The sequence below is a fragment of the Methylobacterium sp. ARG-1 genome (assembly GCF_001262595.1).
Taxonomy (GTDB): Bacteria; Pseudomonadota; Alphaproteobacteria; order Rhizobiales; family Beijerinckiaceae; genus Methylobacterium; species Methylobacterium brachiatum.
In genome coordinates, this window is sequence record NZ_LHCD01000018.1 from 56,713 (window position 1) to 102,877 (window position 46,165).

The 46,165-nt window shown below is 69.1% G+C and carries 45 protein-coding genes; 16 read left to right on the top strand and 29 right to left on the bottom strand.

Annotation, left to right across the window (positions count from 1 at the left end; genetic code table 11):
* Positions 1-263 precede the first annotated feature (263 nt).
* Entirely contained in the window at positions 264-731 is a 468-nt protein-coding gene (locus tag AKJ13_RS17600; protein WP_050734519.1) for a YbaK/EbsC family protein, read from the top strand.
* 10 nt (positions 732-741) lie between these two features.
* On the opposite strand, the gene AKJ13_RS17605 is transcribed toward AKJ13_RS17600, so the two are convergent.
* The 5 genes from AKJ13_RS17605 to AKJ13_RS17625 form a co-directional block, all read right to left on the bottom strand.
* Positions 742-1,554 (bottom strand): enoyl-CoA hydratase/isomerase family protein, encoded by an 813-nt coding sequence (locus AKJ13_RS17605; protein ID WP_050734520.1) that lies wholly within the window; start codon positions 1,552-1,554, stop codon positions 742-744.
* 17 nt (positions 1,555-1,571) lie between these two features.
* Complete coding sequence (locus AKJ13_RS17610; protein ID WP_050734521.1) at positions 1,572-2,792, bottom strand: CoA transferase; 1,221 nt, start codon at positions 2,790-2,792, stop codon at positions 1,572-1,574.
* 7 nt (positions 2,793-2,799) lie between these two features.
* Positions 2,800-4,092, bottom strand: coding sequence for an MFS transporter (locus tag AKJ13_RS17615; protein ID WP_050734522.1), 1,293 nt, complete (start codon positions 4,090-4,092; stop codon positions 2,800-2,802).
* Between the two features lie 497 nt (positions 4,093-4,589).
* The gene (locus AKJ13_RS17620) at positions 4,590-5,834 is read right to left on the bottom strand and encodes an MFS transporter (protein ID WP_050734523.1); all 1,245 of its coding nucleotides are present in this window, start codon (positions 5,832-5,834) and stop codon (positions 4,590-4,592) included.
* Positions 5,835-6,399: 565 nt separating this feature from the next.
* Positions 6,400-6,627: a hypothetical protein gene (locus AKJ13_RS17625; RefSeq protein ID WP_064774643.1), complete on the bottom strand. Its 228-nt coding sequence runs from the start codon at positions 6,625-6,627 to the stop codon at positions 6,400-6,402.
* A 341-nt stretch (positions 6,628-6,968) separates the two neighbouring features.
* Between AKJ13_RS17625 and AKJ13_RS17630 the strand changes: the two genes are divergently transcribed.
* Complete coding sequence (locus AKJ13_RS17630; protein ID WP_200905657.1) at positions 6,969-7,910, top strand: L,D-transpeptidase; 942 nt, start codon at positions 6,969-6,971, stop codon at positions 7,908-7,910.
* Between the two features lie 25 nt (positions 7,911-7,935).
* Here AKJ13_RS17630 and glpX read toward each other — a convergent pair whose 3' ends face one another.
* The 3 genes from glpX to AKJ13_RS17645 form a co-directional block, all read right to left on the bottom strand.
* On the bottom strand, positions 7,936-8,919 hold the full coding sequence (gene glpX, locus AKJ13_RS17635; RefSeq protein ID WP_050734525.1) for a class II fructose-bisphosphatase: 984 nt from the start codon (positions 8,917-8,919) through the stop codon (positions 7,936-7,938).
* A gap of 144 nt (positions 8,920-9,063) precedes the next feature.
* Positions 9,064-10,380: a homoserine dehydrogenase gene (locus tag AKJ13_RS17640; RefSeq protein ID WP_050734526.1), complete on the bottom strand. Its 1,317-nt coding sequence runs from the start codon at positions 10,378-10,380 to the stop codon at positions 9,064-9,066.
* 97 nt (positions 10,381-10,477) lie between these two features.
* Positions 10,478-11,158: a ceramidase domain-containing protein gene (locus AKJ13_RS17645; protein WP_244471643.1), complete on the bottom strand. Its 681-nt coding sequence runs from the start codon at positions 11,156-11,158 to the stop codon at positions 10,478-10,480.
* 102 nt (positions 11,159-11,260) lie between these two features.
* Here AKJ13_RS17645 and xth point away from each other — a divergent pair, with 102 nt between their 5' ends.
* Positions 11,261-12,055, top strand: a complete 795-nt coding sequence (gene xth / locus AKJ13_RS17650; RefSeq protein WP_050734563.1) for an exodeoxyribonuclease III — start codon at positions 11,261-11,263, stop codon at positions 12,053-12,055.
* A 192-nt stretch (positions 12,056-12,247) separates the two neighbouring features.
* Here the strand turns inward: xth and AKJ13_RS17655 are convergent, their stop codons facing one another.
* Positions 12,248-12,862, bottom strand: a complete 615-nt coding sequence (locus AKJ13_RS17655) for an NIPSNAP family protein (protein WP_050734528.1) — start codon at positions 12,860-12,862, stop codon at positions 12,248-12,250.
* A gap of 162 nt (positions 12,863-13,024) precedes the next feature.
* On the opposite strand from AKJ13_RS17655, the gene AKJ13_RS17660 reads away from it, so the two are divergent.
* The 3 genes from AKJ13_RS17660 to AKJ13_RS17670 all read left to right on the top strand — a co-directional run bounded on the left by AKJ13_RS17660 (position 13,025) and on the right by AKJ13_RS17670 (position 15,015).
* Positions 13,025-13,531 carry a peptide deformylase gene (locus tag AKJ13_RS17660; protein WP_050734529.1) on the top strand — a complete coding sequence of 169 codons (507 nt, stop codon included), beginning with the start codon at positions 13,025-13,027 and terminating at the stop codon, positions 13,529-13,531.
* Positions 13,532-13,643: 112 nt separating this feature from the next.
* Positions 13,644-14,267 (top strand): glutathione S-transferase family protein, encoded by a 624-nt coding sequence (locus AKJ13_RS17665; protein ID WP_050734530.1) that lies wholly within the window; start codon positions 13,644-13,646, stop codon positions 14,265-14,267.
* A gap of 124 nt (positions 14,268-14,391) precedes the next feature.
* Positions 14,392-15,015 carry a glutathione S-transferase family protein gene (locus AKJ13_RS17670; protein WP_050734531.1) on the top strand — a complete coding sequence of 208 codons (624 nt, stop codon included), beginning with the start codon at positions 14,392-14,394 and terminating at the stop codon, positions 15,013-15,015.
* 18 nt (positions 15,016-15,033) lie between these two features.
* On the opposite strand, the gene AKJ13_RS17675 is transcribed toward AKJ13_RS17670, so the two are convergent.
* The 10 genes from AKJ13_RS17675 to AKJ13_RS17720 all read right to left on the bottom strand — a co-directional run bounded on the left by AKJ13_RS17675 (position 15,034) and on the right by AKJ13_RS17720 (position 26,979).
* Complete coding sequence (locus tag AKJ13_RS17675) at positions 15,034-15,936, bottom strand: tetratricopeptide repeat protein (protein WP_050734532.1); 903 nt, start codon at positions 15,934-15,936, stop codon at positions 15,034-15,036.
* The gene (gene ilvD, locus AKJ13_RS17680; RefSeq protein WP_050734533.1) at positions 15,923-17,653 is read right to left on the bottom strand and encodes a dihydroxy-acid dehydratase; all 1,731 of its coding nucleotides are present in this window, start codon (positions 17,651-17,653) and stop codon (positions 15,923-15,925) included. Before ilvD ends, AKJ13_RS17675 begins: the two co-directional genes overlap by 14 nt.
* Positions 17,654-18,283: 630 nt before the next feature.
* On the bottom strand, positions 18,284-19,069 hold the full coding sequence (eutC, locus tag AKJ13_RS17685; protein ID WP_144426287.1) for an ethanolamine ammonia-lyase subunit EutC: 786 nt from the start codon (positions 19,067-19,069) through the stop codon (positions 18,284-18,286).
* Positions 19,066-20,445: an ethanolamine ammonia-lyase subunit EutB gene (locus AKJ13_RS17690; RefSeq protein WP_050734535.1), complete on the bottom strand. Its 1,380-nt coding sequence runs from the start codon at positions 20,443-20,445 to the stop codon at positions 19,066-19,068. The genes eutC and AKJ13_RS17690 overlap by 4 nt, the downstream gene beginning before the upstream one ends.
* Positions 20,446-20,522: 77 nt before the next feature.
* The gene (locus AKJ13_RS17695) at positions 20,523-21,383 is read right to left on the bottom strand and encodes a transglutaminase family protein (RefSeq protein ID WP_050734536.1); all 861 of its coding nucleotides are present in this window, start codon (positions 21,381-21,383) and stop codon (positions 20,523-20,525) included.
* A 69-nt stretch (positions 21,384-21,452) separates the two neighbouring features.
* Positions 21,453-22,040 (bottom strand): LUD domain-containing protein, encoded by a 588-nt coding sequence (locus tag AKJ13_RS17700; protein ID WP_050734537.1) that lies wholly within the window; start codon positions 22,038-22,040, stop codon positions 21,453-21,455.
* Positions 22,037-23,608 (bottom strand): lactate utilization protein B, encoded by a 1,572-nt coding sequence (locus AKJ13_RS17705; RefSeq protein ID WP_050734538.1) that lies wholly within the window; start codon positions 23,606-23,608, stop codon positions 22,037-22,039. The genes AKJ13_RS17700 and AKJ13_RS17705 overlap by 4 nt, the downstream gene beginning before the upstream one ends.
* Complete coding sequence (locus AKJ13_RS17710) at positions 23,605-24,348, bottom strand: (Fe-S)-binding protein (protein ID WP_050734539.1); 744 nt, start codon at positions 24,346-24,348, stop codon at positions 23,605-23,607. Before AKJ13_RS17710 ends, AKJ13_RS17705 begins: the two co-directional genes overlap by 4 nt.
* 66 nt (positions 24,349-24,414) lie before the next feature.
* On the bottom strand, positions 24,415-26,145 hold the full coding sequence (gene poxB, locus AKJ13_RS17715; RefSeq protein ID WP_050734540.1) for a ubiquinone-dependent pyruvate dehydrogenase: 1,731 nt from the start codon (positions 26,143-26,145) through the stop codon (positions 24,415-24,417).
* Positions 26,146-26,379: 234 nt separating this feature from the next.
* On the bottom strand, positions 26,380-26,979 hold the full coding sequence (locus tag AKJ13_RS17720) for a cysteine hydrolase family protein (RefSeq protein ID WP_050734541.1): 600 nt from the start codon (positions 26,977-26,979) through the stop codon (positions 26,380-26,382).
* A gap of 297 nt (positions 26,980-27,276) precedes the next feature.
* Here AKJ13_RS17720 and AKJ13_RS17725 point away from each other — a divergent pair, with 297 nt between their 5' ends.
* Both AKJ13_RS17725 and AKJ13_RS17730 read left to right on the top strand, forming a co-directional pair.
* A complete protein-coding gene (locus tag AKJ13_RS17725) occupies positions 27,277-27,669 on the top strand; it encodes a DUF2267 domain-containing protein (RefSeq protein ID WP_007562002.1) in 393 nt (130 codons plus the stop codon).
* 222 nt (positions 27,670-27,891) lie between these two features.
* Positions 27,892-28,110: a hypothetical protein gene (locus AKJ13_RS17730; RefSeq protein WP_050734542.1), complete on the top strand. Its 219-nt coding sequence runs from the start codon at positions 27,892-27,894 to the stop codon at positions 28,108-28,110.
* Positions 28,111-28,117: 7 nt separating this feature from the next.
* On the opposite strand, the gene AKJ13_RS17735 is transcribed toward AKJ13_RS17730, so the two are convergent.
* Positions 28,118-28,981 carry a hypothetical protein gene (locus AKJ13_RS17735; protein WP_050734543.1) on the bottom strand — a complete coding sequence of 288 codons (864 nt, stop codon included), beginning with the start codon at positions 28,979-28,981 and terminating at the stop codon, positions 28,118-28,120.
* An 84-nt stretch (positions 28,982-29,065) separates the two neighbouring features.
* Positions 29,066-31,141 (bottom strand): M3 family metallopeptidase, encoded by a 2,076-nt coding sequence (locus AKJ13_RS17740; RefSeq protein ID WP_050734544.1) that lies wholly within the window; start codon positions 31,139-31,141, stop codon positions 29,066-29,068.
* 458 nt (positions 31,142-31,599) lie between these two features.
* Here AKJ13_RS17740 and AKJ13_RS17745 point away from each other — a divergent pair, with 458 nt between their 5' ends.
* From AKJ13_RS17745 to AKJ13_RS17755, 3 genes are all read left to right on the top strand, one after another.
* Complete coding sequence (locus AKJ13_RS17745) at positions 31,600-32,220, top strand: extensin family protein (RefSeq protein WP_244471644.1); 621 nt, start codon at positions 31,600-31,602, stop codon at positions 32,218-32,220.
* 82 nt (positions 32,221-32,302) lie between these two features.
* Entirely contained in the window at positions 32,303-33,403 is a 1,101-nt protein-coding gene (locus AKJ13_RS17750) for a L,D-transpeptidase (RefSeq protein WP_050734546.1), read from the top strand.
* Between the two features lie 257 nt (positions 33,404-33,660).
* Entirely contained in the window at positions 33,661-34,050 is a 390-nt protein-coding gene (locus tag AKJ13_RS17755) for a response regulator (RefSeq protein WP_050734547.1), read from the top strand.
* Between the two features lie 9 nt (positions 34,051-34,059).
* Here AKJ13_RS17755 and AKJ13_RS17760 read toward each other — a convergent pair whose 3' ends face one another.
* A complete protein-coding gene (locus AKJ13_RS17760; protein ID WP_007561987.1) occupies positions 34,060-34,449 on the bottom strand; it encodes a YraN family protein in 390 nt (129 codons plus the stop codon).
* The gene (rsmI, locus tag AKJ13_RS17765) at positions 34,446-35,432 is read right to left on the bottom strand and encodes a 16S rRNA (cytidine(1402)-2'-O)-methyltransferase (protein ID WP_050734548.1); all 987 of its coding nucleotides are present in this window, start codon (positions 35,430-35,432) and stop codon (positions 34,446-34,448) included. Before rsmI ends, AKJ13_RS17760 begins: the two co-directional genes overlap by 4 nt.
* A 135-nt stretch (positions 35,433-35,567) precedes the next feature.
* Between rsmI and AKJ13_RS17770 the strand changes: the two genes are divergently transcribed.
* On the top strand, positions 35,568-36,854 hold the full coding sequence (locus tag AKJ13_RS17770) for a penicillin-binding protein activator (RefSeq protein WP_050734549.1): 1,287 nt from the start codon (positions 35,568-35,570) through the stop codon (positions 36,852-36,854).
* Here the strand turns inward: AKJ13_RS17770 and hemW are convergent, their stop codons facing one another.
* Genes hemW through rph form a run of 3 tightly spaced genes read right to left on the bottom strand, consistent with a single transcriptional unit; the run spans position 36,855 to position 39,408 of the window.
* Complete coding sequence (gene hemW, locus AKJ13_RS17775; RefSeq protein WP_050734550.1) at positions 36,855-38,030, bottom strand: radical SAM family heme chaperone HemW; 1,176 nt, start codon at positions 38,028-38,030, stop codon at positions 36,855-36,857.
* 38 nt (positions 38,031-38,068) lie between these two features.
* Positions 38,069-38,698, bottom strand: coding sequence for an RdgB/HAM1 family non-canonical purine NTP pyrophosphatase (gene rdgB / locus AKJ13_RS17780; protein ID WP_050734551.1), 630 nt, complete (start codon positions 38,696-38,698; stop codon positions 38,069-38,071).
* Complete coding sequence (gene rph / locus AKJ13_RS17785) at positions 38,695-39,408, bottom strand: ribonuclease PH (protein WP_007561977.1); 714 nt, start codon at positions 39,406-39,408, stop codon at positions 38,695-38,697. Before rph ends, rdgB begins: the two co-directional genes overlap by 4 nt.
* Before the next feature lie 167 nt (positions 39,409-39,575).
* Between rph and hrcA the strand changes: the two genes are divergently transcribed.
* Positions 39,576-40,631 carry a heat-inducible transcriptional repressor HrcA gene (gene hrcA, locus AKJ13_RS17790; RefSeq protein WP_007561975.1) on the top strand — a complete coding sequence of 352 codons (1,056 nt, stop codon included), beginning with the start codon at positions 39,576-39,578 and terminating at the stop codon, positions 40,629-40,631.
* A gap of 21 nt (positions 40,632-40,652) precedes the next feature.
* On the opposite strand, the gene AKJ13_RS17795 is transcribed toward hrcA, so the two are convergent.
* The 3 genes from AKJ13_RS17795 to AKJ13_RS17805 form a co-directional block, all read right to left on the bottom strand.
* On the bottom strand, positions 40,653-41,300 hold the full coding sequence (locus tag AKJ13_RS17795) for a HAMP domain-containing protein (RefSeq protein WP_050734552.1): 648 nt from the start codon (positions 41,298-41,300) through the stop codon (positions 40,653-40,655).
* Positions 41,249-41,689 (bottom strand): hypothetical protein, encoded by a 441-nt coding sequence (locus tag AKJ13_RS31930; protein ID WP_050734553.1) that lies wholly within the window; start codon positions 41,687-41,689, stop codon positions 41,249-41,251. The genes AKJ13_RS17795 and AKJ13_RS31930 overlap by 52 nt, the downstream gene beginning before the upstream one ends.
* 404 nt (positions 41,690-42,093) lie before the next feature.
* Positions 42,094-42,909 carry a DUF1236 domain-containing protein gene (locus AKJ13_RS17805; protein WP_050734554.1) on the bottom strand — a complete coding sequence of 272 codons (816 nt, stop codon included), beginning with the start codon at positions 42,907-42,909 and terminating at the stop codon, positions 42,094-42,096.
* 240 nt (positions 42,910-43,149) lie between these two features.
* Between AKJ13_RS17805 and AKJ13_RS17810 the strand changes: the two genes are divergently transcribed.
* From AKJ13_RS17810 to AKJ13_RS17820, 3 genes are all read left to right on the top strand, one after another.
* The gene (locus tag AKJ13_RS17810; protein ID WP_050734555.1) at positions 43,150-44,514 is read left to right on the top strand and encodes an MFS family transporter; all 1,365 of its coding nucleotides are present in this window, start codon (positions 43,150-43,152) and stop codon (positions 44,512-44,514) included.
* A 91-nt stretch (positions 44,515-44,605) separates the two neighbouring features.
* Positions 44,606-45,775, top strand: coding sequence for an alpha/beta hydrolase (locus tag AKJ13_RS17815; protein WP_050734556.1), 1,170 nt, complete (start codon positions 44,606-44,608; stop codon positions 45,773-45,775).
* Positions 45,776-45,829: 54 nt separating this feature from the next.
* On the top strand, positions 45,830-46,111 hold the full coding sequence (locus AKJ13_RS17820; RefSeq protein WP_050734557.1) for a DUF2312 domain-containing protein: 282 nt from the start codon (positions 45,830-45,832) through the stop codon (positions 46,109-46,111).
* Positions 46,112-46,165: the final 54 nt, after the last annotated feature.

A 46,165-nucleotide genomic window follows, 5' to 3' on the forward strand; every position in this document is an offset into this window, starting at 1 on the left:
GCTTTTCGCACCGGGCCGACCCGTACGGCCGCCCGTCACAGGCGGGGACCTACGATCCGCAATCACCGGAGCGTGATGCCGCCATTCCGGTAATGCGGCGAGCCTGCGCCCGAACGACCGCAAAAGATAGTGTCCTCTCCGCGGCGGGCCTGTTCTGTCGCAATCCTTTCGAACGGCCCTGGCGGACGGCGCAAGCTTTGCCATAACGCGTGGCTGATCTGGCGCGTCGCCGCTGGGGCCGACTCTATTTCAAGGACACTTGCATGAGCCTCGAATCCGTCCGGGCGTTCTTCGCCGAGATGGCGCCCGACATCGCGGTGATCGAGCTGACCACCAGCACCGCCACCGTGGCCGAGGCCGCCGCCGGCCACGGCGTCGCCCCCGCGCAGATCGCCAAGACGCTGTCGATCCGGATCGGCGACCAGGTCGCCCTCGTGATCACCCGGGGCGACGCGCGGCTCGACAACAGGAAGGCCAAGGCCGTGTTCGGGGGCAAGGTCCGGATGCTCGACCTCGCCGAAGTCGAGGCGCTCACAGGCCACCCGGTCGGCGGGGTCTGCCCGTTCGGGCTGATTGCGCCGCTGCCGGTCTATTGCGACGTGTCGCTGAAGGCCTTCGACGAGGTCGTCCCCGCCGCCGGCAGCACCCACAGCGCGGTCCGCATCGCACCGGACCGTATGGCAACGCTGACCGGAGCCGCGTGGGTCGATGTCTGCCAGGAGCCGGGGTGAGCCGCGGCTCCTAGCGCCCGCTCCAGGCCGGGGGGCGCTTGCCCAGGAACGCCTCCATGCCCTCACGGAAATCCTGGCTCATGTAGCACATCAGGATCAGGTCATCGCCGGGATGCGGGGCGCCGTCGGCGGTCGGCTCCTCCTCGGCGAGGCGGCGCAAGCCTTCCTTGGTGGCCTGCATGGTCAGCGGCGCGTGGCCGGCCAGGAGTTGCGCCAGGGCGTCGACCCGGACGGTCAGCGCCGCGCGGTCGTCCACGACCTCGCCGACGAGGCCGATGGCCAGCGCTTCCTCGGCGCCGACGAGGCGGGCGGTGAAGATGATATCCTTGACCCGAGCCGGGCCGATCAGCCCGGAGAGCCGCTTGAGATTGCCCTGGCTCAGGCAATTGCCGAGCGTCCGGGCGATGGGGAAGCCGAACCGGGCGTCCCGGGTCGCGACCCGCAGGTCGCAGGCCGCCGCGATGGCCGCGCCGCCACCCGTGCAGGCACCCGCGATCGCCGCGATGGTCGGCACCCGCAGCCGTTCCAGGGCGCCGAGCACCCGGTCCATAAAGCGCTCGTAGCCCAGCGCGTCCTCGGCAGTCGCGAAGCCGCGGAACTGGGCGATGTCGGTGCCGGCCGCAAAAGCCTTGTCGCCGGCACCGGTGATGATCAACGCCTTCACGGCCGGGTCGGCGGCGATCGCCTCACAGCAGGTGATCAGCCCCTGGTACATCGCGAAGGTGAGCGCGTTGCGGGCCTGCGGCCGGTTGAGGACGATCCGGGCGATCCCGGCCTCGTCGGTGGTGAACAGCAACTCGTCGGTGGCGGGCGTGGCACTCATCGCAGGTCCTCTGGGGTTCAGGCCACGGTCTCGCGGACCACGCCCCGGTCGATCAGGCCGTCGATCTCGAAGGCGGTGTAGCCGGCTTCCGCCAGGATCGCCCGGGAATGCTCGCCGAGCAACGGCGCCGGGCCGTGGACCCGGCCGGGCGTGTCCGAGAACTTTACCGGCAGGCCCAGCGTCTTCATCCGGCCGACCCGGCTGTGCTCGACCTCCACCACCATCTCGCGGGCGAGCGTCTGCGGATCCCGGTGCATGGCGTTGACGTCGAGCACCGGCCCCGCCGGGACGCCGCCGGCCTCGAGGCGGGCGAGCCAGGCCTCGGACGTCTCCGCCCTGAAGATCGGCGCCAGGGTCGCGGCGAGGTCGTGGCGGTTGGCCATGCGGTCGCGGTTGAGCGCGAAGCGCGGATCCTCGGCGAGCACCTCCGAGCCGATCGCCTTGAGCAGCCGCAGCCAGTTGGTCTGATTGGCCGCCCCGATGGTGATCCAGCCATCGGCGGTCTCGAACGCCTCGTAGGGGGCGTTCAGCGGATGGGCCGAGCCCATCGGCCCCGGGGCGATCCCGGTCGCCATGGCGATGGCCGATTGCCAGTAAGTGTGGGTGATCCCGGCCTCGAACAGCGAGGTATCGACCGCCTGGCCCTGGCCGGTCCGGAGCCGGTGTGCATAGGCCGCGAGCACGCCCATGGCGGCCAGGATCCCGGCGGTGATGTCGGTCACGGGCGGCCCGCATTTCATCGGCGGCCGGCCGGGCCCCTCCCCGGTCACCGACATGAGCCCGCTCATGCCCTGCGCGACGAGGTCGAACCCGGCGCGGTCGGCATAGGGACCGGTGCGGCCGAAGCCCGAAAGCGAGCAATAGACCAGCGCCGGGAATTCCTGCCGCAGGGTCTCGTAGCCGATGCCGAGCCGCTCCATGGTGCCGCCACGGTAGTTCTCGATGAGCGCATCGGCGTTAGCGAGCAAGCGGCGCAGCACCGCGACGCCGTCCGGGTTCTTGAGGTCGAGGCTGAGGCCGCGCTTGCCGCGGTTCATCATCATGTAGGCGGCGCTCTCGCCCTCGAGCGCCGGCGGGACGGTGCGACGGGTGTCGTCGCCCTCCATCTTCTCGACCTTGATCACCTCCGCGCCCATGTCGGCGAGCATCAACCCGCAGACCGGGCCGGCCATGATGTGGGCCAGCTCGATCACCCGCATGCCGGCGAGCGGCCCCGAACGTCCCGTCTGTTCCGCCATCGCGGCGCTACTCCCCGGCCGGCACGGTCGCCACCGGGCCGACCGGCCCGGTGACGGGGTCCACGAATTCGCGCTCTGGATGCATCGTGAAGGCCAGGGCGGCGCCGAGCAGGCAGAGCCCGACCGAGCCGACGAAGGGCAAGGTCCAGCTGCCGGTCAGGTCGACGATCAGCCCGAACACGATCGGCGAGACGATCGCCGCCACCGCCGAGCCGGTATTCATCAGCCCGCTGGCGGTGCCGGCATATTTCGGCGCGATGTCCATCGGCACCGACCAGATCGGCCCGATCACCAGCTCGGCGAAGAAGAAGCCGGAGGAAAGCAGCAAAGCCACCAGGGTCAGGTCGCGGGTGAGGAACACCCCGGCCAGGCTCGCGGCCGCGCCGAGGAAGCCCACAACGATCACCGACAGGCGCGCGAGCTTCACGTTGCCGGTGCGATGGAGGATCGTGTCGCTCAGCATGCCGCCGACCGTATCGCCGACAACGCCGGCAAAGAAGACCCCGGAGGCGAACAGGGCCGAGTTCTTGAGGTCGAGGCCGTAATTCTCCTTGAAGAAGCTCGGCAGCCATCCGAGGAACAGCCACAGGGTCCAGCCGTAGCAGAAATATGTGATCGTCACCGGCAGCATGCGCCGGGTGAGCGCGCCCCACGGCACCGATTGCTTGGCCCCGACCTTCTTGGGCGGCGGCAGGGCCTCGAGCTCCTTGGCCGTGATGGTCGGGTGATCGGACGGGTCATCGCGGAAATACAGGTACCAGATCGCGACCCAGACGAAGCTGACCCCGCCCAGGATCACGAAGCTGGTGCGCCAGCCGAAATGGTACATCAGGAAGGCCACGATCGGCGGCGCCACCGCGTTGCCGAGCCGGGCGAAGGCGTGAGTGATGCCCTGGGCGAAGCCGCGCTTGCCCGGCGCGGTCCAATTCTGCATCGCCCGGGTGGCGGTCGGGAAGGTCGCGCCCTCACCGAAGCCGAGCAGCACCCGCGCCAGGAACAGGCTGATCAGCCCGCCGACCAGGCCGGTCAGGATCGTGGCCGAGGCCCAGATCATGCCGCAGACGAGGAGCGTGCGCCGGGCGCCGAACTTGTCGCCGACCGAGCCGCCGATGACCTGGAAGATCGCGTAGGGATAGGCGAAGGCCGAGAGGATCAGACCGAAATCGGTCTTCGACATGCCGAATTCGCGGATTATCTCGGCGCCGGCGGTCGCGATGTTCACCCGGTCCAGATAGGTGATGAAATACATCACGCAGAGCAGGCCGAGCACGCCATTGGTGGCGCTCATGCGCTTGAGCATCGACGGTTCCTCCGCTCTGACGGCGCCGCGTTTTCCGGTCGCCCGGCGCCTCGTCACGGGGACGGACGCTCTTTGGTATTCGTTATTCAAACGCCTCTTGCACCGGAAGGCAACCGTGCGTCGAGGGGGGTGGGCACGAATTCAATCTGTCGGCGGAAACGCAAAACGGGAGCCGCGGGGCTCCCGTTGCGATGAAAGCCAACCCTTTGCGGGTGGCGGTTCGGTTCGGCCGGAACGGCCATCCGCTGGCGTGCCGGAAGTTGTCGAGACCGGTGGATCTCCCAACCTGCCTCATCCTCAGGTGCGGCGCAGCCGCCTCGAAGGAGCCCGCCATGGATCGCGCGGCGGGCTGGAGGTCACCTGTCGAGGCCTCCGCACGCTCCGTCGCCTCGGGATGCGGAGGAGGATGGGATATCCGGTCTTGTGAGGGCAACGATCGCCCGTCTTAGAGCCAGCCCGCCGCTCAGGCGGACCCGGCTCCGTGACGGGGGGTATCTTCAGACCGTCGCCGGCTGCAGTTGCCCGGTCTCCGTCTCGGTGCCCAGCGCCTTGCCGCGGGGGCCGACCCAGCTACCCACCCATTTGCGCTGCCAGAGCATCAGGCAGCCGAGCACCGCGGCGGTGAACACCGCGTAGCCGATGAAGCCGAGCGAGAACGAGCCGGTATACTGCTTCGACAGGCCCATGACGTTGGGCAGGATCGCACCGCCGAGAGCCCCGACCTCGCCGATCATCGAGCCGGCGACCGCGGTGTTGGTCGGCCAGCGCAGGGGCACGAGCTGGAACAGGGCACCGTTGCCGGCGCCGAGGGCCGCGAAGCACAACATGAACAGCAGCGTGGTCACGGCGAGCGAGGGCGTGGCCATCAGCGACAGGAAGGTGGCGATGGCCGCGAGCAGCACCACCGACAGGACCGCGATCCCGCCCATCCGGTCGGCGTAGTAGCCGCCGACGATCCGGATGCCCGAGCCCATGAAGGCGGCCAGCATGGTCAGCCGCCCGGCCTCGACCTTCGTCACGGAGAATTGCTCGTAGAAGAAGGTCGGCAGGAAGTTCGACAGGCCGACGAAACCGCCGAAGGTGATCACGTAGATCAGCGAGAACGCCCAGCCGTCCTTGGTGAACAGGCAGGAGACGTGCTCCTTGAACGACTGGTGGGCGTTGTCCGGCGGCTCCTTGGCGAACACGATCATAACCGCGAGCGGGATCAGCATCACCACGCCAGCGAAAGCGTAGGTGGTCTGCCAGCCATAGGCCTGGGCCAGGGGCGGGGCGAACAGCACGGCCAGCACAGTGCCGGAATTGCCGGCGCCGGCGATGCCCATCGCCAGCCCCTTGTGCTCCGGCGGAAACCAGCCCGAGCCGAGCGACAAAGCCACCCCGAAGGACGCCCCGGCGATGCCGAGCAGCACGCCCATGGCGAGCACGTCGTTGTAGGACGAGACCACGAAGTATCCGTAGGCCATCGCCATCATGATCACGGTCATCTCCGTGATTGCAGCGTTCTTGCGGCCGATATACTGGGCCAGGATCCCGAGCGGGAAGCGCATCAGCGCCCCGGCGAGGATCGGCAGCGAGATCATGAACCCGGTCTGGGCCGGGGTGAGCTTGTAGGTCTCGGTGATGAACGGGCCCATGGCGCCGTTCAGAACCCAGATCGCGAAGCAGAAATCGAAGTAGAGGAACGCCGCGAACAGCGTCGCGGGGTGACCCGACTTCATCGCCGTCTTGAAGCTGGCCATAGCAGGTGCTCGTCTTATGAGAGGCGAACCGCCACGCGGTCGCTCATGCCGGGGATCCGGACTCACACCGTCCGCTGTTTGAGAGCGCCGTTGCTCCACCGCCGCAGCAGGCGCGGCCTGAACCGCAATGCAGCATGCGTGCCAGCTCCGAAGGATCGGAGGCGCCCCCCAGCACGGCCTTCAATCGCCTCACCCGTCATTGCGAGCGCAGCGAAGCAACCCAGCGATGCGGAACGTTCTGAGCGCGCGTGCTGCTTAGAGATGCTTCGCTGCATTCGCAGTGACTCGGCGGGCGGCCAGCGCCGCGCATATCCCGCGCCCTCACCTATCCTGAGGCGCCGTAACGCGGCGGAGGCTTCGAAGGAGGGCTCTCGCAACCGCGTCGCTTCGCGCCGGCACCTTAGCAAAAGGTGGCAAGCGGGATGACCAAGCATAGTCTCGCCAAGCCCCTCACCTTGGCGACACGGCGCAGCCTGCCGTCAAACCTGATCTCGCGCGGCAGCAGGATTGCCCTTGATCGAGGCAGCACTGCTTGGGAATCGGGCGCGACCTGAAGGCGTCCCGATCACCGGCATGACACGACGGTGCGGACGATCCAGCCTTCCTGCGGCACCCAGAACTTGCGGCGGGCGCGGCCGCAGTCGCGCTCGGGCTGGGTTCCCGCGGTCCAGGTCCCGGCCGGCGCAGCGGCTTTCGGCGGCTCGGCCGTGGCCGCGCGGCGCGCCTCGGCGCTCGGCCCGAGAACCAGGGCGGTGGCCAGGATCGCCGCGCCCCACAGGATGTTCGCACGCACGACCGAGATCCCTCGCGCGGCGGAGATGCCGGCCGTGGCCATCAACCTTGCGTTGAGGGACGAAGCAAGCCCGAACCGCTCCGGACCAGGCGCCGTCCCGTCCGTTCCTGCGGCAGGGTGAACGGGGGTGCAATCGGTAGAGGCAGGAACGCAACACAGGTGAAGAGAAGTACCAGCCGAGACATCGGACGACGGTCATAGGGGACTTCCGCAACTTGGCGATGCCGCGCGATCCTTGCTAAGGCCTGGAATGAGCGTGGCCTTGTATTCGTGTCGGCCGGCTCGATCGCGCGCCGCCGCACGATTTCGGTGACGCCGCGCCATCCAGGGAAAACCGAGCCATGTCCGCCCCGATCCGCCGCCTGTTCCTGGCCGGCTTTACCGTCCTCGCGCTCGCCTCGGCAGCGCACGCCCAGGGCCGCGGCCCGGTCGCCGAGTCCGGCATCGATGGGTTCGGCGACGACGGCCAGCTCTACCAGGATCAGAACGGCGCGCTCTACGTGCGGCGCGGCGACCGCTACCTGCCCTATACTGGCCGGGCGCCAGTGATCCGCCCCGCGCCGCAGGCCGCTCCGGCGCTGCAATCGGCCCCGGTCTACGCCCCGGAGGACGGGGATCCGACGGTGCAGCGCCGCCAGGCTGGAGCGCCTCCGGCCGAGGGCCTCTCGCCGATCGAGGCCGCCAAGGCCAAGGCCGTCCTGCGGGCCCCCGATGACGGGCCGATCGACTACGCCAAGGCCTATGGGCCCATCACTGACGACGTGTTCCCGATCCAGGCCTTCAATTACAAGAAGATGAACCCGGCCTTCCTCCGGCAGGAGATCGCCTATAACGGGCCCTACGAGCCGGGCACGATCATCGTCGACCCGCGCGCCCACCAGCTCACCCTGGTTGAGCCGGGCGGGCGCGCGCGCCGCTACGGCGTCGGCGTCGGCAAGCAGGGTTTTTCCTGGTCCGGCACCGCGACGGTGAACTCGAAACAGGCTTGGCCGGACTGGTACCCGCCTAAGGAAATGATTGCCCGCAGCCCCAGGCTCGCCAGCGAGGTCGACAAGCTGCAGAGCGGCCTGGGCGTCGCCGGCGGCCTGCGGAACCCGCTGGGCGCCCGCGCCATGTATCTCTGGCAGGGCAACAAGGACACGCTGTTCCGCATCCACGGCACCCTCGAGCCGTTCTCGATCGGCAAGAGCGTATCTTCGGGCTGCATCCGGATGATCAACCAGGACGCGATCGACCTGTTCAGCCGAGTCAATGTCGGCTCGAAGGTCGTCGTCCTGAACTGATCCCGTTCATGACTCGGGGGCGCCGTCAGCTCAGGCCGCGGCGGTGCTCCCCCAGGATCCGCCGGACCGTGCCGGCCTCCGAGCGATAGACCACCGTCTCGGTCTGGATCCGGTCGGGCCGGAACCGGACGCCGCGCAGCAGCGCGCCATCGGTGACGCCGGTGGCGGCCACGATCACGTCACCGCTGGCGAGATCGACCAGATCGTATTTCCGGTTCAGATCCTCAATGCCCATCTCGGCGGCGCGCCGGCGGCGCTCCGGCGTGTCGAGAATCAGCCGTCCCTGCATCTGGCCGCCGATGCACCGCATGGCGGCGGCGGCCAGCACCCCCTCGGGCGCGGCGCCGGTACCGAGATAGATGTCGATGCCGGTCTCGGCGGGGCTCGCCGTGAAAATGATCCCGGCGATGTCGCCGTCCGAGATCAGCCGCACCGCGGAGCCGGCCGCCCGCACCTCGGCGATCAGGCCGGCATGGCGCGGCCGGTCGAGGATCAGCGCCGTGATTTGGTCGGGCTCGACGCCCTTGGCCCGGGCGAGCGCCGCGATGTTGTCGGCTGGGCTCGCGTCGAGATCGACCAGGCCTGCCGGGTAGCCGGGGCCGATCGCGATCTTCTGCATGTAGACGTCGGGTGCGGCCAGCAGCGAGCCGCGCTCGGCCATGGCCATCACGGCGATCGCGCCCGGCATGTCCTTGGCGCAGAGGGTCGTGCCCTCGAGAGGATCGACCGCGATGTCGACCTCGGGCCCCTCGCCGCGCCCGAGCTGCTCGCCGATGAACAGCATCGGCGCCTGGTCGCGCTCGCCCTCCCCGATCACCACGGTGCCGCGGATCGGAAGGCCGTTGAGCTCGTCGCGCATCGCATCGACCGCCGCCTGGTCGGCGGCCTTCTCGTCGCCCTTGCCGCGCAGCCGTGCCGCCGCGATGGCGGCGCGCTCCGTCACGCGGGCGAGCTCGAGGGCGAGCGTGCGCGGAACCCCGCGCGGTTCGGACTTGAGGGCCACGGCCATCGTTTCCTGCCTGTGTCCGGGCCCGATCTTGAGGTCGGATCCCGGTGGGATCGTCGTCGACCGACGCCTGTCGGCCTACGCGCGCCGCAAGAGTATCACTTATCTTGCATCAGGCGTCAGGCGCAACGCGCGGGGCTTGCATTCTTATTCACGCTCGATACGGATCACCTGGGGTGGCTCGGCGAGCAACCCGTCAGCACCGATCGCGTCGAGGGCCGCGCGGATGCTGCCCTCGGTGGCCGCGTAGGTGATCAGCACTAGTGGTACCGGCCGGCCGGACCGCCCGCGCGGATCGGCCCCGGCCCCCTCCGTGCGGCGCTGCAGGATGCTCTCCAGGGAAATCTCGCGCTCGGCCATCCGCTGGGCGACGCCCGCGGCGACGCCGGGGCGATCATGCACGGTCAGGCGGATGTAATAGCCGCCCTCGTGGCGCTGCATTTCCACACGCTCGCTGGCGCGCATCGCGGCGGCCGGCACCCCGAAGGTCGGGCGCACGATGCCGCGAGCGACGTCGGCGATGTCGGCCACCACCGCCGAAGCGGTCGCCTCGCCGCCGGCACCCGGGCCGATCAGGGTCAGCTCGCCGACCGCGTCCGCGTCGATCGTCACCGCGTTGGTCACGCCCATCACCTGGGCGATAGCCGAGGATTTCGGCACCATGGTCGGGTGGACGCGTTGCTCGATCCCGGCCTCCGAGGCCTGGGCGACGCCGAGCAGCTTGATCCGGTAGCCGAGTTCGTCGGCCATGCGCAGGTCGAGGGGCTGGACCCGGGAGATGCCCTCCACCGAGACGCCGTCGGCGTCGATGGCGGTGCCGTAGGCGAGGCTCGTCAGGATTGCGAGCTTGTGCGCGGTGTCGAAGCCCTCGACGTCGAAGGTCGGGTCCGCCTCGGCATAGCCTAGGGCCTGCGCATCCTTGAGGCAGGCCTCGAAGGTCAGGCCCTCGCGCTCCATCCGGCTGAGGATGTAATTGCAGGTTCCATTGAGGATCCCGTAGACGCGGGCGACGGCGTTGCCGGGCAGGCCCTCGCGCAGGGTCTTGATCACCGGGATGCCGCCGGCCACCGCCGCCTCATAGGCGAGCGCGACGCCGTTCGCCTCGGCGAGGGCGGCAAGCGCCGCGCCGTGGCGGGCGAGCAGGGCCTTGTTGGCGGTCACCACCGTCTTGCCGGCCTGGAGCGCCGCCTCGACCACGGCCTTGGCCGGCCCCTCGGCGCCGCCGATCAGCTCGACCACGCAATCCACCTCGCCCGAGCGCGCGAGCGCCACCGGATCGTCGAACCACGTCATGCCGGCGAGATCGAGCCCGCGGTCGCGGTTCCGGTCGCGGGACGACACGGCGGCGACGCGGATGTCGAGGCCGGAAGCGGTGAGGGTGTCACGGCGGCGGGCGATCATCCGGACGACGGACGCGCCGACGGTGCCGAGGCCGGCGACGCCGATGCGGTAGCTCACTGTCATGATTCCTTCCGTGCCGGGCGCCCGCTGGAGACCGGGCCTCCGATGCGCCGCATCTCTGCAAGAATTCCGGCTCGCCCGCAAGAAAACGCCGGCCTGGTCAGCCCAGGACGGTGCGGTGCCGAACTGCGGTCGCCACCAGGGCGTAGAGCACCAGGGCGTTGAGCAGGTGCCAGAGCGCGTGCGTCCCGGTCGGCAGCACTGCGCAGGCCGTCCGGTCGATGGTGCGCGCGGTGAGCGAGATCAGGAACAGCACGCCCACGACCAGGAGCCGCCGGCCGGTCCCGACGAACCGCGTGTCCGGGCGGTCGAGCGCCGCCACGGTGAACAGCGCCAGCACCGCCGGCAGGTAATCGATCGAGCCGTTGGTGAGGGCGGAGACGTCGGACCCGGTCAGCCCGTCGAGGGTCGGCACCAGCGTGAAGCTGAACAGCACGAAGCCGGCGGTCGCCGCCTCGACCCGCAGGCGCGGGAGTTTCAGGAACCGGTGGAGCGCCAGAGCCAGGTAGGCGACGATGAACAGCGTGATCGGGATGACGTCGGCATACATCGCCCAGGTCACCGCCAGCGTGTGGAACAAGAACGAGCCGATCCCGACCACGGCGATCAGCCCCGCGAGCCCAAGGCAGGCGCGGTCCGGCGGATCGGCCGCGCGGGCGCAGCGCGCGGACGCCGCCGCCGCCGCCAGGAAGGCGACGTTCGACGCCGCGTTGAGCGGTTCGGCCCAGAAATCCGGCCCGGTCCGCTCGCAATAAGCCATGACCGGCTCGAACCACCCCATCGTCATTCCGGTGCCTATACCTCCCCAATCTTGCGCAGTCGTGGCCTTGTCAGCGCGCCGCGAAGCGCGGATGACGGCCAGGTGGCGACCGGAAGCGAGGCGATGCGGATCACGACCTGGAACGTCAACTCCATCAAGCAGCGGCTGCCGCATCTGCTGGGGTTTCTCGACGAGGCAAAGCCCGACGTGGTCTGCCTGCAGGAGCTGAAATGCCAGGACGAGGCGTTCCCGCGCGCCGAGATCGAGGGCGCCGGCTACGCGGTCGAGACGCTCGGGCAGAAGGCCTATAACGGCGTCGCCCTGCTGGTGCGCGCGCCGCTGGCCATGTCCGAGATCCGTCGCGGCCTGCCGGGCGACGAATCCGACGAACAGTCTCGCTACATCGAGGCGCTGGTCTCCGGTTCCGACACCAAGCCGGTGCGGGTCGCCTCGATCTACCTGCCGAACGGCAATCCGGTGGACAGCCCGAAATACCCCTACAAGCTCGCCTTCATGGAACGACTGCGGATCCACGCACGCGTCCTGATGGAGGACGAGAAGGCCGTGGTTCTGGCTGGCGACTTCAACGTCATCCCCGACCCCGCCGACGCGGCCGATCCAGAGGCGTGGCGCTCCGACGCGCTGTTTCTGCTCGGGACCCGGGCGGCGTTCCGGGCCATCCTGGCCGAGGGATACACCGACGGCCTGCGTGCCTGCGATCCGCGCGACGGGCTCTACACCTTCTGGGATTATCAGGCGGGCTGCTGGCAGCGGAATGCCGGCATCCGCATCGATCACCTGCTGCTCTCACCGCCCGCCGCCGACCGCCTGGTCTCGGCCGCCGTGCAGAAGCACCTGCGCGGCCTCGACAAGCCGTCCGACCATGTGCCGGTGACGGTGGAGCTGACAACCGGGTAGCGCGCGGCTGCGGGAGGGGCGTTCAGGCTTCGAGCACGCGATAGATCCGGCGCGCGATTGGATTTTAGTATGCAGGCCGCGACACGCCCCTTCTCTCGTGCGGGAGAGGGGGCTCGCGCTTCACCCCGGGTCGTTCGCTTCTCTCCCGTATAAATGGGCGATAGGCGCATCCAGCAGCGGCTGAGCGTGAATTCACCGCAACGGCGACGCACCCTGCGGTAGCGCGATCATCGAGGTCGCGTCTGCGATCTGGTCGGGGCCGCCCTTCGGCGGCCAGAGGCCGGCGCCGGTAGCCTGAGCGCGCAAGTCGGCCCGCTGCTGCAGGCTGTCGAAGGCCCAGATATGCGTGATCCGCGGCGGCCCATCGAGGGCGTACAGGTTCACGACGAGATGCGCGGTGTAGGCCTGAGCCGGCGCGATGGCCGCCTCCCACGCCGCCAGCGTCGGCGCGAGGCCGCCGGGCTTGAGGCGGTAGGTCCGGAGCTCGTACAGCCCGCCGCGATCCCCGGTCCTGATCGGTGGCAGGAACGGGAACGGCGCGTAGCTGTCCATCTCCAGCGCCGTCACCACGGTCCCCGCATTGAACGGGTTGGCACTGAGCAGGGCGCGTCGGCGCTCGGCGGTCATGTCTTCCGGCGCCGCGAATCCCCGCAGCACGATGAGCCGCCCCAGCGCTCCGAACTCCGTTCGCCAGCAGCCCAGGAGCTGTCCCTTGGCCTCGGTGTCATCCATCCAGGCATGGACGCCCTCGGATGCCCGCCCGAGGGCAAGCAGCGGGCAGGAGAGCGTGGCGAGTTCGTAAAGCATGGGCACCTCGGCGTGTTCGAGCCTCCAAAGCTCGGGCGGCCGTTCAGTTGCCCGCAAAAGCGCCCGGCGATCCAGCTGCATCTGCCAAACCAGTTGACTGCGCCCCGCGGCTCCGGTGGAGGACAGGGGCGTCCCGCACCCACACAGGTGGACTGACCCGACATGCCGGCCCGCCCCCTCATCCGGTTTCCCGATTCCCGCCTGTCCCGACCGGCCAGCCCGGTCGACGATTTCGGGCCCAGCCTGAAAAGCCTGGCCGAGGATGTGCGGGACACGCTTCTGGCCGTGAGCGCCATTGGCCTGACGGCTCCGCATATCGGCGTTCCGGAGCGCGTCGTGGTGATCAGGCTGTCGCCGGATGAGGACCTGCGCGTCTACGTGAACCCGGAAATCCTCTGGGCGTCGCCGGATACGGCTATGCATGACGAGGGCAGCGTCAGCATGCCGGGCGTGCGCGAGCGGATCACGCGGCCCGCTCGCCTTCGCTTCGGTTATCGCGATCTCGACGGATCGATTCACGAGGAGGAAGCGGACGGCTTTCCGGCCGCAGTCATCCAGCACGAGATCGATCAACTCGACGGGATCTTCTGGATCGACCGCCTGTCGCGATTGAAACGGGACCGTTTGCTCAAGCGGTTCGAGAAGACGAAATCGACGAAAGCCGTATAAATTTTCGGTTTTCCGCGAACGCTCAGGTTGAGACGAAGACTCAGGAAAGCTGCGATTGCAACGCAGCCAGTCACAGCCCTAGAAAGGCGCCGCCTTTCCATGGGTTTCGATCATGATCGTCTACGGCAGCAGCATCTCGCCCGTCGTGCGCAAGGTCCTTGTGGCCTTGAACGAGAAGGGCATCCGTTACGAGCACCGACCGGTGGCGCCGCAGGCAGAGGATGCCGAATTCCGGGCTGCGAGCGCCATGGGCAAGATCCCGGCGATCGACCATGACGGCTTCCGGCTGGCTGATTCCAGCGCGATCCTCGACTACGTCGAGCACCTGTCGCCGCAGCCGGCGCTGATCCCGGCCGACGCTCAGGGCGCTGCCCGCGCCCGCTGGTTCGACAAGTTCGGCGAGGTCGAGCTCGATCGAAAGCTCTCCGTCGTGTTCCTGGAGCGGTTCCTGAAGCCGCGGCTGTTCAAGGTGCCGGGCGACGACGCCCTGGCGCAGCAGGCGCTCGACACACATCTGGCGCCGCTGTTCGACTATCTCGAATCCCAGATCTCCGGCCCGTTCCTGGTGAGCGGCGCCTTCGGGATCGGCGACATCGCGGTCGCGGCGCCGTTTCACAACCTCCGGCTCGCGCAGGTCGAGGTCGATGCGGCGCGCTGGCCGAAGCTCGCCGGCTGGGTAGCCCTGACCCTCGACCGACCCGCCTTCGTCACGGCAATCGCGGCCCCGGCCTGGTGAGGCGACGCGGCCTTTTCCACGAAAGGTGCGCACGGCCCGGTCGGCAGGAGGCCGATCGGCCCTATCTTCATCCCCATGGACCGACGGATCGACATCCGCCGGTCCCCTCCCCGATGGAAATGTGATGATCGTCTACGGTACCGGCTACTCGCCCTACGTCCGCAAAGTCCTGGTCTCGCTCGCCGAGAAGAGCGTGCCTTATGAGCACAGGCCGGTGATGTTCCACGCGCCCGACGCGGATTTCCAGGCCGCAAGCCCGCTCGGGAAGATCCCGGCCATCGAGGATGGCGGCTTCAAGCTCGCGGATTCCTCGGCGATCCTCTGGTACCTGGAGCGCAAGCATCCGACGCCGGTTCTGGTCCCGTCCGACCCGCAGGCCCTGGGCCGCGCGGTGTGGTTCGATAAGTTCGGCGACACGGAGCTCTTCGCCAAGCTCGTGGTGCCGTTCGTCGAGCGGATCCTGAAGCCCAACATGATGGGCAAGCCCACGGACGACGCCGCGGTCGCGAAGGCGCTGAACGACGATCTGCCGCCGCTGTTCGACTGCCTCGAGCGGGAGATCTCCGGCCCCTATCTGGTCGGCGACGCGTTCAGCATTGCCGACATCTCGGTCGCCACGGGCTTCTACAATTTCCATCTGGCCGACGCGCAGATCGATGCCGGACGCTGGCCCAAGCTCGCAGCCTACATCGCCGAGACGCTGGCGCGCCCGTCATTCAAGACCGCGCAGGACGCCAAGAAGGGCTGAGCCCGACCGGCGGCGGCTTCAGTGCCGCCGCCGGATCGAGCCGACGGTCTGGAGCTGGCTCTGGGCCTCGGTCCGGTCGTCCTCGTTGGCCGCCGCCCAGTTCTTCTCGTAGAGCGCCACGATCCAGTCGTCCTTGCGGCCCTCTGCGCCCTCGCGGGCGAGCGACAGCCACATCAGGCCCTTCACGCGCTGGACCGGCACGCCGCCCAAACCGTTGATCAGCATGTCGCCGAGCAGCGCCTGCGCCGGGTGATGGCCCTTCTCGGCCGCTAGGTTGAACCACCGCGCCGCCTGCCGGGGATCGGCCTCGACACCGGTGCCGTCGAGGTAGAGCCGGGCGAGATTGTACTGGGCGTTGGGCTCGCCGTAATACGACGCCGCGTAGTTGAACATGTCGTAGGCGCGCTCGGGATTCGGGCGCACATAGGTGCCCTTGATCCCCTCCAGGAAGTAGGTCCCCAGCGCCGTGAACGCGCTGCCGGTGACCGCCGAGTTCTGCGGATCCGGGCCATCGTCGGTGCTGGCATCGGCGATCCGGGAGAAGAACTCGAACGCCTTCAGATCGTCGTGGGGCACGCCGTCGCCCTCGGCGTACATTCGGCCGAGCTTCCACAAGGCGAGGGCATGGCCCTGCCCGGCGGCATATTCGAGGGCGCGGGCGGCACCCTGCTTGTCGCCGGCATTGTACTCGCGCACGCCGGCCCGGAGCGCGTCCTTGGCCGAGCGGTAGCTCTTATCCGCCACCGGCACCTGGACCGGCGCGCGCACGCTGGCATCGAGCGCCCGCGGCGCGTCGGTCGGCAGGGCGAGCAGGATCAGGACCCCGGCTGCGGCCGCGATCAGGCTGAGGAAGCGGGACCGACCGGGATCGGCCCCGGCCGGCGCCCTGCGCCGGCTGAGGTCAGTCCTAGACGTCCGCATAGCTCTCCGTCTCCTTGGCGCCGCCCGGATGGGTCACGGCGCCGTACAGTGCGGGGCCGACGCCCTGCGCGTATTTCCACAGGTAGCCCGAGGTCGCGGAGTTCGTCCGCGGCGCCCAGGCCTTGCGGCGCTCGGCCAGCTCCCCGTCCGACAGGGCGACGCTGAGCGTCCCCTGGATCGCGTCCAGGGTGATGATGTCGCCGTCCCGGATCAGGCCGATCGGGCCGCCGACCGCCGCCTCGGGGCCGACATGGCCGACGCAGAAGCCACGGGTGGCGCCCGAGAAGCGCCCGTCGGTGATCAGCGCGACCTTGTCGCCCATGCCCTGGCCGTAGAGGGCCGCGGTGGTGGACAGCATCTCTCGCATGCCGGGGCCGCCGCGCGGACCCTCGTAGCGGATCACGAGGACGTCGCCTTCCTTGTAGGTCCGCGACTGCACCGCCTCGAAGCACGCCTCTTCGCCGTCGAACACCCGCGCCGGGCCGGTGAAGACCTGCTTCTCAGCCGGCATGCCAGCGACCTTCACGATCGCGCCCTCGGGGGCGAGGTTGCCCTTGAGGCCGACGACGCCGCCGGTGGGCGTGATCGGCTTGTTGGCCGGGTAGACCACGTCCTGATCCGGGTTCCAGGTGACCCGGTCCATGTTCTCCGCGATGGTCCGGCCGGTGACCGTCAGGCAGTCGCCGTGCATGAAGCCGTGATCGAGTAGCGTCTTCATCAGCAGCGGGATGCCGCCGACCTCGAACATGTCCTTGGCGACGTAGCGTCCGCCGGGCTTCAGGTCGGCGATGTAGGGGGTGCGCCGGAAGATCTCGGCCACGTCGAACAGCGTGAACTCGATGCCGCATTCATGCGCGATCGCCGGCAGGTGCAGGGCCGCATTGGTCGAGCCGCCAGAGGCCGCCACCACGGTCGCGGCGTTCTCCAGGGCCTTGCGGGTGACGATGTCCCGCGGGCGGATCTGCTTGGCCAGCAGCTCCATCACCTTCTCGCCGGCGGTGGCGCAGAACTTGTCCCGGATCTCGTAGGGCGCCGGGGCGCCGGCCGAGTAAGGCAGCGCCAAGCCGATCGCCTCGGAGACCGTCGCCATGGTGTTGGCGGTGAACTGCGCACCGCAGGCGCCGGCCGACGGGCAGGCGACCTGCTCCAGCTCGTCGAGATCCTCCAGGCTCATGTCGCCGACCGCGACCTTGCCGACCGCCTCGAACAGGTCCTGCACGGTCACGGGCTTGCCGCGGAACGAGCCGGGCAGGATCGAGCCGCCGTAGATGAAGATCGACGGCACGTTGAGGCGCACCATCGCCATCATCATGCCGGGCAGAGACTTGTCGCAGCCGGCTAGGCCGACCAGGGCGTCGTAGGCGTGGCCGCGCATGGTCAGCTCAACCGAGTCGGCGATGACCTCACGCGACGGCAGCGAGGCCCGCATGCCGCCATGGCCCATGGCGATGCCGTCTGTGACCGTGATGGTGCAGAACTCGCGCGGGGTACCGTGGGCGGCGGCGACGCCCTTCTTCACCGCCTGCGCCTGGCGCATCAGCGAGATGTTGCAGGGGGCGGCCTCGTTCCAGCAGGAGGCGACGCCCACCAGCGGCTGGTGGATCTGCTCCCGGGTCAGCCCCATCGCGTAGAGATACGAGCGATGCGGAGCCCGGTCAGGCCCCTCCGTGACGTGACGGCTGGGCAGCTTCGACTTGTCGTTCAAACGCGTGTCCATCTACCCGAACCAAGCCTTCGCGCCGCCAGTCCCGAGGGTGCAGGAGACCGCGGCGCGTCGCCGTTCGCGATGCGCCGGGAGGGCCGTCCGCGTGCTCGGGAAATCCTCGTTTCGAAACGGTAAATCGTTGTCGAACTTGCCGTTTACCGCTGAGGGTGAGGTGGGCTCGGACTATGGCGGGATCGCGGCGTTTGCGGGCAGGTCTCAGGGCAGACCCGGGATCGTTTTACGGTGTTGCGACCCCGCCACAGCCACGCTTCGGGTCGATTGCCGGCATGAGACTAAGTTAAGGATAATCCAGCGAACGCCCAAGTCGGCGGATTAGGCTGAATCCACACGGCGTCTGAAGCTCACAGACACGCGGTATGGCCGGCGCCCCGCGGCTCGGAACGCTCCGCCATCATCCCGGGGCGCCACAGACGAGCCCGGGATCCGCGGCGTCCGACGACGCAAGGTCTTGAGCGATCAGCGTTTCTGGATCCCGAGGTCCACTCGCTGGCCCCGGGATGACGGGGCTCATCGATCGGATGTGGATAACACTCTCCAGATCGCAGGCGCGGGCACGGTACTGCTATTCACGCCAGCGACCCGAGAACCACTTGGCTCAGAGCGTAAAAGTAGCCCGTCCGATCAGCCGCGGCTCGGCTCCGGCAAGGCCGTCGCCGAAACACCGGATTCCAAAGCGCGGTCGCTCTCGTCCTTCAGCATCACGCCGCTCAAGCCCAGGGTCAGCGCACGGGCGAGCAGCCAGTGCAGCTTGAACGCCGCTTTCTCGTGGGTGAGGCCGGCGGCACGCACGTTCGAGATACAGTTGCGCTCCGCATCCAAGCGGCCGATGTGCGGCCCGAAGGTCAGGTAGATGCCGAGGCTGTCCGGGGAGGACAGGCCGGGCCGTTCGCCGATCAGCACCGCCACCGCCCGGGTCTTCACGGCCTCGCCGATCGCGTCGCCGAGCGCCACACGGGCCTGGCTCGCGATCACCACGGGGGCGAGGCGCCAGCCGGATGTCTCCGCCAGGGGCTTGAACGCCTTCAGCAGCGGCGCCGCGTTCTCGTGCACCGCCCGGGCCGAGAGACCGTCGGCAACCACCAGGGCGAGGTCGCTGGGCTCAGCTGCGGCCTGGAGCTTCGACATATCCGCCGGGTCGAGCCGGCGGCCGAGATCGGGGCGGCGCAGGTAGGTCGCCCGGTCGGGGGCCTGTGAGGCGACCGGAATCGTGGCGAAGCCGAGCGCCGCGATGGATCCGGCGAGCGCCGCCGCATTCATCGGCGCGTGCACGGCATCGCGGGCCTGGGCGTGGTCGAGACCGAAGCGCAGCACCTCCCGGGTCGGCAGGCCGCTGCCGGCGCGGCCGAGCCCGATCCGGGCCGGGGTCAGCCCGGCGAGCCTGGCCCAGATCTCCCGGGGGTCGTTCATGCGGCAAGGTCCGGAGCCGCGGCGAGGAGCGGCGCGCCCGATCCTGGAAGCAGCGCGCCGGATTCGTCGGTCAGGCCGATGCCGTGCAGCCAGGCCTCGAATTCGGGGGCGCGCTTCAGGCCCAGCACTTCGCGCAAGTAAAGAGAATCGTGGAACGACGTGGATTGGTAGTTCAGCATCACGTCGTCCGCCCCCGGGACGCCCATGATGTAGGTGCAGCCGGCTGCGCCGAGCAGCGTCAGCAACGTGTCCATGTCGTCCTGATCCGCCTCGGCATGGTTGGTGTAGCAGACGTCGACGCCGAGCGGCACGCCCATCAGCTTGCCGCAGAAATGGTCCTCCAGCCCGGCCCGGATGATCTCCTTGCCGTCGTAGAGATATTCGGGCCCGATGAAGCCCACGACGGTATTGACCAGGAGCGGCCGGAACGGCCGGGCCACCGCGTAGGCCCGGGCTTCCAGGGTCTGCTGGTCGATGCCGTGATGGGCATCCGCCGAGAGCGCCGAACCCTGGCCGGTCTCGAAATACATGCAGTTATCGCCGATGGGGCCGCGCTTGAGCGCCAGCGCCGCCTCATGGGCTTCTCTGAGCAGAGCGAGCGTCACCCCGAAGCCGGCATTGGCCTTCTCGGTGCCGGCGATCGACTGGAACACGAGATCGACCGGCAGGCCGCGTTCTATGGCGGCGAGTGTGGTCGTGACGTGGGTCAGCACGCAGGCCTGCGTGGGAATCGCGTGCTTCTGGATCACCCCGTCGAGCAACTGCAGCAGGTCGCCGAGCGCCTGGACGGAATCGGAAGCCGGGTTGATGCCGATCACGGCGTCGCCGCAGCCCAGCGTGAGCCCGTCGAGGATCGCCGCGGTGATGCCCTTCGGATCGTCGGTCGGGTGGTTCGGCTGGAGCCGCACCGCGAGCGTCCCGGGCAGCCCGATCGTGTTGCGGAAGCGGGTGACAACGCGGACCTTGCGCGCCACCGAGATCAGGTCCTGGTTGCGCATGATCTTCGAGACGGCCGCCGCGATCTCCGGCGTGACGCCGGGGGCGATCCGGGTGAGCACATCCGGGGTGGCGGTCAGCAGGAACTCGCGGAAATCGCCGACCGTGAGATGGGCGATTTCTTCGAAAGCCCCGGCGTCGTGCGTGTCGAGGATCAATCGGGTGACATCGTCCTGCTCGTAGGGGATCAGCGGCCGGGCCAGGATGTCGGCGAGCGGCACCTCCGCGAGGCACCAGCGCGCCGCGGCGTTCTCCTCGGCGGATTCTGCCGCGATGCCGGCGAGCCGGTCGCCCGAGCGGACCGGCGTCGCCTTGGCCATCAGGGTGGCCAGGTCGGCGAAGACGTGGGTGCGTGGGCCGACGACGTGGCGGTAGGCCATGCGGTTTCACCCCGTGCGGGATCCGAGGATCACCGGATCAGGATCACAGGATACCGTGATCCGGTGCGAATGTCCGGTCAGGCCGCGCCGGCATTCGGCGCGGGCACTTCCGTGGAGATCGCGTCGACCGTGCGCGGCATCGGGCTACCCTGCCCGTCCGTGCGCTGGATCCGGACCTGCTGGTTGACCGGCTGCATATTGCCGAAGGGCGTCGAGAAGGCGATCTCGGCGGCGTCGCGGCCGACGCCGATCCGGACCAGCCCGTCGAGATCAGCCTGTCGGGTGGCGTCGAACAGCCACCAGCGCCCGTCGAGATAGGCCTCGAACACCGCGTGGAAGTCGCTCGGCACGAGGCCGTGGGCGTAGCAGCTGACGAACCGGGCCGGGATGCCGAGCGCCCGGCAGAACGCCGTGCCGATATGCGCGAAGTCGCGGCAGACGCCGGCCCGTTTCAACAGCGACTCGTCCGCCGTGGTCTCGCCATCGCTGGTGCCCGGCTTGTAGGTGATGTGGTCATGGATCCAGTTGCAGATCTGGTTCACGCGCTGATGGCCCTTGGGCAGCGCGCCGAACTCGGCCTGGGCGAAGGGCGTCAGCCGGTCGGAGGAGACGAACCGGCTCGGCAGCAGGAACGGCAGGATGTCCAACGGCAGCTCGCCGATCGGCGTCTCCTGGATGGTTGCCGGGTCGGCCCGATGGACGGTGAGATCCACCTCCGCATTGTATTCCAGGGCGAACTGGCCCATCGGCACGTTGACGCCGAGATAGCGGTTCAGCAGGTCCGGCGTGGTGTAGACATCGCGCTTCAGGTTCGGCGTGAGCACCAGGCTCTCGCTGAGGATCTCGACGCTCTTCAGCTTGGCGACTTCCAGGTTGAAGATGAAGGTCGTGTCCGAGAGAATATTGTAGGACAGGCTGCAACCGAGGGTATAGCGCATCGGATCTCCTTGCCGGGCGACGAGATGATCGCTGCCCAAGCAAGCGGCGCGCCCGATGGCGGTTCCCGGTCAGCGCGGCAGCAGTAGCACCGTCAGCGAGCGCACGCCCTGTGCCCCGTGGATGAGCACGCCCTCGATATCGGCGGTCGCCGAGGGTCCGGTGTGCAGCACCGCGTAGGCCGAGCGGCCGAATTCCGATCGCTTATAGGCCGCCTGCACGTTGGGCAGGATGTCGGCGGGGTCGAGCAGCACGATCAGGTGCTGGGCCAGATAAGCGACCGCGTTCACGATCAGCTCCCTTTCCGTGAACAGCACCGAGCCGGTCTCGGCGATGCCGAACACGGCCCGCACCACCGCCACGTCGACATCCTCGACCTCCTGCGGGTAGCGTACCGCCCGCAGGTCGCGGTTACCGTCGATCTCCGGAACCGCGGAGGCGATGACCTTGGCCTCGGCCAGCCGCTCGCGGACACCCGCCAGGGGCTCGCCGGTGCGGCCGTCCTCGATGCGGCCGCCCATGCGCTTCAGCCGCTCGCCGAACTCCTCGACGAGGTCGTCGCCGACCAGCGGCGTGAAGGTCGGGACGCTCGGCAACGGATAATCGCCCGCCGGCCGGTTGGCCTTGAGCGCCGCCAGGATACCGTCGCGCGCGCTCATCGGGCGGAGTCCTTCATCCGATTCTGCTTGTACCAGGCGTGGAAGGTCTGGCGCGGCGCCTCGGGCATCTCGCGCTTCTTCCCCCAGGTGTTGAGCGGATTGTAGACGGCAAACCGCGGCAGCACCTTGAGCGCCGAATCCGCGGCGCCGATCGCCGCCCGGTAGGCGGCCGGGCGCGACAGCACCGCGCCAGCGGCCTTCATCATGCCCTGCTTAAGCGCCGGGATCTGGTGCTCTTCGACCAGCACCTTGCGCCACGCAAAGATCTGCTCATGGATGTTGATCTTCACCGGGCAGACGTTGGTGCAGGAGCCGTTCATGGTCGAGGAGAACGGCAGGGTCGAGTATTTCCGCTTGTTGAAGGTCGGGTCGATGATCAGCCCGATCGGGCCCGAATAGGTCGCTCCATAGGAGAGCCCGCCCGAGCGCCGGTAGACCGGGCAGGTGTTCATGCAGGCGCCGCAGCGGATGCATTTCAGCGAGGTCCAGAACTCCTCCAGGCCGAGCCGCGCCGAGCGGCCGTTATCGACCAGCACCATGTGCATCTCGGTGCCCTTGCGGGGGCCGCGGAAATGCGAGGTGTACTGGGTGATCGGCGAGCCCAGCGCCGAGCGCGACAGCAGCCGGATGAACACCCCGAGATGCTCGACCTTGGGGATGATCTTCTCGATGCCGATCGAATGGATCTGCAGCGGCGGGACGTTGCCGGACAGGTCGGCATTGCCCTCGTTGGTGCAGGTGACGACCGTGCCGGTCTCCGCGATGGCGAAATTGCAGCCGGTCATGCCGGCATCGGCCTTCAGGATGTAGGGCCGGGTGGTCTCGCGCTGGCTCTCGGCGAGGTAATGGGCATCGTCGTTGTCCGGGTCGGTGCCGAGCGTCTTGGCGAAGACCTCGGCCACGTCCATCCGGGTCTTGTGGACCGCCGGCGCCACGATGTGGCTCGGCTCCTCGTTGTCGAGCTGCTGGATGCGCTCGCCGAGATCGGTCTCGATGATCTCGATGCCGTTCGCCGCCATGTGGTGGCGGAAACCGCATTCCTCGGTGAGCATCGACTTTGACTTCACCAGGGTCTTGGCGCCGCGGCTGCGCAGGATCTCCAGGACGATGCGGTTGTGGTCGGCGCCGTCCGCGGCCCAGTGGACCTGGACGCCGTTTGCCTTCGCGGCCGCCTCGAACTGCACAAGATACTGATCGAGATGGGTGAGCGTGTGCGCCTTGATGACGGAGGCCAGCTCGCGCAGTTCCTCCCATTCCGGGATGCCGTGGGCCGAGGCGTCGCGCTTCTTGCGCAGGTCCCACAGGCGCTCGTCATGGGCGGCCTGGTGCAGGGGCGCGGCGAGGAATCGCTCGGCGGCCTCGGCCTGGTCGATCGGCCGGTCGCCGCGGATCTTGGCGCCGCGCGGCTGCGGCTCCCGGGTCTGCGGCGCGCGGATCGGCTTGGTCGCGGCCTCGGCGTGCTGGAGGCGGCCGCCATCCTGGCCGCGCTCACTCTCGTCGTCGGCGGCGCGGACCTCGGGGTGGATGATGCCCTCGCGGGCGCGGGGATTCAGGTCCTCGACGCTCATGCGGCGGCTCCGTTCAGCACTTGCGCGATGTGGATGTAGCGGAGCGGCAGGCCGAGGCGCTCGGCGCAGCCCTTCTGGTGCATCAGACAGGAAGAATCCGCCGAGACCACGTATTGCGCCCCGGCCCGGTTTTGATCGGCGACCTTGTCGTAGCCCATCTTGGCCGAGACCGCGGGCTCGAACACCGAGAAGGTCCCACCGAAGCCGCAGCACTCGTCGGGCCGGGCGAGATCGACCAGCTCAACGCCCTTCACCAAGCGGAGCAGGTCGAGGGGCTTGGAGAAATACGGCTTCACGATCTCGGACGGCCGGGCGTGATGGATGCCCCGCAGCGCGTTGCAATTGCCGTGATAGGCGACCTTGTGCGGGAACTCGGCCCAAGGCAGCGCCTCGATCTTGAGCACGTCGTGCAGGAACTCAACGAGCTCGTAGGTGCTGGCGCGGACCTTCCTGACCTCGTCCGTCTGCGGGATCGCGGTCAGGTGCTCGCGGACCTGATGCACGCAGGAGCCCGATGGCGCCACCACGTAGTCGAAGCCCGAGAAGTTCTTGACGAACAGGGCCTCGGTGGCGGCGGCCTCGGCGTGGCAGCCGGTATTGGCCATGGGCTGGCCGCAGCAGGTCTGGTCGAACGGATATTCCACCGTGCAACCGAACCGCTCCAGCAGCTCCAGCGTGGCGATCCCGACTTCCGGCTCGAAAGCGTCGACGTAGCACGGCACGAACAGGCCGACCCGCATGGTCCGGAACCTCCCTGGATCGCCCGTGCCGTCGGTCTGGAACGGGTCTAGATTACCCGGGCAGGTCTACCGGATGAGGTTGGTTTTGGCGAGGTCGAGAACTGCGTCACCACGCCCGTCCATCACGGCCCGCAGCACGTAGAGGCTGAAGCCCTTCACCTGCTGCCCGTCGATCTTGGGCGGCATCGAGAGCTCGTTGCGGGCGGTGCGGACATCGAGCAGCGAAGGCCCGTCGAAGGTGAGGAACTCGCGCATGGCGCCGGGCAGCTCGGCCGGATCCTCGACCCGCAGGGCGAAGATGCCGGCGGCTCGCGACATCGCGGCGAAGTCCGGATTGTCGAGCGCGACGCCGGTCTCGAGATAGCCGGCCGCCTTCATCTCCAGCTCGACGAAGCCGAGGGTGCCGTTGTTGAACACCACCACCTTCAGCGGCAGGCGGTGCTGGCGCAGCGTCAGGAAATCGCCCATCAGCATGGCGAAGCCGCCATCGCCGCAGAGCGCGATGACCTGCCGGTTCGGCTCCGCGGCCTGGGCGCCGATGCCCTGCGACAGGGCGTTGGCCATCGAGCCGTGGACCCAGGAACCCAGCAGGCGCCTCTTGCCGTTCATCGCCAGGTAGCGCGCCGCCCAGATCGTCGGCGTGCCAACATCGGCGGTGAAGATCGCGTCCTCTGCGGCCGCCTCGCTGATCGTCTTGGCCAAATATTGCGGGTGGAGCGGGCCGCCCGGCTTGGCCGTGGCGAGCTCATCGAGGCCGGTCCGGGCCTTGGCGTAGTGCTTCAGGCTGGCATCCAGGAACGACCGGTCGGCCTTGGGCTTGAGCCTGGGCAGCAGCGCCCGGATCGTCGCCCCGACATCGCCGACGAGCCCGTGCTCGATCCGGCAGCGGCGGCCGAGCTCGGACGGGCGCAGGTCGACCTGGGCGATCTTGGCGTCCTGCGGGTAGAACTGCTTGTAGGGAAAGCCCGTGCCCAGCATCAGCAGGGTGTCGCAGGCCATCATGGCGGCGTAGCCGGACGAGAATCCGATCAGGCCGGTCATGCCGACATCGTAGGGATTGTCGAACTCGACATGATCCTTGCCGCCCAGCGCGTGCACAATCGGGCTCTTCAGCGCCTCGGCGAGCTGGAGCAGCTCGGAATGGGCGCCGGCGCAGCCGCGACCGCAGAGCAGCGTCACGCGCTTGCCGGCGTTGAGCAGCGCCGCGAGGGCGTCCAGCTCGGAATCGGCCGGCCGCACGACGGGCTTGGCCGGGATCAGCCCGGCATGGGGGGCGAGCGCGCGCTTGGGGGCGTCGCGCAGGGCGACATCGCCCGGGATGACGATGACGGCGACGCCCCCCTCCCCCACGGCGGCGCGGATCGCGTTCTCCAGCACGAACGGCATCTGCGACGGGTCGGAGACCAGCTCGCAGTAATGGCTGCATTCGCGGAACAGCTCGGTGGGCCGCGTCTCCTGGAAATAGCCCGAACCGATCTCCACCGACGGGATCTGGGCGGCGATGGCCAGGACCGGGGTCCGGCTCCGATGTGCGTCGTAGAGGCCGTTGATCAGGTGGAGGTTGCCCGGGCCGCAGGAACCGGCGCAGACCGCGAGCTTGCCGGTGACCTGCGCCTCGGCGCTCGCCGCGAAGGCCGCCGCCTCCTCGTGGCGGGTGTGGATCCAGTCGATCCGCCCGCGGGCGCGCAGGGCCTCGGTGATCCCGTTCAGGCTGTCGCCCACCACCCCGTAGACGCGCGCGACGCCCGCTTCCTGAAGGGTCTCGGCGATGAGATCGGCGACGTTCTCGATGCGCATGATTCGGCTCCGCATTTTCGGGTCGGAACCGCATGGCCGCCGACGATGTTCCGCCGCCGGCAACCCCATGGTGCAATGCACACATGTGCGTCGCGACGGTCATTCCACAGCGGCCGCGTCTGCGCGTGCGAGCGCCTGGAGCCGTGCCCGACCATAGTGGGTCGGGCACGGCTCTGAAGTCTTGTTGTGATGCGCTCGCTCGCGCCGATCCGGAGCACTTCGTCGGAACGCGTTCTAGTGGCGGACGGCATCGACGTCGCGGGCGACGACCGCGAACAGGTCGGCGAGGGCCGCCAGGCTCGCTGCCTGCAACTGCGGCGCCGGCACCACCGAGCCGTCCGGCGCCGGCAAGTCGCGGGTGGCGGTCGCGGAGGCGATGACGGTGGGCTGGAAGCCGAGATTGAAGGCCGAGCGGGCCGTCGAGTTGACGCACATATGGGTCATGAAGCCGGCCAGAATCAGGTCAGTCACCCCGGCGCGCTTGAGCCGATCCTCCAGGTCCGTCCCCACGAAGGCGCTGGGGAACGCTTTGGTGAGCACCGCCTCATTGTCCTGCGGCACGACCTCCTCGCAGATCTGCCCGCTCGCCGCCGTGATGTCGAAGGGCGAGCCCGGCCCGGCATTGTGCCGAATATGGATCACCGGCGTTTCGGCCTCCCGCGCCCGCCGCAGCAGGATCTTGGCCTGCGCCACCGCCGGCTCGACCCCGGTCAGGCGCAGCACCCCGTCGCGATAGGTATTCTGGATATCGATGAGGATCAGCGCGGCCCTCTTCAGGCTCGCAGGCTCCGGGCTGAGCCCGGACAGGCCGCGAAGGGTCTTGAGATCGCTCACCCGTGTCTCCTTCACCTGTGTCGCCCAATGCGTGTTCGGTCGATCCCTGGAAAGCCCCCGAACGGCGGCAAGAATCGCCGCAGCGGAACGACCGGGGCGCAGTGCTTACCGCTATCCTGCGCCACCGCCTACGAGGCCACGGCGCGCGACGCGTTGCAAGGCCGGCCCGGCGATTGCCGGTCCTGGGCCGACCGAAAGGTCCGCGTTGCGGTTTGCCCGCGAAGTCAGGACCCGCGCTTGATTTCCGGCCGCTCAGAGTCGAAGGACGTCTGGAAACGTTCCGAAGAGATCAGCGCCATGGAAGAATTGCTCGCCCGCGTCACCGCCCGCACTGGGCTCGACGCCGCGACCGCACAGACGGCCATCGGGCATATCCTGGCCTTCCTGCAGAAGGAGGGTCCCGAGACCGAGGTCAATCAGCTCCTGGCTGCGCTGCCCGGCTCTGAGTCGCTGATCGCTGAGTCGAATGCCGGCGAGAGCGGCGGTGGCGGCCTCATGGGCATGCTCGGCGGCATGATGGGCGGCGGTGGCGTTATGGCGCTCGGTCAGAAGCTGATGGCGGCCGGCGTGCCCATGGGCCAGATGCAGCCGCTTGGCCAGGAGCTGTTCGCCTTCGGCCGCGAGAAGGTCGGTGAGGACGCGATGGGTCCGATCATCGGGTCGATCCCGGGGCTCAACCAGTTCGTCTGACGACACCCGCGTCCCGAAGGGTCAGACCGCCTTTCGGGACGCGTTTTCGCCCGGTGCTATGTGTGCCGCCGCACTGTTTTCAGGCCGCGCCTGGACAATCGTAAAAAAGTGGTTTCGCCGCGAAAGCTTAGCGGAACCCGTCCACGCGATCCCCGTTATTCGGGATGCGATCTGGGCCGCTGCCATCGGCGGATGACCGGCTCGCACCCAAGCAGGCCGGCCATGCCCGTCTTCGAAGCCAAAAACCTGGACAGCGCGTTCGAGGGCCAGGCGCTCCTCGCCGCGCTTCTGCATCCGACCCGCGCGGAACAGACCCGCGCCCTGCGTCACGGCCGCCGCCGGGCCGAACGCTCAGCAGCGATGGCCGACCCGCTATCGCTCGAGCCGCGGTTTCCGACCCCCAGCGACGAACTGGCCTCGGCCACGCTCCAGGGACGCTGAGCCGTCTTCACCAGGGCTGGGGCGTGATGAGGCCTTGGCGCGTCACCACCACCCAGTCGCGACCGCGGCGCTCGACACCCTCGACCCGCCCGACGCCCGGGAGCGTGTCGCCCGGCCCGACCTCGACGATGCGCCGCCGCCGGTTCTCCAGGATGGCCGCGCCGTCATAGACGTCGCGCACCGCCCAGCCATCGATCACCGATGGCTTCTCCGCGACGGCCGGCTTCGGCTTGGCCTCCGCGGACTTCGCCTCGACGGTTTTGGCATCCGGACCCTTCGCGTCCAGCGTCCGCGTCTCGGCGAGGCTGCCGGTCTGGGTCGGCTCGGCCTTCACAAGCGCCGCAGCGGATGTGCGGCGCTCAAGCTGCGTGGCGAGGTTGGCGATCCGACCGCTCTGCTCGCGCTCGACCTGTTCGAGGCGCTCGCCCATGGCCGCTGTCTTGGCATTCAGATTCTTGTCGAGCTGCGCCAAGCGTTCGCCCAACGCGGCGCTGCGGGTGCCGGCTTCCTTGCGGGCGGTGTCGGTGGCGGCGCGGAGATCCGCGAGGACTTGGTGGAGCTGTGCGATGTCGGCGCCGAGCCGGGCGGTCTCGGTCCGTCCGGCATCGACGGTGGCGCTCAACGCCACGACGGCATCGCTCGGCACGCTGCCCGAGCCCGGGCGGGCGGCGACGCCGGCACCGACCAGCAGGCCGACCGCGAGGGCGGCGCCCGGAATCGCGCAGCGGCGCAGGTCGATCCCGGCGAGCCACGGCATCCGAAAGCGCGGCGCGGCCGGGGCCGGTTCGGGCTTCGGATCCGCCTTGCCCGCCACGACGGCCTTGAGCAGCTCGTCAGGAGAGAGGGCCGGCTTGGCTTCAATCTTCGTCATCGCCCCCAACTCCGCCTGCAGGGAATCCCTGCAAGCGTTCGTTAAGGACGTTTGTTTACGAAACCCTTACCGGCCGCCCTCCGGTCAGGCCGCGAGCCCCCGCTTCTTCAGCAGCGGCGCGATGCTCGGCATGCGGCCGCGGAATGCCGTGTAGGCGTCGCGCGGGTCGCGCAGGTTGCCGGCGCCGTACACGTAGGTGCGCAGGCGCTTGGCTGTCTCCGGATCGAAGATGTCGCCGGCCTCCCGGAACGCGTCGAAGGCGTCGGCGTCCAGCACCTCGGACCAGAGGTAGCTGTAGTAGCCTGCCGCGTAGCCGTCGCCGGAGAAGATGTGGGCGAAATGCGGCGTCCGGTGCCGCATGCTGATCTCGGCCGGCATGCCGATCCGCTGCAGGGCGTCGGCCTCGAAGGCCGGCACGTCGAGGCCCGATTCGCCGCCCGCCGAGAGGTGCAGGGTCATGTCGACGATGGCCGAGGCGGTGTATTCCACCGTGGCGAAGCCCTGGTTGAAGGTGCGGGCCGCCAGGAGCTTGCGCAGCAGCGCATCGGGCATCGGCTCGCCGGTCCGGTGGTGGCGCGCATGGGCCTGGAGAACCTCCGGCTGCTCCAGCCAATGCTCGTAGAGCTGCGACGGCAACTCGACGAAGTCGCGCGACACCGATGTCCCGGAGAGCAGCGGATAGGTCACGTCTGACAGGAGCCCGTGCAGGGCGTGGCCGAATTCGTGAAACAGGGTGCGGGCGTCGTCGAAGGACAGGAGCGCGCTCTCGCCGGCAGGCGCCTTGGCGAAGTTCATCACGTTGACGATGACCGGCGTGACCGTGCCGTTGAGGCGTTCCTGCGAGCGGAATGCGCTCATCCAGGCGCCCGAGCGCTTCGACGACCGGGCGAAGTAATCGCCCAGGAACAGGCCGACCTCGGACCCGTCCGGGTTGCCGACCCGCCAGACGCGCACGTCCGGGTGGTAGCGCGGCACCTCGGACAATTCCTCGAAGGTCAGTCCGAACAGGCGCGAGGCCGTGTCGAAGGCCGCCTGGATCATCCGATCGAGCGGCAGGTACGCCTTGACCTCGCTCTCGTCGAGGTCGTGCTCGGCCCGGCGCAGCTTCTCGGTGTAGTGGCGCCAATCGTGCGCCTGAAGCGCGAAGTTGTGGCCCTCCTGCTGGACGAGCGCCTGGAGCCGCTCGCGCTCCTCGCCTGCCCGCGCCCGGGCCGGGGTCCAGACGTCGCGCAACAGCTCCATGGCGGCATCGGGGCTCGCCGCCATCGTGTCGTCGAGCTTGAAATGCGCGAAGCTGTCAAAGCCCAGTAGCCGGGCGTGCTCGGCGCGCAGCTCGATCATCTCGACGATGATCGCCCGGTTGTCGGTGGTCCCGCCGTTTTCGCCGCGCTTTGTCCAGGCCGCGTAGGCCTTCTCGCGCAGGTCGCGGCGGGTCGAGAACACCAGGAACGGCTCGATCAGCGAGCGCGACAGGGTGATGACGTGGCCCTGCAGCCCGCGCTCCCGGGCTGCGCTCTCGGCCGCGGCACGCAGGAACGGCGGCAGGCCGGCGAGATCATCCTCGCCGGCGAGCGGCAGGGTGAAGCTGCTTTCGTCGGCGAGCAGGTTCTGGCTGAAGTGGGTGCCGAGCTCGGACATCCGTGCGGCGATCTCGGCGATGCGCGCCTTGTCGGCCGGAGCGAGATCGGCACCGGCGCGGCGGAAGCGGATGCGGTAGCGGTCGAGGACCCGGCGTTCCTCCGGCCCGAGACCCTCCGCCTCGGCGTCCACCGCCGAGATGCGCGCCCAGAGCTGCGGATTGAGGTAGATGGCGCTGCCGTGCCGGGCGAGCTTCGGGCCGATCGTCCGCTCGATCGCCTGCAACTCCGGGTTCGTGTTGCTGCCGGTCAGGTTGTAGAAGACGCCGGCGACCCGCTCGAGGGCCTGGCCGGCGCGCTCCATCGCCACAACGGTGTTGGCGAAGGTCGCAGGCGCCGTGTCGGACGCGATGCCCGCGATCTCGGCAGAGTGGGCAGCGAGCGCCGCCTCGAAGGCCGGCATGTAATGCTCCGGCTCGATGCGCTCGAACGGCGGCAGGCCGTGCGGCGTGCTCCACTGCGCGTCGCGGAAGGGGTTGTCCTGCGGCAGGCTCGGGAGCCCGGCATCGGCGACATCCGGCATTCGGTCCTCGATGGTGCGTTTGTCCGACGGGTCGTGCGGCCCGTCATCCGGGTCGCGAGATGGGGTGCGCGGCCCTTTGACGAAAGACAGAGGCCCGATCGGCAGCCCCGTCAACCGGGCCGCGGTGATCCGAATGCGGTTCCGCTCGTTTCCCCCGGCCTATGCCCGCGCTTCGAGGTCCCATGCCGCCCCGCCGACCGACGAACTTCTTGGCCTCAATCGCCCTCGCCCTGGTCCTCTGCGCATTGGCGCCCGCGCCCGGCTCGGCCGCGGAGGCGCCCGCCGTTCCGGTGCCGCCGCCGCTTCCGCCCGAGCGCCCGAGCGAGCTGAAGCCGGCCCAGCCGGCGGAGCAAAAGCCCGCGCCAACAGCCGAATCCGGAAAGCCGACGCCATCAGCGCGTCCTGCGGAGCCGACGCCGCCGGCCAAGGACGGTGCCGCGGAGGCTCAGAAGCCCGGGATGCCGGTACCGCCCCCGACTCCACCGGAGCGTCCTCCGGAATTGTCCGGCGAGGCCGCGCTCGCCCTCAAGGTCTCCCCCCCGGACGACACCGCCTGCCGGGTGCGTCTGAAACGCCTCGGCGTCGAGTTCGAGTCGCTGTCGCCCATCGCCGAGGGCCAATGCACGGCGCCGCTGCCGCTGAAGGTGACCAAGCTCGCCGACGGCATCGCCCTGCCGGGAGGCGCGACGCTGACCTGCCAGGTCGCGGAATCCTTCGCGCGCTGGGCCACGGAGGTCCAGGTCGCGGCAGACCGGACGCTCAAGCATCCGCTGACGGGCCTTGAACTCGGCGGCACCTATGTCTGCCGGGGGCAGAACCACGATGTCGACGCCAAGCTCAGCGACCACGCCTTCGCGGCGGCCGTCGACGTGATGGGCTTTACCTTCGCCGGTCGCGCCGGCATCCCGGTCAAGGCGATGCCGGCGGGATCCGAAGAAGCGGAGTTCCTGGCCTCGATCCGGACCAAGGCCTGCGGCTTCTTCCGTACGGTCCTGGGGCCGGGCAGCAACGCGGCCCATGCCAACCACTTCCACCTCGACGAACGCGAGCGCAACGCCGGGCACCGCCTGTGCGAGTAGCCCGGGCCCAGCGGCGGAACGTTCAAGCGCGCTCGATACTTGTGCGACCGGAGCGCGCCTGCTCCCGGAGAGCTGTACGTCCATGATGCGGAGATCCTCGCGGCCGGTTTGCGCGGCTCTGCTGGTGTTGAGCCTGGCGGCACCGGGAGCCGCCCTGGCGCAGCCCGACAAGGCGCCCGCACTGACCGCCGAGGCGATCAACAGCGCGACCTTCAAGGCGCCGGAGACCGACAAGACTGCGAAGAAGGCGGAGAAAAAGTCCGGCAAGAAGGCGCGGGCCGCCAAGAAATCCGACGACAAACCCGACGCGCTGATCGTGAAGGCGCAGATCCTTCTGGATCGCGCACGGTTCTTCCCGGGGGCAATCGACGGCCTGAAGGGTGAGAATTACCAGCAGGCGCTCTCGGCCTTCGCGGTCGCGCAGGGCCTGCCCGCGACCCGGGACCTGACGCAGGAGCTCTGGGACAAGCTCCAGGCGACGAGCGACAAGCCGGCCGTGTCCGATTACGCGATCACCGACGCGGACGCGTCCGGCCCCTACGTCGAGAAGATCCCGCCCAAGATGGAAGAGCAGGCCGACCTCAAGGAGCTCGGCTACACCAACCCGCGGGAGATGCTAGCCGAGCGGTTCCACATGAGCCGCGACCTCGTCAGCGCCCTCAATCCCGACAAGCCCCTCGACAAGGCCGGCACGTCGATCCTCGTCGCCGCGGTGGACCCGATGGGCTTGGACAAGCCCAAGGGCAAGGACCTGCCGCAGGAGCCCAAGGTCGAGCGGATCGAGGTCGACAAGACCAGCCACGACGTCCGCGCCTTCGGGGCCGACGGCAAGCTGCTCGGCTATTACCCGGCCTCGATCGGCAGCACCGAGAAGCCGGCGCCGAGCGGCGAGACCAAGGTGAAGGGCGTCGCGTTTGACCCGGACTACACCTACAACCCGAAATACGCGTTCAAGGGCGTGAAAACGCAGCAGAAATTCTCGATCAAGCCGGGGCCGAACAATCCGGTCGGTCTGGTCTGGATCGACCTCGCGATCCCGAGCTACGGCATCCACGGGACGCCCGAGCCGGAGAAGGTCGGGAAAACCGAGTCCCACGGCTGCATCCGGCTCACCAACTGGAACGCCCGCGATCTCGCGGCGCATGTGAGCCGCGGCGCAAAGGTCACGTTCAAGGACGAATGATCGGTCGCATCGCGCGATGCAGGCTCGGAGACCGGCAAAAATGTATCGTCGGTTAACATCGACGCGGTCATTCACCTGGGAACGGCAAGCGAACGCTTGACACGTCCGGTATTCCAGGCGACGCCACGTGTGGTCTCGCGGACCGCCTGGCGATGCCGCCCGGCGCTTCTCAGCGCTGCTCCAGCGGCTCGCGAGGCGATACCAACCGCACGGCAAGATCCCCGGTTCGGGGGTGATCGAAGGGAAGACGGCCCGGCGTGACTGCTGACCCCAACGATGACGTCCTGACCGGCGTCCGCGTGCTCGTCGTCGAAGACGAAGCCGCAATCTCGATGCTCCTTGAGGACATGCTGCTCGACTTCGGCTGTGCCGTGGTCGGACCGGCCGCACGGCTCTCGACCGCGCTCGAGATGGCTTCGCAGGAGACATTCGAGATCGCGATCCTCGACGTGAACGTGGCCGGCGAGCCGATCTACCCGGTGGCCGAGGCGATTGTGCAGCGCGACCTGCCGCTCGTGTTCTCCACGGGCTATGGCGGCGCCGGCATCCGCGAGCCGTTCCGCGACCGGCCGGTGGTGCAGAAGCCGTTCAGCCAGGCCGATCTCAAGCGCACGCTGATCGGCGCGATCCGCGCCGCTCGGGGCTGAACGCCTCTCCTACAAGCCCTCGATGGTGAAGACGTCGGGTAAATGGGCGGGCCATTCGCCAGGGCCGACGAAGACCGCGTCCGCCCGCAGGGTCATCCCCGCGCACCAGGGATTGCGGCCGATCCAGGCCCGCACGGCGCGCGAGAAGCGCCGCCTCTTGGCTGCATCGATCGCGACGCGAGCCTCGTCCAGGCTGGACCGCGCCTTTACCTCGACGAACACGATGGTGCGTGGACGGCGGACGATCAGGTCGATCTCTCCCCCGGCAAAGCTCACCCGGCGCCCAATCGGCCAGTAGCCCTTCAGCAGGAGGGCCGCCATCGCCAGCCACTCGGCCCGGTGTCCGCGCAGATGGGCGGCGCGCCGCCTCAGGGCTTGATCCGGCACGGTCTCGTTCACCCCTGGCTGTCCCGGGCCAGCGCCAGCGCCCGGGTGTAGATGGCCCGGCGCGGCTGCCCGGTTTCGTCCGCGACGAGGCTCGCCGCATCCTTGATCGAGTGCCGCTCCATCGCGGCGCGGATCAACCCGTCGAGGGCGGCATCCCCCTCGACCGGGCGGTCCGGACGGGTCGCGGCGCCGATGATGACGACGATCTCTCCCTTCGGCGCGCCCTCCTGGCCGAAGCGCTCGCTCAGGGAGCCCAGCGTGTCCCGGCGGATCGTCTCGTAGAACTTGGTCAGCTCGCGGGTGACGGCGGCCGGACGGTCGGCGCCGAGCACCGCGGCGGCATCCGCCAGCATCTCGGGCAGACGGTGGGGCGACTCGAACAGGACCAGCGTACCCGGGACCTGGGTGAGGGCTTCGAGGCGGTTGCGCCGGGCGCCGGCCTTCTGCGGCAGGAAACCCTCGAAAAAGAACCGGTCGGTGGGCAGGCCCGCCGCCACCAGCGCGGTCATGACCGCGGACGGCCCGGGAACGGGGGTAATCGCAATTCCCGCCTCGATCACGGCCTGGACCAGCTTGTAGCCGGGATCGGAGACAAGCGGCGTGCCGGCATCCGAAACCAGGGCCAAAGCCTCGCCGGCCCGGAGCCGCGCCACCATCCGGTCGCGGACGGTGTCGTTCGAGTGCTCGTGATAGGCGAGCAGCGGCGTCGTGATGCCGTAATGGGCCAGCAGCGTCCGGGTGACGCGCGTATCCTCAGCCAGCACCGCGTCGGCCGCCGCCAGGGTGGCGAGAGCCCGGATGGTTATGTCGCGCAGGTTGCCGATCGGCGTCGCCACGATGTGCAGCCCGGGCGATAGAGGCTCGGTCTCGCTGGCCAGCCCGAAGGCCGTGAAGGTGGTGTTCCGCGGCCGGTCCGCGCCGGGCTTCTGCGCAGAGGGCGTGGCGGTGGGTTTGGTTGAGATCGCGGGCCCCGGGTCATCGAATCGACGTGTCATCGCGGGCGATCTTGCCACACTCCACGCCCCGCGTCGCGGCGGCACGTCGAGACCTGGGGCAAACCGGCAGCGCCGCGTTTACATTTGAAAACGGCCCGGTCAGGTTGGCCGGACATGCCCGAAGGAGCCCGCGCCATGGTGCGTCCGAAGTGTGGGCGGACCCGTCTCGCGCGTGTCGCCGCCCTGACCGCTGCCGTCAGCGCCCTCGCACTCAGCGGCTGCGTCGGCGGATTCGGGGACGGGCATGCGGCCCGCCGCGGCGCTCCGGCCCGGGCGGAGCTGTCGCCGCCGGCCGAGGTGCCGCTCGGCGGCGCGCCCGTCCTGTCGGCCGCATCGGCCGGCGCTCCGCTTACCCCGGCCGCGGCCGGGGGCAACCGCATCGGCGCCGGCGCCGTGAAGGTCGCGCTGGTCCTGCCGCTTACCGGCACGGGCGTGGCGGTCGGCAGCGCGATGCGCAACGCGGCGCAACTCGCCTACGACGAGTCGCAGCCGCCCGACCTGACGATTCTGGTCGAGGACGATCACGGCAGCGCCGACGGTGCCCGGGACGCGACCCAGGAGGCGCTGAAGCAGGGTGCCGACCTCGTGCTCGGCCCCGTCTTCGCCGCCAACGTCCAGGCCGCCGCCGTGCCTGCCAAGGCTGCGGGCAAGCCGGTGATCGGCTTCTCGACGGACGCCTCCGTGGCGGCCCGGGGCGTCTATCTCCTGAGCTTCCTGCCGCAGCCGGAGGTCGACCGGATCGTCGACGATTCCGTGGCCGCCGGCCGCCGCTCCTTCGCGGCCCTGATTCCGGAGACGGCCTACGGCAACGCGGTCGAGGCGGAATTTCGCGAGGCCGTCGCCCGCAAGGGTGCCCGGGTGGCGGCGGTCGAGCGCTATCCGTCCGGTGCGCCGGGGCCGGCGGTCGAAAGGCTGGCCCGGGTGATCACCGGGGCCGGCGCCTCCGCCGACACGTTGTTCATCCCGGAGACGGTCGAGGCCATGCCCGCGGTCGCCGCGTCCCTCACCAAGGCCGGCTACAATCCCGCCCGGGTCCGGCCGATCGGCACGGCCCTCTGGAACGAGCCGGCGCTGTTCGCGCTGCCGGCGCTGCAGGGCGGACGGTTCGCCTCGCCCGACCGGACCGGCTTCTCGAACTTCAGCGGCCGCTATCAGGCCCGGTTCGGCGCGGTACCGCCGCGGGTCGCCTCGCTGGCCTACGACGCGGTGATGTTGTCGGCGGCGCTGACGCGGCAATACGGCTCGCAGCGCTTTGCGGAGACGACGCTGACCAACCCGTCGGGCTTCGCCGGGACCGACGGCACCTTCCGGTTCCGGCCGGACGGGCTGAGCGACCGGTCGCTGGCGGTCTACGAGATCCGCAACAACGCCGCGACCTTGGTCAGCCCGGCCCCACGCGTCCTGGCCAAACCCGGCACCTGATCAGGCCGCGAGTTCGGCGACCAGGGCGTTGAGCACCGGCGCGCCGCGTGGCGTGGCCGCAATCCGCCCGCCGGGCAGGCGGTGCAGCAGGCCGTCGCCGATCAGCATGCCGATGCGGTTGCCGTTCAGCGGCCGGCCCTTCAGGGCGGCGTAGCGCTCTGGGTCGATCCCTTCGGCGAGCCGAAGGCCCATCACGAGGAACTCGTCGGCCTGGTCCGCGGCCCGCAGCGTCTCGGTCTCGACGATGCCGTGTCCGTCGCGCTCGACCCGGGCAAGCCACGCCTCCGGGCCGCGCTCGGTCACGGTGCCGATCCGGCCCTCCGGGGTGACCAGCCGGCCATGCGCGCCCGGGCCGATGCCGGCATATTCGCCGTAGCGCCAGTAGAGCAGGTTGTGTCGGGATTCGGCGCCCGGCCGGGCGTGGTTGGAGATCTCGTAGGCCGGCAGGCCCGCCTGGCCGCAGACCTCCTGAGTCACGTCGTAAAGGACGCGGCCGGTCTCGTCGTCTGGCGTCACCAGCTTCCCGGCGGAGGCCAGCCCGTGGAACGGCGTCCCGGGCTCGATGGTGAGCTGGTAGAGCGACAGGTGCTCGGCGGCGCGGGTGAGCGCTTCGCTCAGCTCGGCCCGCCACAGGGCGGGGGTCTGGTCGGGCCGGGCATAGATCAGGTCGAACGAGGTCCGGTCGAACACCGCCTGCGCGACGCCGATCGCAGCGAACGCCTCGGCGGCGTTGTGCAGCCGCCCGAGCCTCTTCAGGGAGGCATCGTCCAGGGCCTGCACGCCGAGCGACACCCGGTTCACCCCGGCGGCGCGGTAGCCGCGGAAACGGCCGGCCTCCACGCTCGACGGGTTGGCCTCCAGGGTGATCTCGGCATCGGGCGCCACCGCCCAATGCCCCGCCACCGCGTCGAGCAGGCCCGCCACCGTCGCGGGCGCCATCAGCGAGGGCGTGCCGCCCCCGAGAAAGATGCTGGTGACCGTGCGGCAGGGGGTGCGGGCGGCGTTGTGGGCGATCTCGGCCCGGAACGCGTCGAGGAAGCGCGGCTGGTCCACGCCGGCGTGCCGGACGTGGCTGTTGAAGTCGCAATACGGGCACTTCGCGGCGCAGAAGGGCCAGTGCAGGTAGATCCCGAAGCCCGCGTCGCGGGTCGGATGGTCTGGGCCGGTCGAAGTCATGATCGCCGGGATGTGAGCGTCCCGGCCCGGTTTGGCAATCAGGAAGCCGGCACCAGGCAGGCGCGACTCAGCAGCACGAAGGCCCGGGCCCGGTGGGACAGCCCCTCGCCGTTCTGCCAATCGACCCCGTGCTTCTCCTCGGCACTCATCTCGCCGAAGGTCCGGGCATGGCCGTCCGGCTGGAAGATCGGATCGTAGCCGAAGCCGGCATCGCCGCGCGGCGGAACGAGCGTCCCGAACACCCGGCCTTCGAACAGCTCGGTGTGGCCGTCCGGCCAGGCGAGCACGAGGGCAGAGACGAAATGCGCCCTCCGGTTCGTCGCCCCACGCTGCTCCAGCTCCGAAGAAACCCGCGCCATGGCACCGGAAAAGTCCTTGGTCGGGCCTGCCCAGCGGGCGGAGAAGATCCCCGGAGCCCCGTCGAGGGCGTCGACGCACAGGCCGGAATCGTCCGCGAAGGCCGGCAGCCCGGTGGCCTGTGCGGCCGCGTGGGCCTTGATGGCGGCGTTCTCGGAGTACATCGTCCCGGTCTCATCGGGCTCGGGCAGCCCGAGTTCGCCGGCCGAGACCGCCTCGACCCCGAACGGCGCCAGCAATTCGCGCATCTCGGCGAGCTTGCCCGCATTGTGGGTGGCGATGACCACCTTGCCGGTGAGACGGCGGCTCACGCGATCGCCTCCTTCTGGAGCGCCACCAGCCGGTCGGTGCCGGCGCGGGCGAGGTTCAGCAATTCGAGGAGCTGATCCACGGAGAACGGCTCCATCTCGGCGGTGCCCTGGACCTCGACGATGCCGCCGGTGCCGGTCAGCACGAAGTTGGCGTCGGTCTCGGCCGCCGAATCCTCGGCATAATCAAGGTCGAGCACGGGGGTGCCCTTGTACAAACCGCATGAGACCGCGGCAACGTGATCGCGTAGCGGGTCGACAGAGATGATCGAGCGGGTACGCATCCAGGCGAAACAATCGTAGAGTGCGACCCAGGCCCCGGTGATCGCGGCGGTGCGGGTGCCGCCATCGGCCTGGATCACGTCGCAATCGACCGTCACCTGACGCTCGCCCATCGCGGGGAGATTCGTCACCGCCCGGAGGGAGCGGCCGATCAGGCGCTGGATCTCCTGGGTGCGGCCCGACGGCTTGCCCGAATTGATCTCCCGGCGCGTCCGGTCATGCGTCGCGCGCGGCAGCATGGCATACTCGGCCGTGATCCAGCCCTTGCCGGAGCCGCGCAGCCACGGCGGCCCGCGCTCCTCGAGGGAGGCGGTGCAGAGCACGCGGGTGTTGCCGAAGCTGACGAGGCACGAACCCTCGGCATAGCGCGAGACCGCGCGCTCGAGGGTCACGGGCCGCAGTTCATCGGCGGCGCGCTTCGAAGGCCGCATCGCGGGCCCTTTCTGGTGAGAGAAGTAAGGGCCGGGCTCTTAGGCCGCCGGGCCGGCGCGGGCAAGCATCGCCGGATGGATTGATCCCGCGACACCGGGCGGACATGATCGGACGACAGGATGACCGTGTGACCGACCTGAACCCCACCATTCCACAAGGCTCATCGATGCAGGCGCTCGACGCCCTCAACGAGCGCGCCCGCGAGATCTTCCGGCAGATCGTCGAGAGCTATCTCACGACCGGAGAGCCGGTGGGCTCGCGCAACCTGGCGCGTATCCTCCCGATGGCCCTGTCGCCGGCGTCGATTCGCAACGTCATGGCGGATCTGGAGCATTCCGGCCTGATCTTCGCGCCCCACACCTCCGCAGGCCGCCTGCCGACCGAGCTGGGCCTGCGGTTCTTCGTCGATGCGATGCTGGAAGTCGGCGATGTCGGGCAGGAGGAGCAGGCCCGGATCGAGGCGCAGATGCGCGCCGCCGCCTCCGGCCACACCTTCGATTCGGCTTTGGCCGAAGCCTCGACCATGCTGTCGGGCATCTCGCGCGGGGCCGGCGTCGTGCTGACCACGAAGGCCAATGTCCACCTGAAGCATATCGAGTTCGTCCGCCTCGACCCCGCCCGTGCCCTGGTGGTGCTGGTCTCGGATGATGGCTCCGTGGAGAATCGGCTGGTCGACCTCCCCCCCGGCCTGCCGGCCGGCGCGCTCCAGGAGGCGACGAACTTCCTCAACGCCCGGCTGCAGGGCCGCACCCTCGGGACTTTGCGGGCCGAGATCGAGGCCGGCCGCAAGGCGATGAAGCGGGAACTCGACGCGCTGACCGAGCGCCTGGTCGATGCCGGCCTTGCCACACCCGTGGGTCCGAGCGAGGCGCGGCAGCTCATCGTGCGCGGGCAGGCGAATCTGCTCGACGACCTGCGTGCCGTCGAGGATCTCGAGCGGATCCGCCTGCTGTTCAACGATTTGGAGACCCAGAAGGACGTCATCGACCTCCTGGCCCGCGCCGAGGGCGGCGAAGGCGTGCGGATCTTCATCGGGTCCGAGAACAAGCTGTTCTCGCTCTCGGGCTCCTCGCTGATCGCCGCGCCGTTCCGGGACGGATCCCAGAAGATCGTCGGCGTCGTCGGGGTGATCGGCCCGACGCGGCTGAACTACGCCCGCATCGTGCCGATGGTCGATTATACCGCCCGGGTGGTCTCGAAGCTGCTCGACGGAGCGCGCTAACGGCTCACGAACGAGCCTGGCTCAGGCGGCCCGTACGGTGTGCAGGAATTCCGCGACTTCCTGAGAGAGCTGCGCTGATTGCCGCGACAGCGCGGTGGCCGCGCCCAGCACCTGATGCGCCGCCCGGGCCTCGATGCCTTCGACCGCCCGACCGACCAGGCCGATCTCATCGCTGCGGCGCGCATCGGCGATCTCGGCATCGATGGCGCTTCGGCTCATGCGCTGCAGCGCGCCGACCAAGCGGTTCAGCGGACGCGCGACGGTGATCGTCATCAGCTGGCTGACAACAATCTTTAGCACCAGCAGCACCAGGAGCGTGGTCACCGCCAAGTCGTGCGCCAACGCCGAGATCGGCGCCAGCGACGCGGCGCGGCTGACCGACACGGCGACATACCATTCGAGCGACGGCGGCAGGTTGGGGACCCGGGCAAAGATTGTGAAGGTCTGCCGGTCGCCCTCGCGCGTCTCGCTCAGGCCGCCGCCGATCTTCGGCGGCGGCCCGGTGAACAGATCCCCCAACGCGTTTCCGATCAGTTCCGCGCGCGGATGGACCAGCACCGTGCCGTTTCCCGACACCAGATAGGCATAGCCGCTGCTGCCGGTCGCGACCCCCGCGATTATGCGGGCCAGGGTGCCAGCCTCGAAGTCGCCGTCGCCGACACACAGCAAGGTGCCACCGCATCGCGTACGGTCGCCGCGGCGGTGATGACCAGGGCGCCTCGGCTGGCGAAGGTGTAGGGCTCGGCCAGGATCGGGCCAATTGCGGCCACGGCCTCCTTGTACCAGGGGCGTTGGCGGGGATCGCAATCGGGTGGCACCTCATCCTGCGGCACCATATCGTAGCAGCCATCCCGACGGCCGACATAGCTGACATAGAACGTGTCCCGGACGGCGGGGGCACCGATCACGGCATTCGCCGCTGCCCCGGCGGTCGCTAGCGATGCCTGCTGGGCCATCAGTTGAGTCAGATCGAGCTTACCCCGCAGCCAGTTGCCGACGCTTTGCGTGGCGGAGGCACTGAGACCCGACATCTCGGTGTCGATCGTCGTCCGAAGCACCGAGGATTGTGTCCTGTAGAGATAGGCTGAGCTCGCCGCGAAAGAGGCGCACACGACCCCAGGATGAGCAACGTCGCCCGGCCAAACCGAGCCGCAGCCGTGCGGTTTGCTCTATTTCAGCCGATCTCTCATTCGGCTTCGACACGGCGCAATCCCAAGCAATGAAAGAGTATCGAGTTCCACTGTACGTCACGCGCCGAACTTCTACGACGCAATTTTATTTACAATATGCGTTGCGCCAATCACTTTATTTCAAATTATCTTATAGTTTTGTAAACTGAATAATTTTTTGGAAAACTATTTAAATATTGAATTATCTTAAATTGTGCTTGCCCTGTTCGACACGCTTGCAGCTGCGCGCAGGAAAAATTTTCCTCCGCGCAGCGCTTTAACGACAGCGGGGCTTACGCCGGTATCACGTCGACGATCTCGTAGGTGTCGGGATCGACGATCACGATGTCGTCGCGCACCAGGATGAAGTCGTAGCCCTCGTATTCCGGCACGATCTCGACGATCGCCGGCGGCAGCCGGTGCAGGCTGACGGAGCGCGGGATCGCGGTTCCGACCGCCAACCCGAACGCCACGTCCCGCAGCGGCGAGACGCCGAGGCGGGTGATCGAACTGCGGAACTCGGTGCGCTGGCGAGTGTCGAGGCGCGTGACGGCGCCGCGGGCAGAGCCGCCGCCGCGGCCACCCCGGACTCCTTCGCGTCCACCGCGGTCGCCACGCTCGCCTGCCGCACCGCGATCGCCGCGCTGGCCCGGGCCGGTCTCGTCGCGCCCGTTGCGGTCGCCGCGTTGGCCCGGGCCGGTCTCGTCACGCCCGCCACGTTGCTCGGCCGGGCCGCCGTCACGGCCGCCCCGCTCGGCGGCACCGGGATTACCGCCGGGTGCGTTCCGATCGCCGGCACCCGGACCGGCACGGCCGGGGCCTTCGGCACCGCGGGAGGCCGGGCCGCCGGGCTCCGCGCCACGCCCACCGCCATCCGCGCCGCCGCGCATCCCACCGCCCTCGGCACCACCGGCGCCGCCGCGCATTCCACCGCCGCCGGCTCCGCCCGGCCCCGCGCCGCCGCCCGCCGCTGGGCCAGCACCGCCGCCTGCACCGCCGCCGCCGGCAGCCGGACCGCCGCCTCCGCCTGGCCCGCCCTGCGCGAAGGCCGTTGCCGCTCCGGCGATGAGGATGGCGGCTGCCACCGTGTCCCTGAAGATCCGTGTCATGGAGTGTCGTCCCGTTGCCGTTGGCGTGCCCGCAGCACGCGTGCCGGGCCGCAACGGGGTCCTGGGCGAATCCGTTCCGTGCCGGCGCCCGATGGACCCCGAGGGGAAATGACACGGACGCGCGCTGTCCCGGTCAAAGTCCGATCACGGCCTTGCGATCACGCTTGTCGCCTGTAACGTCGCGCCCATCGAAGAATAGGCCGGCTGTTACCGGCCGATGAGTCATGTGACGGAGACGCCATGTCCGCCCTGAGGGACGATACGATCGGTATCGCGCCGAGCGCAGCCGACGATGCGGCCGACCGCAAGCGTCGGATCTGGGCGATCGTCGGCTCGTCCTCGGGCAATCTCGTCGAGTGGTACGACTTCTACTGCTACGCGTTCTTCGCGCTCTACTTCGCGCCCGCCTTCTTCCCCAAGGGCGATTCCACCAGCCAACTCCTCCAGACTGCCGGCATCTTCGCGGTGGGCTTCTTCATGCGCCCGGTGGGCGGCTGGCTGTTCGGACGCATCGCCGACCGGGTCGGGCGCCGGACCTCGATGGTCGTCTCGGTGCTGATGATGTGCTTCGGCTCGCTCCTGATCGGCATCCTGCCGACCTATGAGCATGTCGGCACGCTGGCGCCCGTGCTCCTGCTGCTCGCGCGCATGCTGCAGGGCCTGTCGGTGGGCGGCGAGTACGGCACCTCGGCGACCTACATGAGCGAGGTGGCGATCAAGGGGAAGCGCGGGTTCTTCGCCTCGTTCCAGTACGTAACGCTAATCGGCGGCCAGCTGCTCGCCTCGCTGGTCCTGGTGCTGCTCCAGACCGTGATGACCGCGGCGGACTTGTCGGCCTGGGGCTGGCGCATCCCGTTCTTCATCGGCGCCGGGCTCGCCGTGGTGGCACTCTACCTCCGGCGCTCGCTCGCCGAGACCAAGGAAGGCGGCGACAAGGAGAATGCCGGGACCTTCGCCGAGCTGTTCAAGCATTGGCGGGCGTTCTGCGTGGTCCTGGCTTACACGGCCGGCGGCTCGTTGAGCTTCTACACCTTCACGACCTACATGCAGAAATACCTGGTCAACACCGCCGGGATGCCGAAGACCTCGGCCTCGCAGGTGATGACCGTAGTGCTGTTCGTCTACATGATCATCCAGCCTCTGTTCGGGGCGCTCTCCGACAAGATCGGCCGCAAGGCGAACATGCTGCTCTACAGCGGGCTCGGCACGCTCATGGTGGTGCCGCTGATGACGGCGCTCGGGACCAACAAGGATCCCTATCTGGCCTTCGCGCTGATCACCCTCGGCCTGTCCGTGGTGTCGTTCTACACCGGCATCAGCGGCATCGTGAAAGCCGAGCTGTTCCCCACCAACGTGCGGGCGCTGGGGGTCGGCCTGTCCTACGCCCTGGCCAACGCCATGTTCGGCGGCACCGCCGAGTTCGTCGCCCTGTGGTTCAAGGATGCCGGCATGGAGAGCACGTTCTTCTGGTACGTCACCGTGCTGATGGCGGTGGCCTTCGTCGGCTCGCTGATCATGCCGAACCCGAAGGTGCACGGCTATCTCGACGGCGCCGGCACCGTGGAAGAGGCGCTCGGGAAAAAGCGCCGCTTCGCCCATGCCTGAAACCGGTGGGCCAGGGGTTCGGCTGGACCGGCTGGTATTCTGTCGCTGATATACCCCCGTCGGACGCGCCAGACGTCTGCGGGAGGATACCATGCTCAAGACCGCCGCTGCCGGCGCGCTGACGCTGTTCTGCCTTGAGGCGGGCTTCGCCCGGGCTGAAGAGGTCGGGCCGTTCAAGCCGACGCAGCCCGCCGGCTACTTCTTCGTCGGCGGCCGCTACGAGACTGCGAACGATCGGACCACCGCCCGCGGGCAGATGTTCGTGGAATACCGCGCCCCCGCGCGGATCACGCAGCCCTATCCGGTGGTGATGGTCCACGGCACGGCGCAGACCGGGACCAACTTCCTCGGCACGCCCGATGGAAGGCCAGGCTGGGCCGATCGGTTCGCCGCCAAGGGCTTCGCGGTCTACGTGGTCGATCAGGTCGGGCGAGGTCGCTCGGGCGGCGACGCCGAGATTTACGGCCCCTATGCGCGCCTGCCAATGGAAGATCTCGAGACGGTCTTCACTGGGCAGGAGCGGTCGGCGCTCTACCCGCAGGCGAAGCTGCATACCCAATGGCCCGGCGGTCCGGGCCTGCGCGGCAACGCCGCCTTCGACCAGTTCTACCGCTCGCAGGTGCCCTATATCGCGAGTGCCCTGAAGAGCGAGGAGCTGGTCGACCCAGCGCTGGTCACGCTCTTGGAAAAGATCGGGCCGGCGATCGTCCTGACGCATTCGCAGGCCGGCGTGTTCGGCTGGGCGGTCTCGGACCAGCGGCCGGACCTCGTGAAGGCGCATGTCGCCGTCGAGCCGAACGGGCCGACCTTCTTCGACATCAAGTTCAAGGGCGGCGCCGAATGGTATGAGCGGGTCGGCGACGCCCGGGCTCGCCCCTACGGCATCACCCGGGTGCCGCTGCATTTCGAGCCGCCGGTGAGCGGCCCGGCGGACCTGACCGTGGTCCAGGCCGAGCACGCGGCCGGGCCGGACCGGATCCGCTGCTGGCTGCAGGCGGAGCCCGCCCGCGCTCTGCCGAACCTGGCCAAGGTGCCGGCGGTGATCGTGACCGCGGAGGCCTCGTTCCGGGCGACCATGGACGATTGCACGGCGGCGTTCCTCACTCAGGCGGGCGCCAAGCCGGACCGGCTGGCGCTGGCCGAGCACGGCATCCACGGCAACGGCCACATGATGATGCTCGAATCGAACAGCGATCAGGTGGCGGACGCGATCGTGGGGTGGATCGAGACGCGGATCGGCGCCGGCCGACCCCGGCCTTAACCCCCTGCTTACCCTCTGCCGCGAGGGTAGCCCCGTCATACGACGAGGCTTTGCATGACCGACATGACCGACACCGTGGGCGTCGCGGGCGACCGCATCCGCTCGATCATCGAGCGCGTGGAACGGCTGGAGGAGGAGATCAAGGACCTGATGGAGGCGAAGAAGGAGATCTTCGCCGAGGCCAAGGGCGAGGGCCTGGACGTCAAGATCCTCAAGGAGATCCTGAAGATCCGCAAGCAGGACAAGGACGAGCGCGACGAGCACGAGACGCTGCTCGATGTCTACCTGCGGGCCATGGATGCGCCCGCCCCGGCCCCGATCAAGGCGGCCGCCTGACGCGACCGGAGGGGACGGCGCGCCGTGCGCCGTCCCGCCCTCAGCGGATCGGCT

Coding starts and splice junctions, on each gene's coding strand:
- AKJ13_RS17600 (WP_050734519.1), top strand. CDS start 264: ATGAGCCTCGAATCCGTCCGGGCGTTCTTCGCCGAGATGGCGCCCGAC.
- AKJ13_RS17605 (WP_050734520.1), bottom strand. CDS start 1,554: ATGAGTGCCACGCCCGCCACCGACGAGTTGCTGTTCACCACCGACGAG.
- AKJ13_RS17610 (WP_050734521.1), bottom strand. CDS start 2,792: ATGGCGGAACAGACGGGACGTTCGGGGCCGCTCGCCGGCATGCGGGTG.
- AKJ13_RS17615 (WP_050734522.1), bottom strand. CDS start 4,092: ATGCTCAAGCGCATGAGCGCCACCAATGGCGTGCTCGGCCTGCTCTGC.
- AKJ13_RS17620 (WP_050734523.1), bottom strand. CDS start 5,834: ATGGCCAGCTTCAAGACGGCGATGAAGTCGGGTCACCCCGCGACGCTG.
- AKJ13_RS17630 (WP_200905657.1), top strand. CDS start 6,969: ATGTCCGCCCCGATCCGCCGCCTGTTCCTGGCCGGCTTTACCGTCCTC.
- glpX (WP_050734525.1), bottom strand. CDS start 8,919: ATGGCCGTGGCCCTCAAGTCCGAACCGCGCGGGGTTCCGCGCACGCTC.
- AKJ13_RS17640 (WP_050734526.1), bottom strand. CDS start 10,380: ATGACAGTGAGCTACCGCATCGGCGTCGCCGGCCTCGGCACCGTCGGC.
- AKJ13_RS17645 (WP_244471643.1), bottom strand. CDS start 11,158: ATGGGGTGGTTCGAGCCGGTCATGGCTTATTGCGAGCGGACCGGGCCG.
- xth (WP_050734563.1), top strand. CDS start 11,261: ATGCGGATCACGACCTGGAACGTCAACTCCATCAAGCAGCGGCTGCCG.
- AKJ13_RS17655 (WP_050734528.1), bottom strand. CDS start 12,862: ATGCTTTACGAACTCGCCACGCTCTCCTGCCCGCTGCTTGCCCTCGGG.
- AKJ13_RS17660 (WP_050734529.1), top strand. CDS start 13,025: ATGCCGGCCCGCCCCCTCATCCGGTTTCCCGATTCCCGCCTGTCCCGA.
- AKJ13_RS17665 (WP_050734530.1), top strand. CDS start 13,644: ATGATCGTCTACGGCAGCAGCATCTCGCCCGTCGTGCGCAAGGTCCTT.
- AKJ13_RS17670 (WP_050734531.1), top strand. CDS start 14,392: ATGATCGTCTACGGTACCGGCTACTCGCCCTACGTCCGCAAAGTCCTG.
- AKJ13_RS17675 (WP_050734532.1), bottom strand. CDS start 15,936: ATGCGGACGTCTAGGACTGACCTCAGCCGGCGCAGGGCGCCGGCCGGG.
- ilvD (WP_050734533.1), bottom strand. CDS start 17,653: ATGGACACGCGTTTGAACGACAAGTCGAAGCTGCCCAGCCGTCACGTC.
- eutC (WP_144426287.1), bottom strand. CDS start 19,069: ATGAACGACCCCCGGGAGATCTGGGCCAGGCTCGCCGGGCTGACCCCG.
- AKJ13_RS17690 (WP_050734535.1), bottom strand. CDS start 20,445: ATGGCCTACCGCCACGTCGTCGGCCCACGCACCCACGTCTTCGCCGAC.
- AKJ13_RS17695 (WP_050734536.1), bottom strand. CDS start 21,383: ATGCGCTATACCCTCGGTTGCAGCCTGTCCTACAATATTCTCTCGGAC.
- AKJ13_RS17700 (WP_050734537.1), bottom strand. CDS start 22,040: ATGAGCGCGCGCGACGGTATCCTGGCGGCGCTCAAGGCCAACCGGCCG.
- AKJ13_RS17705 (WP_050734538.1), bottom strand. CDS start 23,608: ATGAGCGTCGAGGACCTGAATCCCCGCGCCCGCGAGGGCATCATCCAC.
- AKJ13_RS17710 (WP_050734539.1), bottom strand. CDS start 24,348: ATGCGGGTCGGCCTGTTCGTGCCGTGCTACGTCGACGCTTTCGAGCCG.
- poxB (WP_050734540.1), bottom strand. CDS start 26,145: ATGCGCATCGAGAACGTCGCCGATCTCATCGCCGAGACCCTTCAGGAA.
- AKJ13_RS17725 (WP_007562002.1), top strand. CDS start 27,277: ATGGAAGAATTGCTCGCCCGCGTCACCGCCCGCACTGGGCTCGACGCC.
- AKJ13_RS17730 (WP_050734542.1), top strand. CDS start 27,892: ATGCCCGTCTTCGAAGCCAAAAACCTGGACAGCGCGTTCGAGGGCCAG.
- AKJ13_RS17735 (WP_050734543.1), bottom strand. CDS start 28,981: ATGACGAAGATTGAAGCCAAGCCGGCCCTCTCTCCTGACGAGCTGCTC.
- AKJ13_RS17740 (WP_050734544.1), bottom strand. CDS start 31,141: ATGCCGGATGTCGCCGATGCCGGGCTCCCGAGCCTGCCGCAGGACAAC.
- AKJ13_RS17745 (WP_244471644.1), top strand. CDS start 31,600: ATGCCGGTACCGCCCCCGACTCCACCGGAGCGTCCTCCGGAATTGTCC.
- AKJ13_RS17750 (WP_050734546.1), top strand. CDS start 32,303: ATGATGCGGAGATCCTCGCGGCCGGTTTGCGCGGCTCTGCTGGTGTTG.
- rsmI (WP_050734548.1), bottom strand. CDS start 35,432: ATGACACGTCGATTCGATGACCCGGGGCCCGCGATCTCAACCAAACCC.
- AKJ13_RS17770 (WP_050734549.1), top strand. CDS start 35,568: ATGGTGCGTCCGAAGTGTGGGCGGACCCGTCTCGCGCGTGTCGCCGCC.
- hemW (WP_050734550.1), bottom strand. CDS start 38,030: ATGACTTCGACCGGCCCAGACCATCCGACCCGCGACGCGGGCTTCGGG.
- rph (WP_007561977.1), bottom strand. CDS start 39,408: ATGCGGCCTTCGAAGCGCGCCGCCGATGAACTGCGGCCCGTGACCCTC.
- hrcA (WP_007561975.1), top strand. CDS start 39,576: ATGCAGGCGCTCGACGCCCTCAACGAGCGCGCCCGCGAGATCTTCCGG.
- AKJ13_RS17805 (WP_050734554.1), bottom strand. CDS start 42,909: ATGACACGGATCTTCAGGGACACGGTGGCAGCCGCCATCCTCATCGCC.
- AKJ13_RS17810 (WP_050734555.1), top strand. CDS start 43,150: ATGTCCGCCCTGAGGGACGATACGATCGGTATCGCGCCGAGCGCAGCC.
- AKJ13_RS17815 (WP_050734556.1), top strand. CDS start 44,606: ATGCTCAAGACCGCCGCTGCCGGCGCGCTGACGCTGTTCTGCCTTGAG.
- AKJ13_RS17820 (WP_050734557.1), top strand. CDS start 45,830: ATGACCGACATGACCGACACCGTGGGCGTCGCGGGCGACCGCATCCGC.